The following is a 55,170-nucleotide window of genomic DNA, read 5'->3' as shown; positions in this document are numbered from 1 at the left end:
GTTTCGCAGGCTGGAAACCGGATGTGACCAGACCGTTGGCTGCCCGGCGGCGTGGTGGCAAGGCAGAACCCGGGCGGTTCCCTAGCCTAGAAGGATGGGCAAGCAGGGCACTTCTTCAGCACGCGGCAAGGCATCGGCCTCCGGCTCCAGCAGCGTCCGGAAGCCCAGCCCTGCCGTGTACCGCCGGCGGCGGCTGGTGGTAGGCGGTGCGCTGCTGATGGTCCTGGCCCTGGTGGTGGGCGGGTTCGCCCTGGCCGGAGCCTTCAGCGGGGGCTCCGAGCAGGCCTCGTCGACTGATCCGGCAAGCGGTGCTGCTTCCGCCGTTCCCTCCGCCCCGCCCACCGTGTCTGCGTCAGCCTCTGCCGCCCCCACGCCCACCGCCTCTGCAACGCCAAGCTGCAACCAGAACCTCGTGACGGTCTCCGCGTCCACGGACAAGGCTGCCTACGGGCCCGACGAAAACCCGCTGCTGACCCTCAAGGTGACGAACGGGGGAGAGGTGCCCTGCCAGGTGAACATCGGCACCTCGCAAATGGAGTTCCTGGTGACCAGCGGCCCGGACCGGGTCTTCTCTTCCAGGGATTGCCAGGCAGCCAGCGAGGACCTGGTGAAGGTGATCGCTCCGGGCGCCAGCGAAACCGCGAACTTCCCCTGGCCCCGGAACCGGAGCGTTGAGGGGTGCCAGGTGGTGGACGCCAAGCCGGGTGCCGGCGGGGCGTACTACATCTTCACGGCCAAGCTGGGATCCAAGGCAAGCCCGAAGGCCGTCTTCCAGCTGAACTGACGTGCCGGCGGCGCCTTAGAGGAACCGGTCCAGCAGGCTGGCTTCAGCCATCCGGCTCAGGCCCTCGCGGACCGTGCGCGCGCGCTGGTCGCCGATGCCGTCAACGGTCATGAGGTCGTCAATGGTGGCGGCCATCAGGAACTGCAGCCCGCCAAAGTGGTCCACCAGGCGGTCGGCAACAGCCTTGGGGACCGCCTTCAGGCCGGACAGCAGCCGGTAGCCGCGGGGCTGGACCACGGCGTCGAGGTTTGCCTCGCCGCCGGCGAACCCCACTATGCCCGAAATCTTTCCCAGGTCGATCAGCTCGGTGGGGCCGAGATTGACCAGCGCGCTGACGGCCTTTTCGATGTCCTCCGGCGAGGCGTCCGGGCTGGCGTAGTCGCGGATGATGACGTCGCTGCCCGGTCCACGGCCCACTGTCAGTTCATCGAGCTGGAGGGACAGGAGCCGGCCGTCTTCGCCGAGTTCCAGGACGTACTGCGAGATTTCCTCGGAGATCCGGCGGACCATTTCCTGCCGCTGCAGGGTAACCGCCACGTCCCGGACGGTCACCATCGCCTCGATCTCCAGTGCGGACAGCGAACTGGTCACCTGGTCAAGGCGGGACCGGTAGCGCTCGAGGGTTGCCAGGGCCTGGTTGGCGCGGGCCAGGACCTTCTCCGAGCCCTCGAGCACATGCCGCAGGCCGTTCACGTACAGCGCGATGATCTGCATGGACTGGCTGACGGAGATGACCGGAACACCGGTCTGGATGGCAACACGCTCGGCGGTGCGGTGCCGGGTACCGGACTCCTGGGTCTCGATGCTGGAATCGGGCACCAGCTGGACGGCCGCGCGGAGGATGTTCCCGGCGTCCCGGTCGCAGATGATGGCACCGTCCATCTTGGCGAGCTCACGCAGCCGGGTGGGGGAGAACTCGATGCCGATGTCGAAGCCGCCGGAGCAGATGGAGTCCACCGTGCGGTCCGAGCCCAGCACGATCAGCGCCCCGGTCCGGCCGCGGAGGATGCGCTCCAGTCCGTCACGAAGGGGAGTTCCAGGTGCCACTCTGCCCAGAGTCGCCCTGAGTGATTCTTCGGGGCTCCGCGCCATAGGTATTCCCTTCAAAGGTGCGGACCGCCGCCCGCAGGATGCCGGCTTTCCGCACGTCGCCGGCAGGATGAAAAGTGCTCATTTTCCCGCAAGCTCAATGATAGGGGCAAGAACTCCAACTTCCGCACGGGCAAGCCCCAAAGTGCCCCATTAGGGGGTTCCCGGAATTACCGCAAAACCGGTCCGTGCTGCAGCCCGGAACCGGCCAGCTTTGCCCCTGGCTAGTCCCGGACCCGGGGAAGTTCCTGACCGAAGGGTCCCAGGGGAGTGATGGTCCTGGTGCTGCTGTCCCAGTGCCTGGCGGCAGTGCACTGGCCCTCCGTTCGCAACTCAAGCAGGTCCAGTGCCGTTCCCACGAGATGCCCGGGAACCCGGCGGGCGAGGGTGACATGCGGTGTCCAGGCATCAGGCATGGTCAACAGGAGCGCGCCGGCCACCCGTTCGTGGAGGGCCCGGTGCAGGTCAAGGAGCGCAGCCGTAACCACAACCGAGCGGGCAAGGACATACTTGCCCGCCCCGGAAGTGAAAACCTGGATACCGGAGAACTCGAGGGCCAGCGGCAGCCCCTGCCAAAGGTCATCGGCGTTGTCCGGCACCGCCAGGTCCTGCACCGTCAGGTCCGGGCCGGCGGCAAGGGTGATGTGCGGGCTGTTGCTGGGTGACGTATGGCCCGCCTGGCTGGGAACACCCGCAGCGGCGAGCCTTGTCCAGTCGGCCCTGATGAGGGAATCGGAGGAGGCGTCCAAAACCAGTTCGATGCTGCGCATGGACACATCATGCCGCTACCGCAGCTTCGTCAGGCACTTGGCTAGCGTGCGCGCTCCCGGAGCATGCGCTGCAGATCCCTGCTGACGGCGGTCAGCGATGCAGCCCGCAGCGCCTTCAGCTCCGCTACCGTCTGCCTGGCGCGGCCGTCGGCCGCGCCCCGGCCTGCATTGCGGTCCTGGTCACGTGCGGAGTCCGGGCCGGTGGTAAGGGGATCGAAAAACAGCTTGCCCTGCGTCGTCATGGGGCCACGCTAACCGCCCGCCGTTTCCCGGTTTTGAACGAATGGTTTCACGGGCGTTAAGCGGGCACGAAACCGGTTTGCGGCACTGCGATAAACTTGTACCTTGGCTGTCCGCCGGCCCGTCCACCGGCCCCGCGGCCCGCCGTTCCGTGAAGCGCAGCGCCTGGAGTGCAGTGCTTTGAAAGGCGCCGCCAGCGCCTGGGCAATCCCAACCGCAGCGAAAGTAGCACCGTGTCCCAAGATGTCCTGACCCCCGCCCGGATCTCCGCGATTCACAAAGAGGCGGGCCGCCGCAGGACCTTTGCTGTCATCTCGCACCCCGACGCCGGCAAGTCCACTCTCACGGAAGCGCTCGCGCTGCACGCCAAGGTCATCGGCACCGCCGGCGCCTCCAGTGGCAAGGCGAACCGCAAGGAAACAGTCTCCGACTGGATGCAGATGGAAAAGGACCGCGGCATCTCCATCAGCTCCGCCGCCCTGCAGTTCTCCTACCGGGATACGGTCATCAACCTGCTGGACACCCCCGGCCACGCCGACTTCTCCGAAGACACCTACCGGGTGCTCGCCGCCGTCGACTGCGCCGTGATGCTGGTGGACGCCGCCAAGGGCCTGGAAACCCAGACCATGAAGCTGTTCGAGGTCTGCAAGCAGCGCAACCTGCCCATCATCACCGTCATCAACAAGTGGGACAGGCCCGGCCTGGACGCGCTTGCCCTGATGGACGAGATCACCGAACGCACCGGCCTGCAGCCCATGCCCCTGACCTGGGCCGTCGGCATCTCCGGTGACTTCCGCGGCGTCTGGGACCTCCGCAACGACCGCTTCGCCCGCTTCCAGCGCAACAACGCCGGCGCGCAGATCGCCATCACCGAATACTTCACCCCGGAGGAAGCCGCGGAAAGCCAGGGCAGCAACTGGTCCGACGCCGTGGACGAGGCCGGCCTGGTGATCGAATCGAACCTGGAATTCGACGTCGACGCCTTCCACGCCGGCAAGGCAACCCCCATCCTGTTCAGCTCCGCCGCGCTCAACTTCGGCGTCAAGGAGCTGCTGGACGCGCTGGTGGACTTCGCCCCGCCGGCGGCACCGCGGCCCGATGTGGACGGCAGCCCGCGGCCCGTCGAATCGCCGTTCTCCGGTTTTGTGTTCAAGGTGCAGGCCGGCATGAACAAGGCCCACCGTGACCACGTCGCCTTCATCCGTGTCTGCTCCGGCGTGTTCGAGCGCGGCATGGTGGTTACCCAGACCCGCACCGGCAAGTCCTTTGCCACGAAGTACGCGCAGCAGGTGTTCGGCCGGGAACGCGAAGTCATCGACGAGGCGTACCCGGGCGATGTGGTGGGACTGGTTAACGCCTCGTCCCTGCGCGTCGGCGACAGCCTGTTCCTCGAGGAGCCGGTGGAGTACCCCGCCATCCCGCTGTTCGCACCGGAACACTTCCAGGTGGCGCGGTCCAAGGACCCCTCCAAGTTCAAGCAGTTCCGCCGCGGCATCGAGCAGTTGGAGCACGAGGGCGTCATCCAGGTGCTCCGTTCCGACGTCCGCGGGGACCAGGCGCCGGTGCTTGCCGCCGTCGGCCCCATGCAGTTCGAGGTGGTGGAGGACCGCATGGCGCACGACTTCAGTGCCCCATGCGCCTGGAACGCCTGCCCTACTCGTTGGCGAGGATTTCGACGGCGGAGGCCATGCCCGCGCTTGCCAACGTGCCCGGCGCCGAGGTGCTGCTGCGGTCCGACGGCGAATACCTCGCCCTGTTCAACGACGTCTGGGCGCTGCGGCGGATCGAAAAGAACCACCCGGACCTCACCCTGGTGCCCATCGGCACGCACAACCCCGCGAAGTAAGGCACCATGACCCCGAACCCATCACCTGTCCGCGCCGTGGTGACCGGCGCCGGTACCGTCAACCCGCTCGGCTCGTCGGTTGCCGACACCTGGGCCGCCCTGGTGGCCGGAAAATCGGGCATTGCCGCCCTGGACGCCGACTGGGCGGAGCAGCTTCCGGTGAAGATCGCGGGCCAGGCCCCTGCCGACCTTTCCGGCCATCTCAGCACCCGCGAAATCAAGCGGATGGACCGCTGCGGCCAGCTGGCACTCATCGCCGCCCGCGAAGCGTGGGCCCAGGCGGGTACGCCCGAGGTGGACCCCGAACGGTTCGCCGTGGTGATCGGCTCCGCCTACGGCGGCCTCGGCTCCACTCTTGAACAGGACCGCACGCTGGCGGAGTCGGGGCCCCGCAAGGTGTCGCCCACACCCTGACCCGGCTCATGGTGAACGGCCCGGCGGCCTGGGTGTCCATCGACCTTGGCGCCCGCGGCGGCGCCCGCACGCCGGTCAGCGCCTGCGCCTCCGGTGCCGAGGCGATTGTGCAGGCGGCGGAGATGATCCGCTCCGGTGCGGCCGACGTCGTGATTGCCGGCGGCGTGGACGCCTCCGTCAACGACCTCGTGATTACCGGGTTCTCCCAGATCCGCGCCTTGTCCACCCGCTCCGATGAGCCGCAGCGCGCCTCCCGCCCGTTCGACGGCGGCCGGGACGGTTTCGTGCTGGCCGAGGGCGCCGGCGTGGTGGTGCTGGAGAGCGAGGAGCACGCGCGTGCCCGCGGCGCGGCGGTGCTGGGTGCGGTGGCCGGCGGCGCAGTCACTTCCGACGCCAACGACATTGTGGCGGCGGACCCGGCCATGCAGCGGCGTGTGATGCAGAAGGCCCTGGAATCGGCCGGGATGCAGCCCGCGGACATCGGCTTCGTCCACGCCCACGCCACGTCCACCCCCGTGGGGGACCGGCTGGAAGGCCAGGCCATCAACGCGATCTTTGGCGCGGACGTGCCGGTGACCTCCACCAAGGGGCACACCGGCCACCTGCTGGGCGGCGCAGGTGCGCTGGCCGCCGTCGTGGTCCTCGAGGCGCTGCGCACGGGTCAGCTGCCGGGGACCCTCAACGTCGAAGAACTGGACCCGGAAGTGGACCTTAACGTCGTCACCGAAGACGTCCACACCCTCCGGCCGGGTTATTCCCCGGCCGGCCTGGTGAACGCCTTCGGCTTCGGCGGGCACAGCGTCGCCCTGGTCATCACGGGCTCGTAGCCAAAACGGCGATCTGGCTGTAGCGGTCGGGCGTGGAGAGCCGCGCGTCAGGCCCGGCTGGGAACCGGAGCCTCCAAGACGCGCTCCTCCTGGGCAACCTCCCCGCCGTCGGTGCGGCGCTCCTTCAGGAAATAGACCAGGCCGGCAGCGATGGTGGATGCGGCCGCCAGGGCGAACAGGCCGGGGATGACGCTGCCCGTCTGTTCCTTGATGATGCCGAAGCCGAAGGGTGCAACGAAGCCGCCCAGGTTGCCCAGCGAGTTGATGATGGCGATCGCCGGGGCCAGCACCAGCGGGTGCAGCCCGGACTGCGGAATGGTCCAGAACAGCGGCGAGGCGCTCTTGAAGCCCATGGCCGCGATGGCAAGGAACACCAGGGCCATGACCGGCGATGCGACGGCGGCCGCGAAGGTGCCAACGGCGGCCACCAGGAGCGCAACCACCAGCAGCGGGCGCTTGGACTTTGCCTTGTCCTGCAGCTTGGCAGCAAAGTACATGGCGAACACGGCGCAGACCCACGGGATGGAGGACAGGAATCCGACGGTGAGGTCCGTGGTGCCCGGGATCTGCTTGATGATGCTGGGCAGCCAGAAGGTGTTGGCATAGATGGACAGCTGCACCGAGAAGTAGATGCCGCACAGCAGCAGGATCTGCGGGTTCAGGAGCATCTTCCAGCGGTTCGCCTTGCCGGCGCCGGCCTTGGCATGCTGGGCGTCCTCGTCGGCGATTGCTGCTGACAGTGCGTCCTTCTCGGCCGGGGACAGCCACTTGGCGTCCCTGATTCTGGCGTCCAGGACAAAGAACACTGCAAAGCCAACCACAACGGACAGTGCGCCTTCGAAGCCGAACAGCCACTGCCAGCCGCGCAGGCCCAAGGCGCCATGGAGGCTGAGGAGCATCCCCGCGATGGGGCCCGAAATCGCGGCGGCGATGGAGGAACCGGCGATGAAGATGGCCGTGGCCTTGCCGCGCTGCCCGGCCGGGACCCAGCGGGCGAAGTAGAAGATGACGGCGGGGAAGAAGCCGGCCTCGGCGGCGCCCAGCAGGAAGCGCAGGACGTAGAACATGGTTTCGTTCTGCACGAAGGCCATCAGGAAGGAAACAGTGCCCCAGCTGATCATGATCCTGGTCAGCCACACCTTGGCGCCGTACTTTTCCATCATGACGTTGCTGGGGAGCTCGAAGATGGCGTAGGCGATGAAGAACAGCCCGGCGCCGAAGCCGTAGGCAGCTGCCCCGATCCCCACGTCAGCCTGGAGGTGGTCCTGGGCGTAGCCGATGTTTGAGCGGTTCAGCTGGTTGCAGACCAGCATGACCAGCATGATGGGCAGCACCCGCTTGAAGAACTTTTCGTGGCCGAGGCCACGTCCGAGACAGCATTGTCCACAGACATCATTGAATGTTTCCTTTGGGGGTTGGGTAACGCAGGCCGGCCGCGGGCGCAGGAAAGCAGTGGGGCCCGTCACAGCGGACCCCACTACTTTACCGGACAGCTGCCGGCGGAGGTTTCTATCGAACGAGGCAGGGCCGCTTCGGGTCGAAGGACCAGCCGTCGATGTAGTACTGCATGCCGATGCTGTCATCGCGGGCGTCCAGGCCGTGCTCGAGGTACAGCTGGTGCGCCTTGTCCAGGGCGTCCCGGTCCAGTTCAATGCCCAGGCCCGGGGCGTCGGGCACCTCGATGGCGCCGCCCTTGATCTGCAGCGGCTCCCTGGTGAGGCCCTGGCCGTCCTGCCAGATCCAGTGGGTGTCCAGGGCCGTGATCTCCCCCGGAGCCGCAGCGCCGGTGTGCGTGAACATGGCCAGCGAGATGTCGAAGTGGTTGTTGGAGTGCGAGCCCCAGGTAAGGCCGAACTCATTACAGAGCTGGGCCACCCGGACCGAGCCGTGCATGGTCCAGAAGTGCGGGTCCGCCAGCGGGATGTCCACGGCGTTGCTGCGGATGGCATGCGACATTTCCCGCCAGTCCGTGGCGATCATGTTGGTGGCCGTCTTCAGGCCCGTGGCCCGGCGGAATTCCGCCATCACCTCACGGCCGGAGAACCGGCCTTCCGCGCCGCAGGGGTCCTCGGCGTAGGCCACGACGCCCTGCATCCGCTTGCCGAGGCGGATGGCGTCCTCGAGGAGCCAGCCGCCGTTCGGGTCCAGTGTCACCCGGGCGTCCGGGAAGCGTTGGGCGAGGGCGGTGACCACATCCACTTCCTCGTCGCCGGACAGCACGCCGCCCTTGAGCTTGAAGTCGCTGAAGCCGTAACGCTCCTGCGCAGCCTCCGCCAGGGCGACGACGGCTTCCGGAGTCATGGCCTCCTGGCGGCGGAGCTTCTCCCACCGGTCGGCGGGCGCGTCCTCCACCAGGTAGGGCAGGTCCGTGCGGGCGTGGTCCCCCACGAAGAACAGGTAGCCGAGCATCGGCACGGACGTGCGCTGCTGGCCGTCGCCGAGCAGTTCCGCCACCGGGACGCCGAGGAACTGGCCGTGCAGGTCCAGCAGGGCTGATTCGACGGCGGTGACGGCGTGGACTGTGGTGCGCAGGTCGAAGGTCTGCAGGCCGCGCCCGCCGGCGTCGCGGTCTGCGAACTCAGCCGCCACCTCGCGCAGGAGCGAGCGGTAGCGTGCCACCGGCTTCCCGCTGATCAGGGCCCCGGCCTCCTCGATGGTGCTGCGGATCTCTCGCCGCCGGGAACCTCGCCGAGGCCGGTGCGCCCGTCCGAATCGGTGATGATCACAACGTTGCGCGTGAAGAAGGGGCCGTGCGCACCGCTGAGGTTCATCAGCATGCTGTCGTAGCCGGCAACCGGTACTACCTCGACGCCGGTGATGGTGGGCTGGCCGCTCATGCGCTGACCTCTGCTTTCTCTGCGGCGGGAACCACGTCGCCGTTGATGCGGCGGTTGAGGTGCCAGGGGTTGGTGTCCTGGAGTGCCTCGGGGAGCAGTTCCTGGGGAATGTTCTGGTAGGCGACCGGGCGGAGGAACCGGTTGATGGCGAGGGTGCCCACGGAGGTGGTGCGGGTGTCGGAGGTGGCGGGGAAGGGGCCGCCGTGGACCATGGCGTGTCCCACTTCGACGCCGGTGGGCCAGCCGTTGACGATGATGCGGCCCACCTTCTGTTCGAGGACAGGGATCAGGGGCGCCGCCGTCGGGTAGTCCGCCTCGGTGAGGTGCAGGGATGCGGTGAGCTGGCCTTCGATCCGGCCGGCTGCGTTGAGCAGGTCCTGGACGTCCTTGTACCGGATGACCAGGGAGGCGGCGCCGAAGATTTCCTCGTGCAGGACGTGGTTGCTGACGAACTGGTCCACGCCGGTGCCGAAGATGGTGGGTGCGGGGGCGTTCCGGGTGTCGCCTGGCGTGCCCTGGCCGAGGAGTTCGACGCCGTCGGCCTTGCCGAGCGCTTCGGTTCCGGCGGTCCAGGACCCGGCGATGCCCTCGGTGAGCATGGTCTGCCCGGCGCAGGCTGCCACGGTGTGGGCGACGGCGGCAGCGAGTTTGTCGCCCGCCTCGCCTTCGGGGGCGAACAGCAGGCCGGGGGAGGTGCACAACTGGCCGGAGCTGCCGGTGACGGCGGTGACGTAGGCGGCGGCGAGGGCGTCGACGTCACCTTTGAGGGCGCCGTCGAACACGAAGACCGGGTTCAGGGAAGACATTTCGGCGTAGACCGGAATTGGCTCGGGCCGGGAAGCGGCGGTCTTCATGAGCGCGGTGCCGGCGGCGCGGGACCCGGTGAAGCCGACCGCCTTGATTGCGGGATCGGAGACCAGGGCCTGGCCGATGCTGGCGCCGGGGCCGTAGATCAGGGAGAACACGCCCGGGTGCAAGCCCGCGTCCTTGACGGCCTTGGTGAGTGCCTGGCCGACGAGTTCGCTGGTGCCGGGGTGGGCGTTGTGCGCTTTGAAGACCACGGGGCAGCCTGCGGCCAGCGCTGAGGCGGTGTCACCGCCGGCGGTGGAGAAGGCCAGCGGGAAGTTGCTTGCGCCGAACACGGCCACGGGCCCGAGCGGGATCTGGCGCTGGCGGATGTCCGCGCGGGGCAGGGGGGTGCGGTCCGGCATGGCGGGGTCGATGCGGACGCCGCGGAAGTCGCCCTGCCGGACGACGTTCGCGAAGAGGCGCAGCTGGCCGGTGGTGCGGGCGCGTTCGCCCTGCAGCCGGGCCGCGGGCAGCCCGGTTTCCTGGCCTGCCCGGATGATCAGTTCGTCGCCGAGGGCTTCGATGTTGTCCGCGATGGCGTCCAGGAACGCGGCGTGGGTTTCCGGGTCAAGGGTGCTGAAGGACGGGAAGGCCTCCTTCGCCGCGGTGGTGGCGGCCTTGAGCTGCTCTTCGGTCAACAGCGTGTATGCGGGCTCCAGCGCCTCGTTGGTGGCGGGGTTGAAGCCGAAGGTTGTCTTGCCGTCGCCGACGACGGTCTGTCCGGCGATCAGGGAGTGTCCGGTGAGGGTCACGTGGGTTCCTCCTGTGTAGCGGGTGTCGGGGGACTGTCAGGAAACTTTGGCGATGAGGGCTTTGAGGTCCGCCAGGTCCTTTTCGGCCATGTTCTGCAGCGGGGGACGGACCGGTCCGGCGGAGCGGCCGATGGCGTCCAGGCCGCCCTTGACGATGGAGACGGCGTAGCCCTTCACGCGGTCCCGGATATCCAGGTAGGGGATCACGAAGTCGTTCAGCTTCTGGTTGACGGCCGCGCGGTCGTTGTTGCGGACATCCTGGTAGAAGTCCAGGGCAAACTGCGGGACGAAGTTGTACATGGCGCTGGAGTAGGTGCTCATGCCCAGTTGCAGCAGCGGCAGGGCGAAGGTCTCCGCGGTGGGCAGGCCGCCGAGGTAGAACAGGCGGTCGCCGAGCTTGGCGTAGACGCGGGCGTCGTGTTCGAGGTCGCCCACGCCGTCCTTGAAGCCGATCAGGTTTTCGTGGCGGTCAGCCAGGGTGGCAACGGTGGTGTCCTTGTAGATGGCGTTGGCGCGGTTGTAGATGATGACGCCGAGGGAGGTGGAGCTGCAGACGGCGCTGACATGGTCGATGAGTCCGCCCTGGTCCGCTTCAGTGAGGTACGGGGGGAGCAGCAGGATGCCTTCGGCGCCGGCGGCCTCGGCGGCCTGGGCGTTCTCGATGGCCTGCGCCGTGGATCCGCCCGCGGAGGCCAGCACCGGAACCTGGCCACCCACCTCGTCGACGGCGGCAGCAACCACGCGCGCGGATTCGGCCGGGGTCAGGGAGAACCCTTCGCCTGTGCCGCCTGCTGCGAAGAGGCCGGCCACCGGGAAGCTTGCCTGCCACGCAAGGTGCTTGCGGTAGTTCTCCTCATCGAACTGCAGCCGGGCGTCAAAGGATGTCACCGGGAACGACAGCAGGCCGTCCTTCAGCGTGTTTGCCAGTTCCTGCGGGGTGTATTTTGCCACGGTGTGTCCTCCATGTGATCGCCGTGTGCGGCGGCTGGTGTTGGGTTCCCGTTCAGGTTAGGCAGCGGACATCATGCCTGTCTAAGTGTATTTATGTATCTATTGATGCCGTAAAGGCATCATGCTGTCCGGCGTCCTGCTTCTACTCCGCGCGGAATTCCAGGTCCTGCAGGAGGCGCCGCAGGGCCGGGTTCTCCAACTTGCGGTTCCAGATCGCGTGCAGCTCAACGGGTTGTTCCGTATCCATCCCTGCGATGGGGAGGAACTCGACGCCTTTGAGCCCCAGGAGCGTGGCCGAGTGTGGAACGAACGCGACTCCGCGGCGGGCGGCCACCAGCGAAACCATGGTGAGGACCTGGCTGACCGTATGCACCACATTGGCGTGCTGGATGGGGAGCAGCTTCACCACCAGGTCGTAGAAGTACGTGGCTTTGGTGGGTGAGTGCATGATGAGCGGTTCATCCTTGAAGTCGTCGTCCTCCACCGGCCGGGTCAGCCGGGCAAGCCGGTGGCCCTCCGGGACTGCCAGCATCATCGCTTCCCGGTACAGCAGGTGGGAGTCGAAGGTGTCCCGGTCGAAGGGCGGCCGTGCCAGACCGAGGTCCAGCCGGCCGGTGAGGAGCCCCTCGATCTGTTCGCCGGTCACGAGTTCCTGGAGGTCGACGTCCACGTCCGGAATGATTTCCGCAACCTCCTCGAGCAGCGGCCCGAGGATGCTGAAGCCGCTGGCTGCCGTGAAGCCGATCCGGAGGACACCCGAGCGGCCGGTGGCGATCCGCCTGGCAGTGACAGGCGCCCGGGCCGCCAATGCCATCAGCCGTTTCGCCTCCTCCAGAAAGGCGCCGCCAGCCGGGGTCAGCTGGACCTTCCGGTTGTCGCGTTCCAGCAGCTCCGTCCCGATGGCCTTCTCAAGCTTCTGGATCTGCCGGCTCAGCGGAGGCTGGGTCATGTTCAGCCGCTCCGCAGCCCTGCCGAAGTGGAGTTCCTCTGCCACCGCGATGAATCCGGCCAACTGGTCAAACGTAAACATGATGCCTTTCGGGTATTACTCGATGCTCATATGGGCTTAGACAGGCATCATACTCCTCCCTAAACTCGACCTAGCGAGCCCGAAGTGATTCGGTTCACAAGCCATCCGGGCCAGTCCGGAGCAGTATCAAGGAGTCCCAATGAAGCACTTCCCCTCCCGCCGCACCGTCCTGGGTGCGGCGTCCGCCATCACGCTGCTGGCGCTGACTGCGTGCGGCAATGTTGCCGGCGGTGCCAGCAATTCCGCAGAGTACCCGTCCGGGCCCATCAACCTCACGGTCGGCCAGGCGGCCGGCGGCAGCACCGACCTCATTGCCCGTGCCCTCGCCGAAGGCGCTTCCAAGACCCTCGGCCAGCCGATGCCCGTAGTCAACAAGCCCGGCGCCAACGGCGCCCTGGCCACCAAGGAAGTGGCCGGCAAGCCGGCCGACGGGCAGGAACTGGTCCTGTTGACCGCCTCCCTCATCACCATCACCCCGCTGGCCGTGACGCCGGATGAAGCCGTCAACATCGACGACCTGGACATCATCGCCGGCCTTTCCCAGGACGACTACGTCCTGGTGGCCAGCCCCGAGTCCGGCTTCAAGAGCTTCAAGGACGTCACCGACGCCGGCCGCAACGTCACCTTTGGCACCACCGGAGTGGGCACCGGCAGCCAGCTGGCCCAGACCGTGCTCTTCAAGCAGGCCAACGTCACCGGCACCGACATCCCGTTCGACAGCGGCAAGCCCGCCCTGACCGCGGTCATGGGCAACCAGGTGGAGCTCGCCACCATCCAGCTCGGCGAGGCCATGCCGCAGATTGAGGCCGGCAAGGTGTCCCCGCTCCTGGTCTTCTCCGAGGACCGCAACAGCTTCCTGCCGGATACCCCGTCCGCGAAGGAAGCCGGTTACGACGTCCCCGTTGCGCAGTACCGGGCCGTGGCCGCCCCCAAGGGAACGCCGCAGGAGGTCAAGGACAAGCTCCTCGATGCCTTCCAGGAAACCTTCAAGTCGGACGCCTACAAGGAGTTCAACGAGAAGAACATGCTGACCCCCAAGGAACTCTCCGGCGAGGAAGTTGTTGAGGAATGGAAGGGCTACGCAGCCAAGTACAAGGAGCTGGTGGAGAAGTACGACATCAGCCTGAGCGGAAATAAGTGATTCCTGTGAACGGAACACCCGCAGTACCCGCCGGGGGAGGGAGGACCGCTGCCTCCCCCGGCGGGGACGCCCCCCGCACCGGGAGCGGCGAAGCCCTGGAGGACCTGACCCCGGAACAGCTCGCTGCCCAGTGGGAAGCGGAGAAGCCACCCGCGGCAGGGGCCCTGGCCAACACGGCGTCCTCGCTGGTGGTGGTCGGTGTGGGGATTGCCGCCGTCGTCCTTTCCATCGCGATGGGGCTGGGAACGCCGGACAAGCCGCAGCCCGGACTCTGGCCCTTCCTCATCAGCTGCGCCATGGTGGCCCTCGGCCTCTTCCAGCTGATAATCGGCCGGCACAACCGTGACGCTGAAAAGTTCACCAGGATGTCGACGGCGCCCCTCACCGGCCTGATGACGCTCGCGGCCATGGTGGCCCTCATGCCCCTGATCGGATTCGAACTGCCCGCCCTGGTGCTGTGCATCATATGGATGCGCTTCCTGGGCGGCGAAACCTGGCGTTCCACGCTCCTGGTCAGCGCGCTCGTCGTCGTTGCCTTCTACGGCATCTTCGTCCTGGCGCTCCGCACTTCCATTCCCCACCTCTTCTAGGAGAACGCCGTGGACTTTTTGAACCCCGTCATTAACGGGTTTGCGGTTGTCCTGGAGCCGACGAACCTCCTCTACTGCCTGGTGGGCGTCGTCATCGGCATGCTCATCGGAGTGCTGCCCGGGCTGGGCCCGGCGGCAACCATCGCCATCCTGCTCCCGCTGACCTACGGCGTGGAACCGGTCACCGCCATCATCATGCTGGCCGGCATCTTCTACGGCGCGCAGTACGGCGGCACCATCACCTCCGTGCTCCTCCGCCTCCCCGGCGAGGCATCCTCCGTGGTTACGGTCTTCGACGGCTACCAGCTGGCGAAGCAGGGCAAAGCCGGCACCGCCCTGGGGCTGGCCGCCATTGGCTCGTTCGTCGGCGGCACGGCCGCCATCATCGGCCTCACTTTCCTTGCCCCGCTCGTGGCCGGCTTCGCCCTGGACTTCGGGCCTCCGGAATACACCGCCCTGGCCCTGCTGGGCATCCTCCTGGTGGCAACCATCAGCAGCGGCGCCAAGGCCAAGGCCCTCATCGCCGCCGCCCTGGGACTCCTGCTTGCCACCGTGGGCCGGGACATCTTCACCGGCGAAAGCCGCTTCACCTTCGGCAGCCTGCAGCTGGCGGACGGCATCGACTTCGTCCCCATCGCCATGGGCATCTTCGGCCTGGGCGAAATCCTCTACAACCTGGAGGAACGGCACCGTGCCGCCAAAGCGCCGTCGAAGGTAGCCAACGTCTGGCCCTCCCGCGGCGACCTGAAGCAGGCCTCCGGCGCTATTGGCCGCGGCTCCGTCCTGGGCTTCTTCCTGGGCATCCTCCCCGGCGGCGGCGCCACCATTGCTTCCATGGCCTCGTATGCCATGGAAAAAAAGCGGGCCAAGCAGCCGGAACGCTTCGGCAAGGGCGCGCCGGAAGGCGTTGCCGGGCCGGAAACGGCCAACAACGCCGCCGCCACCTCCTCCTTCATCCCGCTGCTGACCCTCGGCATCCCGGCCAACGCCACCATGGCGCTGATGTTCGGTGCACTGCTGATCCAGGGCGTCACGCCCGGGCCGGGACTCGTTGAGGAAGACCCGGAGCTGTTCTGGGGCGTGGTGAACTCGATGTACATCGGCAACATCCTGCTGCTGATCATGAGCCTGCCGCTGGTGGGCATCTTCGTCCGGATCCTCCGCGTCCGGGCTGCCATCCTGGCGCCCATCACGGCGCTGATCACCCTGCTCGGTGCCTACACCATCAACAACAGCATGTTCGACGTCACCCTCGTGGTGGTCTTCGGCGTGGTGGGTTACCTGATGAAGAAGTTCGGCTACGAACCCGGCCCGCTGGTGCTCGCCTTCGTCCTCGGCGAACTCCTCGAAAGCTCCATGCGCCGTTCGCTGCTGACGTTCGGCGGCGACCCGCTCGGATTCTTCGGCCGCCCCATCTCGGCCACCCTGCTGGTGGTCTTCGTCCTGGTGGCCGTGCTGCCGTTCATCCGCAGCGCCATCGCCAAGCGCAGGACCGTCTCCACCCCAACAGCCGCCAGGCCGGACATAAAGGAAAAGGTATGAGCATCGTCGTCGGATTCGTTCCCACCCCTGCCGGAGAAGCGGCCCTCGCGGCAGGCATCGCCGAAGCGCGGCTGCGGAGCGAAGACCTCCTGATCGTCAATTCCGCCCGGGAGGGCGCTGTCGTGGATAAGTCAGTGGCCCCGGACAGCCTGCTGGAGCAGGCGGCCCGGCGCGCGGCAGATGCGGGCGTGGAGGCGCGCGTGATCCAGCCGCCGTACCAGCACGACCTCGCCGACGAGTTCCTGGACGTGGCCCGCGAGGCCAACGCGTCCCTGATCGTCATCGGGCTGCGCCACCGCACCCAGGTGGGCAAGCTCATCCTGGGCAGCCACGCCCAGCGCATCCTGATGCAGGCGGACCGGCCTGTGCTCGCGGTCAAGGCCGACGGCGGCAACTTCTAGCAGCGGAAGGACCGAGGCAGCATGTACAGGCACAATCCGGTCCGGCGGGCAGCGGCACTTCCCCAGGCGCCGGTACCCGACTGGTCAAAGCTCGCCAGGGACGACTACGTGGAGGTGCGGATCTCCAGCGGGTCAGTGTTCGCCGGAACCATTGACATGATCGCCGCCAACCGCAGCGTCTTCTGGGTGATCCGCAGCGACGGTGCCGGCCGGACCATGGTGTACTCGGGCGACGACGTTTCAGTCACCAAGGTGGCCAGGCGGCGGGAGTTCGCCGCTGCCTAGCCTCGCTTCGGTGCTGGGAAAGCCGGTGGTCCCAGCAGGGGCCACCGGCTTTTTTACGTCCGACGGCGGACATGGTCAGCAAGTGCATCGAGCGCCGGGATCTGCCCCTTGACCAGCTTCAGGCGGGCCTCGTGCTCGGGGAACCAGCGGGCGTCGTCGACCTCGGGGTAGTCCTGGATCCGGCCGGAGCCCTTGGGCCATTCCAGCGGAAAGGTGTTGCTGGTGATCTGCCCGGGCTGGAAGTCCTGCTCGGCCGTAAACACGGTGATGATTTTGCCGGAGGGCTGCTTGAAATCACCAAGATGGCGGTAGTCAGCGTCCGGCGCCGCGGTACCCATCTCCTCCGCAAATTCACGCAGCGCGGCCACCAGCGGGTCCTCATCATCCGTGTATTCGCCCTTGGGGATTGACCAGGCGTGCGTGTCCTTGCGGGCCCAGAACGGTCCGCCCATGTGGGCGATCCAGACCTCCAGTCCCTCGGTCCCGCCCTGCCCCCTTCTGTACAGCAGGATTCCTGCGCTTCGTACCGGCATATCTCCTCCAGTGGTGCGGCGAAAAAAGTTCCGGATCCGCCGTCCGGTGTTAACCCGCAGTTCACGGTGCTGCTTTAGGTTATTCCTTCAAGCACTCTGCTCGAAGGGGACCCGTCATGGCCAATATTGCTGAAGTGTTGGGTCGGCTGACGCCGGAAGAACTTGATGAACTCCGTGGCCTGGGCCCCCAGGGCCACTTGCCGCGGCATCTCCAGGATGCTTTGGACCGTGCTGCGGGCGGCCCCGGCTCAGGACGGGGATACTACGTCCCGACCGGCAACGTCAGCGCCACGGGCGGTCCGCTGCTGGCGCTGCGCAGCGACGTGTCCAGCTGGCTCTTCAATTCGCACCGCGACGACCCGGACCAGCTGCCGCGGCACCAATAGTTCCAGCTCTGTCCCGGCCGTATATTGAGAGGCCGGGCGCACGTCATCCTGCCATCCGCGACAAGACCCGGCAGGCGGCGATGCTGAACCAGAGCTGAAGGTCGTGGTACCTGTCCCGGAGCAGATGACCTGTGAAGAGACCGGTCGGTTCCTGGTGTCCGGAGAGCCAGTCCCGGGCATGGTCTGTCTTCTCCGACGTGAAGCCGGGCAGGATGATGGTGATGGTGTCGAGGGCAGAGACGAGGTCCGTCATCCAGAAGGGAAAGCTGAATTCGGTCCAGTCGGCGACCCGCCCCTTATCCGGGTAGGCGTCCGGTTCGAAGAGCCGGCCTGCCAGAAGTACAGCGGCCATCCTGGCTGAGGGGCCGGTTCGGTGCCGGGGATGGGCTGCGTACGCCCTGAGCACCACTCCTGTAATGAGGTGTGAGAACGGCTGCGTGGGGTCGGCGGAAATGGTCTGCGATTCTCCAAGGGCGTCCAGGTCCTTCCACGTGTACGGAGTGGGAGGGCCCAGCCGCCGTCGTCCTGCCGCATGGCCTCGAGCCAATTGAATGCGAGTTCCACGCGTGGGTCCTCCGGGTACCCGGCTTTGACGAGTAACTCCAGGAAGCCTGCGGTGTAGTTCGGAGAATACTGGTTGCCGTAGATCCCCCGCAGGTCACCCTGGGCTGACTGGTGCGAGAACACGAATTCGGCGGCCGCGGCGAGGGCAGGATGTTCCCTTGTAAGCCCGAACATCTCCACGAGGAACCCGAGCTGCCGGTAGGCCTCCAGGAGGTTGTAGTCCGTTCCGGCCCGGGGGCGCCTCCCCGGATAAATCCATGACCCGTCAGTTCCCTGGCGCCGCACGATCCCTCTCGGGACCGGGAGGTGCCAGAGGACTTCTGCAGGCGTCCCTACGGAGCCGTGGGTAAGATCCCGGATTGCCCAATACCGCACGGCCGGATTCCTGCCCGCCACCAGGGGAGGGATCGGGTCGAAGCGAAGGCTGTGCAGCCATGCCATGAAACCATGATCCCCTTCATCCTGCCCGCGGGTCAGGATGCCGCCGGGAGGGTGAACGTTACGGTGGTGCCTTCCCCGGGTTCGCTGGCAAGGCTGATGGCGCCGCCGTGCCCTTCCACGATGGTCTTGCTCACCGGCAGTCCCAGGCCTGCCCCGGGGATGGCCGTTGCCCGCGACCGGGCCGAGCGGAAGAACTTGGTGAAGGCCTGCTCCTGCTCGTCGGCATCCATTCCAAGGCCGGTATCGGTAACGGAACAGGTGAGCTTGCCGCCGCTCTTGCGCGCGCAAACGGTGATGTGGCCTCCGCCCGGCGAGTACTTGACCGCATTGGAGAGCAGGTTCCGGACAACCTGACGGATCCTTTCCGGGTCGAAGCGGGCCGGCAGCGGCTGTTCAACATCGAGGTGGAGCCGGAGTCCGTTCAGGGACGCCTTGGGAGCCTCCGCTCCGACCACTTCGGTTACCAGTTGCGCCAGGTCTGCCTCTTCCAGTGACAGGTCCACCCGTTCCGATGCGACGGCTATGAGGTCGTTGACCAGGGACAGCAGGTGCCCGGCATTCCGGTGGACCACCAGGAGTTCCTCCCGGATGTCCTCGTGGCCGGGCTCTTCCAGCACCAGCTCGAGGTAGCCCAGGATCGACGTCAGCGGTGTCCGCAGCTCATGGGAAACAGTTGAGACAAAGTCGTCCTTGGCGGCCAGGGCGCGGATCAATGTGGTCACATCAACGAACGTGACAACTGCGCCGCCGTCCTTCCCGTCGCGGGCGGGTATGCCGTGGGCACTGACGGAGTAGGCGTGCTGTTCCTTCGGCCCGCCCGCCCAGTACAGCTCGTCGCGGAACTCGACGCCGGCGGCAGCGCGGGCAACGGGCGTCGCGTCGGCGGGCACGGAAGTTGCGCGGTCCGGCAGGAGGAGGCCGTTGCCGGCATTTCCGGGAAGGGCGGCCAGCGCCGGGTCCGCCTGCAGCGCCTTGTTGGTCAGGACGGTTCCACCGTTCCCGTCCACCACCCAGACACCGATGCCAACGGCCCCAGGACAGCGTCCAACAGCCGCTGCTTCCGGACGCTTTCGGCGAGTGCCACTTCGAGTGCATTCTCTTTGTCCACCAGCCGTTGGCGCTGCCGGCGGATAGTTCCGGCTACCAGGTGGGCGGTCACTGCGACGGCGGACAGGATGAGAGGCAGAAAGATGGTGCGGATCATGGACGCTGACGTGGGGGGCGAACCGGCGACGATGGAAGGCACCACCGTGCTGAGCACAGTGCCAAGGATCGCCAGGACAACCATGTACCGGCGCGGCTGCGCTGCCAGCCAGACCACCGGGAACACAAGCAGCAGGCTCATGACGTTGAAGGGCGGGCCGCCCGCCTCACGGGTGAACCCGATCGCCAGGCAGTCCAGAACGGCTATCACCGCAAAAGCTTCGGTACGCAGCCTGTTCCACGGCAGCGCCAGGCAGGCGGCAAAGAGCGCAGCATGCGCAAGCAAAGCCAGCTGGAACTGCCTGTTATCCAGGGCCGAGGGGTTGAAGACCGCGGCGGCCACCACCACCAAGACGACGGTCACGGTAAGCGGCAGTTGGCTCAGCACCATTCGGCTGCGGACGCCAAGCCCGCCGAACAATCCGTCGAACTGGCCTGTAACAGGCAGGTCCGGCGGCGCGGCAGCAGTGCCTTGCCCGGCCGCGTTGACAGTGGCTTCCCCGGCTTGTTTCATTTCCGCCCCCCAGCGCAAAGACAGAAACCCCCGTCTGCATGAAGGCACTTTTCCTCAGGCTACCCGCGAACCGGCGTGCGGTGAACAAGGAATTGCTTTGTGTCCTGGACAGCGCGCAGGGCGTCGCTGCTCCGCGCAAGGCAGAAGCAGTGGAGAACAGGGCCGGGCGAAGGCGAGGGCCTACCCGATCAGGAGACTGAGTGCCTCCGTCAGGTGGGACACTTCGCGCACCGAGAAGCCTGCCGGCACGGGACCCGGACCTGTATGGCTGGCCGGGACCACCGCGTGGGTGAACCCCAGCCGGTGCGCCTCCTGGATGCGCTGGTTGATGCCGGGCACGGGCCGGACCTCGCCCGCGAGCCCCACCTCGCCAAACGCAATGAGGCGGACCGGCAGGGGTTTGCGTGCTTTTGCTGATGCGACGGCCAGGGCAACGGCGAGGTCGGTGGCGGGCTCGCTGAGCTTCACCCCGCCCACGGTGGCCACGTAGGAGTCGTCCTTGTGCAGCAGGGTTCCGGCGCGCTGCTGCAGCACGGCCAGCAGCATGGATACGCGGGAGCTGTCCAGCCCGCTGGTGGCCCGGCGCGGCTGCGAGTTGGGGCTTTCGGCGAGCAGCGACTGCACCTCCGCGAGCAGCGGACGGCGGCCCTCCATGGTGACGGTGATGCAGGTGCCGGAGACCGGGTCCTTGGTGCGGCTGACAAAGAGCCCGCTGGGATCGGCAAGGCCTTCAATACCGTTCTCGTTCAGGTCGAAGCAGCCGACGTCATCAGTGGGCCCGTACCGGTTCTTGACCGCGCGGAGCAGCCGCAGCCGGGAGTGCCGTTCGCCCTCGAACTGGCACACCACATCCACCAGGTGCTCCAGCAGCCGGGGCCCGGCGATGGAACCGTCCTTGGTCACATGGCCCACCAGCAGCGTGGTCATGTTGCGGCGCTTGGCGGCGGCAATAATCGATGCCGCCACTTCCCGGACCTGGGACACGCCGCCAGCACTGCCGTCCACGTCCGCGCTGCTGAGGGTCTGCACCGAATCCACGATCAGGAGCCGCGGTTCGATCTTCTCCACCTGGCCCAGTGCCTGGCCGAGGTCCGTTTCCGCGGAGAGGTACAGGGATTCGGCGACGGCGTCGATCCGTTCGGCACGGAGTTTCACCTGCGCAGCGGATTCTTCGCCGGTGACATAGAGGACGTCCTGGGCTGTCCGGGCGAACTTGGCCGCGACATCGAGCAGCAGGGTCGACTTGCCTACGCCGGGTTCGCCGGCCAACAGGATGACGGCGCCGGGTACCAGTCCGCCGCCGAGTACCCGGTCCAGCTCATCCATCCCGGTGGGCATGAAGGCAGCCGTGGTGGCATCAACCTCGGCAATGGGCCGCGCGGGTTCGACAACTGTTGTGGCCGCCGTCGTACGCGCCACGGCGGTGCCGGTCTCCTCAACGGTGCCCCACGCCTGGCACTCGCCGCAGCGTCCCACCCACTTAACGGTGGTCCAGCCGCACTCAGCGCATTTGTAGCCGGGCGCCTTGGACGCCCGGGAAGTCTTTGTTGCCATGCGTTCAACCCTAAAGGCGGCCACTGACATTACCCGCCAGCTCCGGGCGCGAGTGGCTAAACCAAAGGGGCGGGCCAGGTAGGGGCGCGTCAGAGGGCAGGCAGGATGTCCCTGGCCTCGCGGGCGTCCATGCCGGTAGCCTCCAGAAGGTCCACCATCAGCGGCCGGTACAGCATCACCACCGTTTCGCCCTCCAGGCGCTGGACTTCCAGGAGCTTCGGATGCAGCCGCAGCGCAATTTCGCTGAGCTCCCGGCGGGCCGTGCGCAGGTGGGCGCGGCGGACGCCGTCGTGCGTTTCCGCCAGCCCCAGCGACAGCTCGTCAATCGCGGCAGCGGTCTCCTGAAGCACCTCCGCAATGTTTTCGGTCGCCTCGTCTGACAGCGCCGCGTGGTTGATGGCGCTGGTGAGCCGCCGCGCAAACACCCTGCTGTTGCGGAGGGCGAGGTCAATGAAGTCCAGTGACTGCTGCAACTGGTCAAGTTCATCCCGGTGCCGGCGGTACGCAGGGGCCAGCCTCGCCACCTCGCCCGAGGCCCGCAGGGAATGCCGCATACCGTCAACCAGCGGCTGGCAGTTCCGGCCCCGGACCAGCGCGTGCCACGCCCGGGTGGAATCACTGTCCACCAGCGCCTCGGCGCATTCACGCAGCACCTCCGCAAGCTCATGCAGCAGCTTCCGGACGTCCTTGCGCGGCTCCCGGCGCGGGTCCTTGGGCGCCACGATGGTCACCAGCAGGGCGAACAGGCCCCCGATGACGGCATCGATGCTCCTGGTGAACGGCCCGCCGGACGGCGCCGGCAGCAGCACCACCAGCAACGACTGCAGCGCCAGCTGCGTGGTGAAAATATTGCCGCTGTCCAGGAATCGCGCCAGCAGGATGGAGAACAAAAGGACGACGGCGGCCTGCCAGATCCCGCCGCCCAGCCAGTGCAGGAGCAGGTCACCCACCGCGATGCCGATAGTGCAGCCCAGGCCCACCTCCAGCACCCGCCGCAGCCGCGGCTCGCGCGAGAAGCCCAGGGCAATCAGCGAGGAGGTGGCGGCGAACAGCGGGCCCGAATGCCCCAGCACGTACTCGGCAAAGGCATAGGCACCTACCGCGCACACTGTCATTTGGATGGCCGGAACCAGCGAATTGCGGCTGCGGATCAGCCCGGTGCGGACCCTGCCGCGCAGGAACCGCCTGCCTGCTGAGAGTCCTGCTGCGGGGGCCATGCCGTCCAGTCTATTTGCTGCCCGCGGCCTTTAATTTGCACCCTGCCCCCTACGACTGCAGATGTGATCTGCGCAATGGGAACCCGGCAGTTGTCAGCGAAAATCCCGTCGCCGTTAATGTTCCGTTCACCTTGGGCAGGGCATCCCGTTACCTGCGGCCCTTAACTTCGATGAAGGTACACAACGTACGCATCGCGCTGCAGGGTTCTCCGTCCCTGTCCCGCACTGAATAACCCTGGAAGGGGTACATCTAAGTGAAGGCACTACGCATCGGCCGCCACGCGGCTATCGCTGTTATCGCAGCCGGCGCACTCGCGCTCACCTCCTGCGGTTCAGACAACGCCACTGGCACCGCTCCCGCAGGTGGCCAGACCTCGGGCACCAAGGTCACCGGCACGCTGACCGGCATCGGCTCCTCCGCGCAGGGCGCGGCCATGGACGCCTGGAAGACCGAATTCGCTGCGGCCAACCCCGGGGCCACCGTGCAGTACTCCCCGGACGGCTCCGGCGCCGGCCGCAAGGCCCTCTTGGATGGTTCCGCGCAGTTCGCAGGTACGGACGCCTACCTGAAGGATGACGAATACGAGAGCTCCAAGGAGATCTGCGGACCGGACGGTGCAATCAACATTCCCGTCTACATCTCCCCGATTGCTGTTGCATTCAACCTTCCCGGCATCAGCGAGCTGAAGCTTGACGCTGCCACGGTGGCCAAGATCTTCCGCGGCGAGATCGCCAAGTGGAACGATCCCGCGATCGCCGCCCTGAACGAGGGCGTCGAGCTGCCCGACCTGAAGGTCACTCCGGTAAACCGGTCGGATGACTCCGGCACCACCAGCAACTTCACCGACTATCTTGCTGCCGCTGCCCCCGAGGTATGGACTGACAAGTCCTCCGGCGTCTGGCCCGCCAGCCTCCAGGGTGAGAACGCCAAGGGCACCTCCGGCGTGGTGAAGACCGTCACCGACACCCCGGGTGCCGTGACCTACGCTGACGATTCCGCCGTCGGTGGCGACCTTGGCGTTGCCCAGATCAAGGTGGGCGAATCCTTCACCACCATCTCCGCCGAGGCAGCCGCCAAGGCTGTGGACGCAGGCTCACCGGTGGAAGGCCGCTCCGCCAACGACCTGTCCATCAAGCTGGACCGCAAGACCACCGCAGAGGGCGCTTACCCGATCGTGCTCGTTTCCTTCCACGCTGTCTGCTCCACCTACGACAGCCAGGAGACCGTTGACCTGGTCAAGGCATTCGAAAGCTACGTAGTCTCCGAGGAGGGCCAGCAGGCCGCCGCTGATTCCGCGAAGTCCGCCCCGCTCTCTTCCGAGCTGGCCGAGAAGGCCACCAAGGCCATCGAGTCCATCAAGGTCAAGTCCTAATCAACGCGCCAAAACCGGGTTCCCCGCCTGCCGAAAGGCAGTGCGGGGAACTTCGGTTTGGACGCACCATTATTCAGTGTCAGTAAACGATCGAAGGGCCGTCGAATGACCGCCACCTCCCTGACCAGCACCCAGGGCGCCGGCCGTGCCGGTGACAAAGTCTTTTCCGGGGCCGCGCTGGCCGCCGGCTGCCTCATCCTCGCTGTCCTGTTTGGCGTGGCGCTCTTCCTGGTGGTCCAGGCCATTCCGGCGCTGACCGCCCCGGCAGCGGAAATCCAGGGCGGCGAAGGGTTCTTCGCCTACATCTGGCCAATCGTCATCGGCACCATCATTGCGGCTGCCATCGCCCTGGTCATCGCCACCCCGATCGCCATTGGCGTCGCCCTGTTCATCTCGCACTTCGCGCCCCGCCGCCTCGCTTCCGGCCTGGGCTACGTGGTGGACCTGCTCGCCGCCATCCCGTCAGTCATCTACGGCGCCTGGGGCGCGGCATTCCTGGCCAAGGAAATCTCCCCGGCCTACAACTGGCTCGCGGCGAACATGGGCTGGCTGCCCATCTTCCAGGGACCGGCCTCCGCCACCGGCAAGACCATCCTCACCGCCGGCATTGTCCTTTCGGTCATGGTGCTGCCCATCATCACCTCGCTGTCCCGCGAAATCTTCCTGCAGACCCCCAAACTGCACGAGGAAGCCGCGCTGGCGCTCGGTGCCACCCGCTGGGAAATGATCAAGATGTCCGTGTTCCCCTTCGCCCGTCCGGGCATCATCAGCGCCGTCATGCTGGGCCTGGGACGTGCACTTGGCGAGACCATGGCAGTGGCCCTGGTGCTCTCTTCCGGCGCCCTGACCGCCAGCCTGATCCAGTCCGGCAACCAGACCATCGCCGCGGAGATCGCCCTGAACTTCCCCGAGGCAAGCGGCCTCAAGGTCAGTACCCTGATCGCCGCCGGCCTGGTCCTGTTCATCATCACCCTGGCCGTGAACATGATCGCCCGCTGGATCATCAGCCGGCACAAAGAATTCTCGGGAGCCAACTAAATGACCTCCACGCTTACCCCGGTTCGCAGCAAGCGCTCCGCACTCACCAAGGGCCAGTTGCCCAAGTACGCTCCCTACGTGGTTTTGGCCGCCGCGCTCATCGTCGGCGCGGCCATCCTGGCCCTGCTGGGTTTCAATGCCTTCGGCTGGGGCATCGTTTCGGCGCTCCTGTTCGCTATCGGGCTGGTGTCCTGGAGTGCCGCAGTGGAAGGATCCCGCAAAGCCAAGGACAAGCTGGCCACCTGCCTGGTGGTCGGGTCCTTCCTGGTGGCGCTGCTTCCGCTGGTCTCGGTGATCTGGACCGTCCTGGTCAACGGCGTTCCCGGACTGCTGACCCCCGGCTTCCTCAGCACCTCGATGAACGGCGTCACCGGCGTCTACGACAACAAGGCGGTGGAGGAGGGTGCCCCGGTGGTGGGCGGCATCTACCACGCACTGCTGGGCACCGTGCAGATCACCCTGCTGGCAACCCTCATCTCCGTTCCGGTCGGCCTGCTCACCGCCATCTACCTGGTGGAATACGGCAATGACGGCCGCCTTGCCAGGGCCATCACCTTCTTCGTCGACGTCATGACCGGCATCCCGTCCATCGTGGCCGGCCTGTTCGCCGCGGCCTTCTTCTTCGCCGTCGTGGGCCCGGGCACCAAGACCGGCGCAGTGGCGGCCGTCGCCCTGTCGGTGCTGATGATCCCCGTGGTGGTCCGCTCCAGCGAGGAAATGCTGAAGATCGTCCCTAACGAGCTGCGCGAAGCGGCCTACGCCCTGGGCGTCCGCAAGTGGCGCACCATCCTCAAGGTGGTCATCCCGACGGCGATCTCCGGCATTGCCTCCGGCGTCACCCTGGCTATCGCCCGGGTCATCGGCGAGACCGCCCCGATCCTGGTCACCGCGGGCTTCGCCACCAGCATCAACTCGAACGTTTTCGGCGGCTGGATGGCTTCGCTGCCCACGTTCATCTACACCCAGATCCTGAACCCCACGTCGCCGGCCAACCCGGATCCGTCCTCCCAGCGCGCGTGGGGCGCGGCCCTGGTGCTGATCATCCTGGTGATGATCCTCAACCTGGCGGCACGGCTCATCGCCCGCGTCTTCGCGCCCAAGACCGGCCGCTGACGCACGCTTCAGGGACTGTCACTACCGCCCCGGCGGGCGGAAACCTAGACTCATTACATACCCAGCAAGTGAAGGAACACCATGTCTAAGCGCATCGACGTCAAGGACCTGAACGTGTACTACGGCGACTTCCTCGCCGTGGAGGACGTCACCATCAACATCGAGGCCAAGTCCGTCACCGCTTTCATCGGCCCGTCCGGCTGCGGCAAGTCCACCTTCCTGCGGACTCTGAACCGCATGCATGAGGTCCTTCCCGGTGCGCGCGTGGAGGGTGAGGTCCTGCTCGACGGCGACAACCTGTATGGCCCCGGCGTCGACCCGGTCACCGTGCGTTCACAGATCGGCATGGTGTTCCAGCGCCCCAACCCGTTCCCCACCATGTCCATCCGCGACAACGTGCTGGCCGGGGTGAAGCTGAACAACAAGAAGATCTCCAAGGGTGAGGCTGACGTCCTTGTGGAACGCTCCCTGAAGGGCGCCAACCTCTGGAACGAGGTCAAGGACCGCCTCGAGAAGCCCGGCTCAGGCCTGTCCGGCGGCCAGCAGCAGCGCCTCTGCATTGCCCGCGCCATCGCCGTGGAGCCGCAGGTGATCCTCATGGACGAGCCGTGCTCCGCCCTGGACCCGATCTCTACCCTGGCCATTGAGGACCTCATCAACGAGCTCAAGGACCAGTACACCGTGGTGATCGTGACGCACAACATGCAGCAGGCGGCCCGCGTCTCGGACAGGACTGCGTTCTTCAACATCGCGGGTACCGGCAAGCCCGGCAAACTGATTGAGGTGGGGACACCCACACCATCTTCAGCAACCCCACCCAGAAGGCCACCGAGGACTACGTCTCCGGCCGCTTCGGATAACCCCCGGGGACCTCGCTGGCCTGCGGGCCAGCGCTGCCAGGCTGGCATTCCAGGATGCGCTAGCCAGCACTGAAAGTATTTAGTACGCTGAACTAGATACTTTCAGGGCTAGTAATAAGCACGCTTAGGAGTTTTGCCATGACGCAGATTGCCAGCAACCCCAGGAGCCACCAGCTTCGCGGCTCCGGCCACGGCCCTTCCTTCGCCTCCCAGCCGGTGGACCCCTTCGCCCGTGGCCTGTCCGTGCTGCCGGATACGGTTTCCGATCAGGTGGCGGTGGAAGCTGCGGACTCGGGGGACAGTGATCTGCTGGCAGCTGTTTGGCGCACCAGCTCCTACCTTGAGAGCATGCAGTGGGAGCTGGATGCCGCGCAGGGGGCACTGATGCAGGCCGTGCGGGAGGCTGCGGGCGCCGGCGTCGGGCAGGACCAGCTGTGCAAGGCTGCCAACCTGACTGCTGAGGAACTGGCGGAGGCCCTCGGAGAGCTGCCGCCCGCCTTTCCGGAAGCCCTGTAGCGCGTGCAGCGGACGTCCCGGGGCTATTCCGGAACTTCCAGCTGGAAGCCGCAGCGGCAGCGCAGGACCCGGGTGGGCAGGCATACGGCGCTGAGGCCGCTTCCGCTGTTGCTGCTCCGGTAGCACAGCCGCTCAATCTCGAACTCGGCCTCCTCCATGGGGAAACCGCAATGGATGTAGTCATCTCCGAACATGATCACCTGCGCCATCCAGCGCACCTGGTGCAGGGCGGCCGCGACATCTGACGCATAGGCAAGGTGTTCCTGGAACAGGCTGCAGTCGTTGCACGTGTAGGAGACCGTGACAAGGTCACCGCCCGCCGCCCCTATTGCCGTGATGGCATGGATGGTGAGCTGGTGTTCGGTTCCGCAGGTCTCGCATTGGAGTTGCCGCGGCTGGGGCGCAGGGCGGCGCGAATCCGGAATGGGCATGATGCCTGCTCTTTTCCGCGATGTGCATCCAGGCCGCCGATAGGCTGCAGCGGCGAACGCCCGCGGGGCCTGCACGCGCCGGCGGGCGGCTGTCCCGGCAGGTCCGGTGGACGTACTGTCGAATTTACGTCACCCGCGCCGGGCTGTACAGGGCTGCGTTGCCGCGGGGAAGCCCCTCAGCCGGCCAGCGGCGACATGGCCAGTGCCAGCACGAAGGCGGCGGCCGCCGTGGCGGCGGGAGTCAGGGCCCAGAGCCCCAGGATCCGGATGACCAGCTTCCGGTTGGTCACCGAAAAGTGCTGGTTTTCGCCCGCACCCAAGACCGCCGAAGTGACGGTATGGGTGGTGGACAGCGGCCAATGCAGGGCGATGGCGCCCACGAACAGCATGACCGAACTCCAGATCTGGGCTGTTGAGCCGCGCAGCGGATCAATGCGAGTGACCTTGTAGCCGATGGTGTGCGAGATCCGCCACCCGCCGCCCAGGGTGCCGGCCGTAATCATCACCGCAGACACCAGTGCAACCCACAAAGGGATGGTCCCGCCGTCGGTATAGCCGGCGGCCAGCAGGGCAAGCAGCAGCACCGCGCTGACCCGCTGTCCGTCCTGCAGCCCGTGGCCGAAGGCCACGGCGCCGGCGGCAATGGCCTGGCTCCGGCGGAACCGCTGGTTCACCACATTGGGCTGGGTGTACCGCGCCGCCCACGTGGCCGGAAACACCATCAGGAACGCCCCGCTGTAGGCCACCAGCGGGGACAGGACCAGGGGGAGGACCACCTGGAACAGCAGCGACTGGTCCACGCCGCCCACGCCTGTCCCGCCCACGGCGAGGCTGGCCAGCCCGGCACCCGCAAGGCCGCCCACCAGGGCATGGGTGGAGGACGCGGGAATGCCGCGCCACCACATCAGCAGCCCCCAGGCGGAAGCGCTGGCCAGCCCCGCAACCAGGATGCTCAGGCCGTCCGTTCCCGGCGGCAGCGTGATCCAGCGCTGGCTGACCGCAACAGCAAGGGTTGCGCTCAGCAGGGCGCCAATGAAGTTGAAGAAGGCTGCCAGCAGCACCGCCACACTGGGGGTCAATGCCCGGGTGCGGGTGGCAAGCGCGACGGCGTTCGAGACATCCCGGAAGCCGTTGAGGAAGGCAAACACGGCGGTCAGCAGGACCACCGCGCCGAAGATGGCCTCCACCATCTCAGGATTCCTTGACGATGATGCTGCCCACCTGCGTGGCGATCCGCCGCATATCCTTGGTGACCTCCACCAGCTGGTTGGCGACGTCCCGGTTGCGGGAGTACTGCGCCCATTTCATGTCCGTGATCATGTCCGCCACCCACAGGCGGTGGGTCCTTCGGCCCGCTTGGCCAGGCGGAGGATCTCGATCCAGTAGTCCTCGAGGTCGTCCAGGTTGTCCAGCCGGCGCATGGCGTCCACGGTCAGCTCGGCCTGCCTGCTGATGATCTCCAGCTGGTCCGCGGCGCGCCGGGGCAGCCGGTCCAGTTTGTACAGCGCCACCAGCTCAGCGGCGGCGTCCATCTTTTCCATCGCTTCATTGAGGTAGCGGGAGAGTGCGTACATGTCCTCGCGCGGGAGGGGGTTTACGAAGCTGGTGCGCATGTGGGTGAGGAGCGCGAACTGCAGTTCGGAGCACTTGGCGTCGTGGTTGTGCATGTCCTCGACCAGCCTGGAATGCTCGGCAGCGGGGACGCCGAGGATCTCGGCCAGCGTGCCCCCGGCCAGCACAATCTGCTGCGCCATCTGCGAGAGAAGGTTCAGCCCGGCGGGCTCCTGGGAAAAAGGCGCAGCTTCACGTGGTTCCGTTTCCGGGGAAAGTACAGGGCGGGGATTGCCGCCGTGTGACTTGACCCGGCAGGCAACTGACGCTAACTCTACCGGGCCGTAACTGCACCCTTGAAATGGGAAAACAGGAAGAAAACGGGAAAAGGGCAGAAAAATGGTGCCGAACCGGATACGCCTCTCGGCGGTAGGCCGCTCTAGGCGGCTGAGTTTTGAAGCCCGGGGGTTTCGCGGTTCGACACCAGTTTCAGTGTTCTACGATGCCGCTCCCAAGTCAATCTTGACAGCCGGGGCCTGGTAGGCAGTACGGCCCGAACGGCCGGCTGGCAGCCCGGAAGGTTGGGGGAGAGGTGCAACGGCAGGTTCAGTCCAGCTCGCCCAGCCGCCACGCGTTGGCGGCATGCTCCAGGTCCTCCGCAGTCTTGACCAGCTGGTGCGAATTGCGGGTCAGCTTGCTCGCGTGCGCCTCGTTGGCGTGTTCGGCACCGTCGGCGATGGTCGCCTGGCCGAGTGCCACCACGCGGCAGAAGGCCGCGGACCGTTCCAGCGCGACGTCGAACTCGCCGTCGAACGCGCCGGAAAGGATGGCGTCGGCCATGGCTGTCATCTCTTCGGCGCCGGGAGGCTCGGCCGCGCCGGCGACCACGTTGGAGACCTGGGCCGTGTCCCTGCCCGCCCGGAAGTACACGGAAATCCGCTCGGGTCCTGGACCGTGGCCGCCCGCAGCGCGTAGAGCCGCCACAGCGCACCCGGAAGCGAACGGGCCGGGCTTTCGGCCCACATCTCGGCGATGGCCTCCAGGCCCTGTTCATCGGCGAGCTTGACCAGTCGCTGGGTAACCACGGGGTCATCGCTGTCACGGCCATGGCGGACCAGCGCCTGGGCGGCAAGGTGGGCGGCCTCGGAGACCCTGGCGGGATCTGCGCCGCCGGCGAAAGGCTCAAAGTCGATGGGAGCGAAGGGTTTGGGCTTGTGGTGCCGGGGCGCGCCACCGTACTTACTGGGTCCTGCTTGCTCACTCATGCCCCCACGCTACTCCTGTGCCGTGCCGGATACGAGCGCCCCCGCACCCTTCGGAAAAAGCCCGACGGCGCGGCCCGGCGGGCGTGCGAAGCCGCCGCAACCATGCGCTAGAGTATTTAACGTCCAGAAATGGATTGGGGCCGGACAGGTGCAACATTTCGATGTTGGACCGGCCGGCAGGGGCCTTTAGCTCAGTTGGTAGAGCATCGGACTTTTAATCCGTGGGTCGTGGGTTCGAGCCCCACAGGGCCCACCCGCACAGCAGGCCGGAGGCAGTTCGCCTCCGGCCTGCTGTTTTGTCCGGGGCAGGGACAATAGGCACATGGCAAAAAGCAGCAAGGGCAGGATGCCGCGTCTTGAAGACGTGGCGGACGTCGCCGGGGTCTCCCACCAGACAGTCTCCCGCGTGGTCAACAACCACCCCAACGTCAGCAAGGCCACCCGCGAAAAGGTGGAGGCGGCCATCGCGGAACTGGGGTACCGGCGGAACACGGCTGCCCGGAGCCTGGTGACCCGGCGCTCGCAGACCATCGGGGTCCTGGCCAGTGAGCTGTCCCAGTACGGCCCGGCCAACACCCTCCTCGGCGTGGAGCATGCCGCCCGCGACGCCGGCTACTTTGTCAGCATCGCTGCCCTGCGGGAGGTCAGCCGGGAGGCCATCGCGGACGCCATCAGTCACTTCATCGACCAGGCCGTGGACGGGATCGCGGTGCTGGTCCCGCACTCGGACACGCTGAAGGCCCTCGATGAGATGACACTTTCCGTGCCCGTGGTGGCCGTCGGATCCCTCGGCAACAGCAACGTCAGCGGCACCATGGTGGACCAGCGGCGGGGCGCCCGGCTCGCCGTCGAACACCTCATCGGGCAGGGGCACCGGCAGATCGGCCACGTGTCCGGCCCCCCGGACTGGACGGACGGCGCCGAGCGTGCCGAGGGCTGGCGCGACGCGCTCCGCACCGCCAACCTGCCGGAGGGGCTCTTGGTGGAAGGCGACTGGAGCGCCGGCAGCGGCTACCGGATCGGCCGCAAGCTGGCGGAACAGCGCAGCGCCACGGCAATCTTCGTAGGCAACGACCAGATGGCCCTGGGCCTGCTGCGGGCCTTCGCCGAGGCAGGCGTGCGCGTGCCCGACGACGTCTCCGTGGTGGGTTTCGACGACCAGCCGGAGTCGGGGTACTTCACCCCGCCCCTCACCACCGTGCGGCAGGACTTCGAGGAGCTGGGCCGCCGCTGCATGGACATCATGCTGAAGGAAATCGAGGCAGGGGCGCCCGTCAGCTCCACCATCGTCACCCCGGAACTGGTGCTGCGGGCCAGCACTGCCCCGCCGGCCGCGACGAACTAGGGCCGGCACGCCAGGGTCCAAAATAATTTGCCGAAGAATTTTCCATGAATCTGCATCCAACTCCGGGTCTGCACCAGTAGTAGGGGTGTAAGCAAAAAACGCCCGCACGGCGGGCCGATGAAGGAGAAGGACATGCGCAACAGGATCTTCACAGCAGGTGCCGGTGCAGCGGCAATTGCGGCAGCAATCGCTCTCGCCGGCCCCGCCCAGGCAGCCGAAGGGGACGCCCAGCTCTCCGTGCTGCACGGCGTTCCCGGACTCACCGTTGACGTCTGGGTCAACGGCGAACGGACCCTGGACGATTTCACCCCCGGCACCCTGGCCGGCCCGCTGGCGCTCCCGGCCGGCGCCTACGAGCTTGCCATCACTGCCTCGGATGCCGCCGACGCCAGCGCGGCAGTGATCGGGCCCGTCAGCGTCACCCTGGCCGCCAACGGAAACTACACCGCCGTGGCCAACCTCGACGCCGGAGGCAACCCCACCGCCAACCTCTACACCAATGACGTTTCGCAGATTGCAGCAGGCAAGGGCAAGCTGACCGTCCGGCACGCAGCGGCAGCTCCCGCCGTGGACGTCCTGGCTGGCGGCACCGCCGTCATCTCCAACTTGGCCAACCCGAACGAGCAGACCCTGACCCTTGACCCCGGCACCATCCCGGCAGCCGTCGCCGCCGCCGGCACCACAACCCCGGTCATCGGACCTGCGGACGTCACGGTCGCAGAGGGTACGCACACCATCGTCTACGCATGGGGCAGCCTGGCCAACAACAACCTGCAGCTGGCCGTCCAGACCATCGAAGGCCTGCACTCCTCGCCGGGTTCGGTCCCGGGTGCACTTGACGGCTCCGCCAATGCCTCAGCGGCACCGGCAGAACCTGCCGCTCTCGCCCTTGGCTTCGGCGCAGCAGTCCTGGCCCTCCTGTTCGCCGGACTGGGCGCCGCCCGCGTCATCGGGGCAGCCCGCGCACAGCGGTAACCAGGAGCAGCACAGCAACCAGCTACACAACAACTGCAGCAGGAAGCAGGCCGCCCGGTTCCAGCTGGGCGGCCGGCACCTGATCCACACCACAGCGGTCCTTCGGCGGCCGCGGGGAAGGCGGACAGATGAACAGCACCACGACGACGGCAGGGGAGTCCCGCCGTCGTTCTTCCGGTTTTGCCGGGGCTGCCTTCCTCGCGGCGGCCTTGCTTCTCCCGGCCTGTGCGCCGGCAGCTTCCGCTCCGGATCCGGCGGCCACTGCCAGCCAGGCAGCCGGACCGGCCACAGCCCCGCCCGTTACCTCCCCACCCGCCCCCACTGTTGCTCCGGCTTCCCCCTCGGCGCAGGCTCCAGCGGTGGACGTCCCGGTCCGTGCCGCCACCCTGGGGCCGGCCGCCCCGGCGCAGCCGGCCCCGACGTCACTCACCGTTGCCGGCACCGCCATCAACATGCCCGTTATTCCGGGCGGGGTGTCAGCCGAGGGTGCCATGGAAATCCCGGACGCCTTCGACAAGGCTGCCTGGTACCGGTTCGGCCCGGCGCCGGGAGCAGCTGAGGGAACCGCCGTGATTGCGGGGCACATCGACACCACGTCTGACCGGGCACCGTTTTCGCAGCTCAAGTCCGTACCGGCCGGGACTGCCATCCAGGTCGGCCGGGAGGGTGCCGCGGCGCTGACCTACCGGGTGGTCCGGGTGGAACTGATGGCCAAGGACAAATTCGACGGCGAAGCCCTCTTCCGCAGGTCCGGGCCCCACGAGCTCAAAGTGGTCACCTGCGGGGGAACATGGCTGGACGAGCGGATGGACTACAGCGACAATGTGATTGTCACCGCGGTCCTAGAATGAGCGGTGATGCAGCCGTGATTCTCGCCACCGCAGCCGGGAAGGAGTCCTCCGTGGCACTTCCTGGGCAGGCCACCGACCGGTGGGAAGACGGGTTGACCGCGTCCTTCCTGGCCGGTGATGAGCAGGCGCTGACCACGGCCTACCGCGAGTTCGCCCCGCTGGTCCATACCCTGGCCCTGCGCTCGCTGGGTGACCGTGCGGCGGCGGACGACGTCACCCAGGAAGTCTTCATCAGGGTGTGGCGGTCGCGGACTTCGTTCAACCCGCACACGGCCCGGCTGCCGGCCTGGATCGTGGGCATCACCCGGAACGCCATTGCCGATGCCAGGTCCGTCTCCGCAAAGGAAGTCCGCAAGGCGGTGGCGGCAGCCGGCGCCGGGATGGCGGACGAGCCGGGCACCGGAACCGAGGCGGCAGAGGTCCTGGCGGACCGCCTGCTGCTGGACGGGGAGCTGGAACGGCTGGGCGAACCCCAGGGCTCCATCATGAAGCTCGCCTTCTACGACGACCTGACGCATGAACAGATCTCGCGGAAACTTGGCCTTCCGCTTGGTACCGTCAAGAGCCACATCCGCCGCAGCCTGACGCACTTGAGGAAAAGATTGGAGGTAGACCATGCCGCACCTTGATCCGGAAGAGTTGAGCCTCCTTGCCCTGTATGACGAATGGGACGACGCCGTCAGCCGGAAGCACCTGGAGGAGTGCCCCGCCTGCGCCTCCGAGTTTGCCGCGCTGCGCCGCACCGTGGATGCAGTGAAAACGACGCCGGACACCAGCCGGCTCTCCGTTCCCGGACCCCAGGTGTGGGACGGCATCCACCGGGAACTGGGACTTTCCGCGTCAGTGCGGGAGGATCCGCTGGCCGCCGCCGGGCAGCAGGGCCACCTGCCGCCGTCGAACACTGCGCCGACGTCGAACACTGCGCCGACGCCGGACATTGCCCCGCCCGCGGACATCTCCCAGGCCCGGGCCGCCAGGAAGGGCCGTGCATGGTGGCAGCGCAGCGGAACCTGGCTGGTGGCAGCGGCCGCTGCAGTGGTGGTGGCCCTCGGCGGGATCTGGGCGCTCAACCGGCCGCCCCAGCCACTGCCACTGGCGGAGGCCCAGCTGACCCCGCTGGCATCGTTCTCGGCAACGGGCTCGGCCCGGGTAGTGGAGGCGCAGGACGGTGCCCGCACCCTGGAGGTCCAGCTCAGCAAGGACGAGGCTCGGGGCTACCAGGAGGTGTGGCTGATCGCGCCCGACCTTTCACGGCTGGTCAGCCTGGGCGTGATGAACGCGGACACCGGGACGTTCCAGGTGCCGGCGGGACTAGAACTCTCCGAGTACCCCATTGTGGATGTCTCGGACGAGCCGGTGGACGGAAATCCCGCGCACTCAAGCGTCAGCATCGTCAGAGGCACGCTCACTTCCTGACGTCCGTTTCCTCTCCCGCCCGCGCTTCCCGCACGCGCCATTTGGTGAGTTTTTCCCACTGGGTCACGGCAAGCGCGGTCAGCAGTGCGGCCGCGGCGTGCAGGTACAGCAGCAGGTGCAGGTCCTCCGCGGCCTGGCCCGGCTCCGCTGCCGCACCAGGAGATGTGGCGTTCCCGTGGCCGTGGCCCGGCAGGGCGAAACCGCTGGCGGAGGAAAGCGCGCTGAAGGCGAGATGCAGGAGTTGCTGTGCCAGCCCTGCCCCCACGAGGACTGCCCATGGCGGAAGCCGCCGCGGCCCCGCCATGGCCGCCGCCATCCCGAGCAACGCTGCCAGCGCCACGACGATAAGGAGGGCCGGGGAACGGCCTCCCCCAGCACATGTGCCGTCCAGCCCAGGCCCGTTGCGAGGGGGCCGGCCAGCCATGCCAGGGAGCGGCTGCCCGCGCGCAGCGGTGGTTCGGCGTTGGCCATGCGGTCTCCCGGCTGGTGGAAATTCTGTCACTTCTGTCCTTACCCATCTAAGCGCCGCGTCCCTGTGCTGTCCCGCTCCGGTGTGCAAGTTCTTGAATGTTTGCTGTTGACTTCAATCTTGTTAGCGCTCACAATTAACAGCAGGCCGCAGTGCTGCGGCAGCTATCTGGAGGATTTTCAATGAACGCAGTTGACGGCTCGGACGTCTTTGTTATCGGCGTGGATTACGGAACGCTGTCCGGCCGCGCCGTTGTGGTGCGGGTCCGGGACGGCAAGGAACTGGGCAGCGGGGTGTACGACTACCCGCACGCCGTGGTCACCGGCGCGCTGCCCGCGGACACAGCAGGCGACGGCGCCGCGCGGCTTCCCGGCGAATGGGCCCTGCAAGTGCCCAACGACTACCGGGACGTCCTGCGGAACGCCGTTCCCGCCGCGATCGCTGACGCGGGGATCGACCCCGCCGCCGTCGTCGGGATCGCCACGGACTTCACCGCCTGCACCATGGTGCCGGTCAAGGCCGACGGTACGCCGCTGAACGAGGTGCCCGGGTTTGCGAACCGCCCGCACGCCTACGTGAAGCTCTGGCGCCACCACGCTGCGCAGCCGCAGGCGGACAGGATCAACCGGCTCGCGGCCGAGCGCGGCGAGGACTGGCTGCCCCGCTACGGCGGACTGATCTCCTCGGAATGGGAATTCGCCAAGGGCCTGCAACTGCTGGAGGAGGACCCGGAGGCGTACGCCGCGATGGACCACTGGGTGGAAGCGGCCGACTGGATCGTCTGGCAGCTCTGCGGCACCTACGTCCGGAACGCCTGCACCGCCGGCTACAAGGGCATCTACCAGGACGGGCGGTACCCGTCCGAGGACTTCCTGGCCGCGCTGAACCCGCAGTTCAAGGACTTCGTCAGCAGCAAACTGGAGCACACCATCGGCCGCCTTGGCGACGCCGCCGGGTACCTCACCGCCGAAGCAGCGGCCTGGACCGGTCTGCCCGAGGGCATCGCCGTGGCGGTGGGCAACGTGGACGCGCACGTCACCGCTCCCGCCGCGCGGGCAGTGGACCCGGGCCAGCTGGTGGCCATCATGGGCACCTCCACCTGCCACGTCATGAACGGCACCGAGCTCCGCGAAGTACCGGGCATGTGCGGCGTGGTGGACGGCGGCATCGTGGACGGGCTGTGGGGCTACGAGGCCGGCCAGTCCGGCGTCGGCGACATTTTCGGCTGGTTCACCAGGTACGGTGTGCCGCCCGAGTACCACCAGGCTGCGGATGCTGCGGGTATGGGGATCCACGAGTACCTCACGGAGCTGGCTTCCTCGCAGGCCATCGGTGAACACGGGCTGATCGCGCTCGACTGGCACTCCGGCAACCGTTCCGTGCTGGTGGACCACGAACTCTCCGGCATCGTGGTGGGCCAGACCCTCGCCACCAGGCCAGAGGACACCTACCGGGCACTGCTCGAGGCCACGGCGTTCGGCACCCGCACCATCGTTGACGCCTTCCGCGGGGCCGGCGTCCCCGTCAAGGAATTCATCGTGGCCGGCGGGCTGCTCAAGAACCGTCTCCTGATGCAGATCTACGCCGACGCCACCGGGCTGCAGCTCTCCACTATCGGTTCCGCCCAAGGACCCGCGCTGGGCTCCGCCATCCACGCCGCCGTGGCCGCCGGGAAGTATGCGGACATCCGGGAGGCCGCCGCCGCCATGGGTGCCGAACCCGGTGAGGTGTACACGCCCATTCCGGAAAATGTCGCCGCCTACGAGGAACTGTTCCAGGAGTACAAGGCGCTGCACGACTACTTCGGCCGGGGCAGCAACGACGTGATGCACCGGCTCAAGGCCATCCAGCGGAAGGCTTCCGGCTCGCTCCTGGCATCCGGCCAGGCCGCCGTGGAGGTGCCGGCATGAGCGGCGCGATCCTCGAGACGATCGCCCGCATCCGCGAGGAGGTGTGCGCCCTGCACGCCGAGCTGACCCGCTATGAACTCGTGGTGTGGACGGCCGGCAACGTCTCCGCCCGGGTGCCCGGCAAGGACCTCATGGTCATCAAGCCGTCCGGCGTCTCCTATGCGGACCTGACCCCCGGGCAGATGGTGGTCACCGATCTCTACGGGGTGCCCGTGGCGGGAAACGACGACGGCGAGTGGGGCAACCCGGTGCTGTCGCCGTCGTCGGACACGGCAGCGCACGCGTATGTGTATCGGCACATGCCCGAAGTCGGCGGCGTGGTGCACACCCATTCCACCTACGCCACCGCGTGGGCGGCCCGCGGCGAGGCCATCCCCTGCGTGCTCACCATGATGAGCGACGAGTTCGGCGGATCGATTCCAGTGGGCCCGTTCGCGTTGATCGGTGACGACTCGATCGGCCACGGCATCGTGGAGACGCTCAAGAACTCCAACTCGCCGGCGGTGCTGATGCAGAACCACGGACCGTTCACCATCGGCAAGGACGCCCGCTCCGCGGTGAAGGCGGCCGTGATGTGCGAGGAAGTGGCCCGCACGGTGCACATCTCCCGGCAGCTGGGCGAGCCGAAGCCCATCGACCAGGGCCACATCGATTCGCTCTACGCCCGGTACCAGAACGTCTACGGCCAGTAGCACCCTTTTCAGACTTAGATTCCCCAGGAGAACCCATGAGCACCGCAGCATCCACTTCCCTTGACGGCTATGAGGTCTGGTTCCTCACCGGCAGCCAGCACCTCTACGGCGAGGACGTCCTGAAGCAGGTGGCGGCCCAGTCGCAGGAGATCGCCAACCAGCTCAACGCCAGCTCCGCCGTCCCGGTCCGGCTGGTCTGGAAGCCGGTCCTGACCGATTCGGACGCCATCCGCCGCACCGCGCTGGAGGCGAACTCGGACGATTCCGTCATCGGCGTCACGGCCTGGATGCACACGTTCAGTCCGGCGAAGATGTGGATCCAGGGCCTGGACCTGCTCCGCAAGCCGCTCCTGCACCTGCACACGCAGGCCAACCGCGACCTGCCTTGGGCGGACATCGACTTCGACTTCATGAACCTTAACCAGGCCGCCCACGGCGACCGCGAGTTCGGGTACATCCAGTCCCGGCTCGGCATTGCCCGGAAGACCGTCGTCGGGCACGTCTCCAACCCGGAGGTTGCCCGGCAGGTGGGCTCCTGGCAGCGCGCCGCGGCCGGCTGGGCCGCCGTCCGCACGCTGAAGCTGACCCGCTTCGGCGACAACATGCGCAACGTGGCCGTCACCGAAGGCGACAAGACCGAGGCCGAGCTGCGTTTCGGCGTCGCGGTGAACACCTGGTCCGTGAACGAGCTCGCCGACGCGGTGCATGCGGCCGCGGAGTCCGACGTCGACGCCCTCGTTGCCGAGTATGACGACCTTTACGACGTGGTTCCGGAGCTCCGCGCAGGCGCGGCCCGGCACGAGTCGCTGCGGTACGGCGCCCGGATCGAGCTGGGCCTCCGAAGCTTCCTGGAGGCCAACGGCTCAGCGGCGTTCACCACCTCCTTCGAGGACCTTGGTGCGCTCCGCCAGCTTCCCGGCCTGGCCGTCCAGCGGCTCATGGCCGCGGGCTACGGCTTCGGTGCCGAGGGCGACTGGAAGACCGCCATCCTGGTCCGCGCCGCGAAGGTGATGGGCGGGGACCTGCCCGGCGGCGCATCCCTGATGGAGGATTACACCTACCACCTGGAGCCGGGCTCGGAGAAGATCCTGGGCGCCCACATGCTGGAGGTCTGCCCGTCCCTGACTGCCGGCAAGCCGCGGCTGGAGATCCACCCGCTGGGCATCGGCGGCAAGGAGGACCCGGTCCGCCTGGTATTCGACGCCGATGCCTCCCCGGGCGTCGTCGTCGCGCTGTCCGACATGCGGGACCGATTCCGCCTGGTGGCCAACGCCGTCGACGTCGTCCCGTTGGACCAGCCGCTGCCCAACCTGCCGGTGGCGCGCGCCCTGTGGCAGCCGAAGCCGGACTTCGCCACTTCCGCCGCCGCTTGGCTCACGGCCGGCGCCGCGCACCACACCGTGCTGTCCACCCAGGTGGGCATGGACGTTTTCGAGGACTTCGCGGAGATCGCCAAAACCGAACTGCTCACCATCGACGAAGACACCACCATCCGCCAGTTCAAAAAGGACCTGAACTGGAACGCCGCCTACTACAAACTTGCTGGCGGCATCTAGGTGGTACGCCGCGGTCAGTGACCGAAGTGGGCGCGCGGGGCGCCCTCCGGCAGCCGCTCCAGGATGTCCTCCGCGATCCTGCGCACCTTGACGTTCCGGTGGCTGGAGGCCTTGGCGAGGATGGAAAAGGCCTCGTGGTACGAGCATCTGTTCTGCGCCATGATGACGCCGCAGGCAACGTTGATGGAGGTGCGGCTGTCCAGGGCGGAACGCAGGTCCGTGGCCATGGAGCGGGCGGTATGCAGGTCGATGGCCATCTGCAGGCTCTTGGCCGCCAGCCCCGCGAACGAGCGGGCTTCCGCGATGACCTGCAGCGGGAAGGCCTTCGCATCCTGGGCGAAGAATGCCAAAGCGGCGGGCCTGTCTTCCCTGGGCCGGGCGCCGGCGCTCCCGTCCGGACCCCCTGCGAGGGCGCCGATTGCAGCGCCGCCGTCCTTCGCCCCCTGCGCAGGTGCCTCACTGCTGAGCGGCAGCCGCACGCCCAGGACGCTGCCGAGACCGGCCTGCTGCAGCTGGTCGCAGTAACGCGGCCAGCGGAAGTCGCCGTTGCGCTGGAGGACTGCCACGGGCTGGCCGCCGGCGAGCACCTCGCGCACGGGTCCCTCCGCTTCCCGGTGCTCCCAGTCGAGCAGCCGGACAACCTCCTCCGAAGTGCCTGTGATGGCGGGCGGCTTCTTGGGCTGGTGGACTATGACCCCGCATTCGATGCGGAGGCCTGCAGTCCGGACAACGGCCTGGGCCGAAGCCGTCACCAGGCGGGTGAGGGATTCCCCCAACGTGCCGGTGCCGGTCACCAGGTCCAGCAGCAGGTCCTGGCCGCCGGGATCAGGCGTGGACACCCCGGCGATGACGGCTGCCGGGCGCGAGCCCGGATTTCGAGGCGGCACAAGAGGGCCGGCGACGGCTGGGGGAGAGGCCTTGGTCTCAAAGGCCTCCTCGTCGCCGGCCCCGCTCAATACCCGCGTCCGTTGGACCGGGAAGCCTGAGGTTATATGTCGTGCATGCATTGCCAGTCTCACACCCCCTCGTGAGCCACGTACCTCGAGCCACGTCACTTCTTCTCTGGTAAGAAACCTAGTTCCGCTGCTGTGGGGGATGAACGCGTAGGAGGTACTCGTTTTTGAGATTAGGTAGTACCTGCTTTGGCTTCGCCCGTGCCGCCGGATCCCATCACCGCAGGTGGGTGGCTTGAGGCTTGCCGGATCCCACCGGAACAGCTTCTGAAGGACTTTCTCCCAACCGCTTGACTGCTGCTGCGGGAGTGCCAAAGAATGTATTTCTATAACGTTGTAAAAAATGGAGTGAGGAATCTTTCGTGACCACAGCAGAATCAGCCGCGGCGAAGATCACCATGGATCCCGCCTTCGTGGTGGGGCCGGTCCGGCGGCGCACTTTCGGCGCCTTCGTGGAGCATCTTGGCCGCTGCGTGTACACCGGCATCTTTGAGCCGGAGCACCCGACGGCGGACCGGGACGGCTTCCGCGGGGACGTCCTGGAACTCACCCGCGAACTGGGGGTATCCACGGTGCGGTACCCGGGCGGCAACTTCGTGTCCGGCTACCGCTGGGAGGACGGCGTGGGCCCGGTGGAGCAGCGGCCGGTGCGGCTGGACCTCGCCTGGCACTCCAGCGACCCCAACCTGGTGGGCGTGGACGAGTTCGCCAAATGGTCCGCCAAGGCAGGCGTGGAGACCATGATGGCCGTCAACCTCGGCACCCGCGGAACCCAGGAGGCGCTGGACCTGCTGGAGTATTGCAACATCGACGGCGGGACGGCCTTCTCGGACCAGCGCCGGGCCAACGGCGCCGAAAAGGGCTACGGCATCAAGATGTGGTGCCTGGGCAACGAGATGGACGGCCCCTGGCAGATCGGCCACAAGAGCGCCCACGAGTACGGCCGGCTCGCGGCGGACACCGCCCGGGGAATGCGCATGCTGGATCCGGACCTTGAACTGGTGGCCTGCGGCAGCTCCGGGCCCACCATGCCGACGTTCGGCGAGTGGGAGCGCGTGGTGCTCAGCGAGACCTACGACCTCGTGGACCTGGTCTCGGCCCACCAGTACTTCGAGGACTTCGGCGACCTGCAGGAACACCTTGCCGCCGGACACAAGATGGACGCGTTCATCCGCGACATCGTTGCCCACATCGACCACGTGAAGTCGGTCAGGAAGTCCGGCAAGCAGATCAACATCTCCTTCGACGAGTGGAACGTCTGGCACATGAGCCGCGGCGAGTCCAAGGCGCCCAGCGGCAAGGACTGGCCGGTGGCCCCCGTGCTGCTGGAGGACATTTACACCGTGGCGGACGCCGTGGTGGTCGGGGACCTGCTGATCACGCTGCTCCGCAACACGGACCGGGTGCACTCGGCAAGCCTGGCGCAGCTGGTGAACGTCATCGCCCCCATCATGACCGAACCGGGCGGGCGTGCCTGGAAGCAGACCACCTTCCACCCGTTCGCCCTGACCTCCCGCCACGCGTCCGGCACCGTGCTGCAGCTCGCCGTCGAATCCCCCCTGGTCAGCGGGGGCAAGACGACGGACGTTGCCGCGGTGTCCGCCGTCGCAACCTACGACGCCGAAAAGGGGGAGGCGGTGGTGTTCGCCGTCAACCGCTCGGCGACGGACGCGCTGCGGCTGGACGCCGCGGTGTCCGCGTTCGGCAACGTTCAGGTTGTGGAGGCCCTCACCTACGCCAACAAGGACCCCTACTGGCAGGCAACGGCGGATGATTCCACCTCCGTCCTGCCCGCTGAGAACGTCACGGCAAAGGCCGACGGCGGCCGCCTCACCGCGGAGCTTCCTGCCGTGTCCTGGTCGATGATCCGGCTCGCCGTCGGCAAGTAGCAGCAGGCGGATGCCCCCAGCGGGGCGCGGAAGGCAACAATTCCGCGCCCCGCTGGCGTCTGCGGCAACCTCTGGGAGGATGGACGGCATGGAACTGCACATCACGGGTGATCCCGCCGCCGATAAGTTGTTGAGCGAGGATGACTTTGCGCTCTTGACCGGAATGCTGCTGGACCAGCAGGTGACCATGGAATCCGCGTTCGCCGGGCCGGAGAAGATCAGGACCCGGATCGGCTCCCTGAAGCCGGAGGCCATCGCGGCGCACGATCCGCAGGCCTTTGTTGAGATGTTCAAGGAGCGGCCGGCGGTCCACCGGTTCCCGGGCTCCATGGCCGCACGCGTCCAGGCGCTGGCCGAGGCGGTGCAGAACGACTGGGGCGGTGACGCCGCCGCGATCTGGACGCAGGGCAATCCGGACGGCGCGGAGGTGCTGCGCAGGCTGAAGGCGCTGCCCGGCTTTGGCGACCAGAAAGCCAGGATTTTCCTGGCCCTGCTCGGCAAGCAGCGCGGCCTCCAGGCGCCCGGCTGGCAGGAAGCGGCAGGCCACTACGGCGAGGAGGGTGCCTTCCTGTCCGTCGCGGACATCGTGGATCCGGAGTCCCTGGTCAAGGTGCGCGCCAGCAAGCAGGCCGCCAAGGCTGCCGCGAAGAAGGCGAAGGGCTGACCTTCCCTCCTTCGTGGCGGCGGGTTGCCGTACCCGCGGTGTTTTCTGCAACGATGTATCGCAGAACCCGGCAGAACCACACGAAGGAGCCATGATGGCGGTCACCATGAACGACGTTGCAAGGGCGGCGGGGGTGTCGCTGAAGACCGTCTCCAACGTCCTGAACGACTATGAGTTCATCCGTCCTGCCACCAAGCAGCGGGTGCAGGACGCCATCGCCGAGCTGGGCTACGAAGCCAACCTGACGGCCCGGAGCCTGCGGTCCGGCAAGACTTCCATGCTGGGGCTGGTCCTGTCCGACCTTGCCGCTCCCTACTATGCCGAATTGGCGGCGAAGCTGATGAAGGCTGCGTCCCGGCGCGGCTACCGTGTCCTGGTGGAGCAGTCCGACGCACAGTCGGAGGCGGAACTGAACGCCCTCCGCGGCCCGTTCCGCCAGCTCACCGACGGACTGCTGTTCACCCCGCTGTCCATCGACGCCGACGCCATCGCCGAACGCGCGGGCAAGAAACCCCTGGTCATGCTCGGCGAGCACATCATGGACCCGCGCTTTGACCTGGTCACCATGAAGAACGAGGAAGCCGCCGCGGCACTCACCAAGCATCTGCTGAACAGCGGCCGCCGTCGCATTGCGGTGCTCGGGGCCAGCCCGGAAGAGTCGGCCGGCAGTGCCGGGCTGCGGCTCAACGGGTACCGGCGGGCACTGGAACAGGCAGGGGTCGCCTTCGATCCCGCCCTGATAGCCTCCGGTGTGTGGCGCCGGGACGGCGGGGCCGGTGCTGTGGCCGGCCTGCTGGACAGCGGGGTGCAGTTCGATGCCGTCTTCGGCCTGAACGACGTGCTGGCGCTGGGGGCCCTGCACGAACTGCTGATCCGCGGGCTTCGGGTACCGCAGGATGTGGCCGTGGCGGGCTTTGACGACATCGATGAGGCGCGGTTCGCCTCGCCGTCCCTGACCACCGTTTCGCCGGGTATGGATGAGATCGCCGAGCGGTCCATCACCCTGCTGCTGGACCGCCTCGCCGGCCGGGAAACCGCCGGGCAGGGCGTTCACATTGAGGCCGGCTTCGAGCTGAAGATCCGGGAGTCTGCTCCGTAGCTACAAGTTTCATCAGCGCCGCCGGCGGGTACGGTTTTGGCACCGGTTCAACAGACGGAAAGGTGCCCCATGATTGCCCTCCTGGTCATCGACATGCAGAACGCATACTTCGAAGCACCGGAACTGGCCGCCCGGCAGGACCGGCTGGTTGCCTCCTGCAACCGGTTGTTGGAGGCTTTCACCTCTACCGGCCACAAGGCGTTGCTGGTGGGCACGGAGCATGAGCGCGACAAGTCCACCTGGACGCTGAACATGCTCGACGACGACCAGGGCTTCATCTTCCGCGGCAGCAAGCAGGCCGAGGCCGTTCCGGGCCTGGCAAAGGACGGCCTGCCCCAGCTCAACAAGACCCGCGACAGCGCCTTTGTGGGCACCAACCTGCTGTCCCGGCTGCGGAACTGGGGTGCCGACGAAGTGGTGCTGGCGGGCGTCTCCACCCACAACTGCATCGCCCAGACCGGCGCGGACGCCTTCGCCCACAACATCCGCGTCACCTACGCCAAGGACGCCATGGCCTCCGAGGACACCAAGGACGCCGAGGACATGTTGCGCATCCTCTCCACCACCTACCGCCAGCCCGTCCAGTCCACTGACGAGATCGTGGCCAGGCTGCAGGAAGCGTCGGCAGAGGGGCGCACGAGGTAAGGCGCGACGGCTGCACGTCCGCGCGTGCCGCCGTCGCGCCTTAACAGGGTGGTCAGGCCATCAGCCCGTGGAGTGCGTCGGCAAGGGTTTGCGCGCCTGTTTCGGCGTCCTCGTCCAGCACGTGTTCTTCGGGCGAATGGGATACGCCGCTGGGGTTGCGGACGAAAACCATGGCGGTGGGGACGTGGGCTGCGAGGACGCCGGCGTCGTGTCCTGCCCCGGTGTCCAGGACGGGTGCGTCCGGCAGGGCGAGCTGGAGGTCCTTCTGCAGTCCTGGATCGAAATGGACGGTGGGGCTCAGCGACTCCTCGCGGAGTTCCACGCGGCAGCCTTCCTCGGCGGCGATGACCCGGGCCTGCAGGTGGATGCTTTCCACGAGGGCGGCGGTGACGGCGTCGTTGGGGTGGCGGACGTCCAGCCAGAAGTCCACGCGGGAGGCGATGACGTTGGTTCCGCCGGGAACGGGCTGCAGCCTGCCGACGGTGGCGCGGGCGTGGGGCTGTTTCCGGGCAATGTCCCGCACGGCGACCACCATGCGGGAGGCTGCGACCATGGGGTCGTGCCGGTCGGCCATGAGGGTGGTGCCGGCGTGGTTGCCCTGGCCGTGGACGCTCAGGCGCCAGCGTCCGTGCCCGAGGATGGACGAGCCGATTGCCACAGGCTGGTCCAGGTCGATCAGTCCCCGGCCCTGTTCGACGTGCAGTTCCACGAAGGCGCCGATCCGGCCCAGGAGTTGTTCGTCTTTGCCGACGTGGCGCGGGTCCAGTCCATTGGCGCGTGCGACGTCGGCGAAGGTTGAACCGTCGGGGTCCCGCAGGTTCCGGGCTTTGTCCGGGTCGATGGCGCCGGTCAGAAGCCGGGAGCCGAGGCAGGCGACGCCGAAGCGGGAGCCTTCCTCCTCGGGGAACACGACGACGGCGAGCGGGCGCGGCGGGGTGGCGATCCGGGCTTTGAGGATGTCCACGGCGACCAGGGCGGAGGCGATGCCGAGCGGGCCGTCGAAGGGTCCGCCGCCGGGGACAGAGTCAAGGTGGCTGCCGGTGACCAGGCTGTTGCTGCGGTCCCCGCCGGGGATGTCCCACCAGGCCCAGATGGCGCCGTTGCGGTCGGTTTCCACGGACAGGCCGCGCTTTTGGGCCTGCTCGGTGAACCAGCTGCGCAGGTCCAGCTCTGCGGTGGAGTACACCGGGCGGGTGTAGCCGCCGCGGAGGGCATCCGTTCCGACGGCGGAAATTTCAGCCATCAGGCCGGTCACGGTCGCCGTCGGAGCGGTGGCCAGCGGCTCGGGTTCGATCGTCTGCGCCATCAGTGGGCCGCCACTGCCGTGCCGTGGGCCTGGGCCGCGAGCCGGAACTGGTCCGGGACTTGTCCTGCGCCGGTGGCGAGGTCTGCCGCAAATTTCCCGATCAGCGGGGCGAACTTGGCGCCGTGGCCGGAGCAGGGGGAGAGGATGGTGATGCCGTCCGCCCGGTCCAGGATGAAGTCTTCGGTGGGGGTGTTGGTGAACAGGCAGGTGGTTTCGGCGTACGGTTCGGGCACCAGGCCGGGGAGGTATTGCGCGACGTAGTCGATGACCCGCCGGCGGTTGTCGGCACTGATCCTGCCGTCCTGGTCAGCGGCGGAGGGCAGGATTTTGCCGCCGTTGTATTCGGCGACCTTCTGGCCGCGGAAGCCGGCGTCACGGCCGCCGGGCAGGCCGTAGGCCTGCCAGCCCTCGCGTTTGTGGATGAACGTGGGCCAGGTGGAGGGGTCTGTGCCGTCGGCATAGGGGAAGTGGTAGGCCTGTTCCTGGCGGACCTCGATGGGCGGCATCCCGGCCAGGAAGGACGACGGCAGCGCCAGCGACCCCAGCAGCCGGGGCAGCCAGCCGCCCGCGGCGACGATGACGTTCGCGGCGCGCAGGGTCCGGCCGTCCTCCGAGGTCAGGACGTAGGCGCCGGCTGAGCCGGCGATGGAGGCGACGGCCCAGTTGGTGCGGAGTGCCGCGCCATTAGTCACTGCCTGGTCCACCATGGCGGCGACGGATTCGTGGGCGTCGATCACGCCGGCGTCCGGGTGCCACAGCACTGGGGTGTCGAAAGCGATCTGGGGCCAGCGGCGGCCTGCTTCGGCGGGGGTGAGGAGTTCGTGGTCGATGCCGCGGCTGGCCAGCACTGCGGCGAGGCGTTCGGGCTGGCGGATGGCGCCGTAGTCGACGGCTCCGGTGGGGGTGATGAGCTGCTTGCCGCTGAGGCGTGCCAGTTCGTCCCAGCCGGCCTTGGCCTCCTGGACCAGGCCGGTGTAGAACTCCTCGGGGTAGGCGTAGCGGAAGATCCGGGCGGAGCCATGGGAACTTCCGGCGTCGTTGGCGGGGGTGGTGCGTTCCAGCAGGGCAACGCCGTGGCCGCGGACGGCAAGGTGCCAGGCGGTGGCTGCTCCGGACAGCCCCGCCCCGACGACGGCGTACTCGATCGAGTCCATGGGATGGCTCCTTGATGCAGTGACGGTGGTTCGTGCTCTGCGTCCAGTAACCCATCCGGAAAGATGCTGCGTCCAATATCATTTGACTAGTGATTATTAGCGTCTATCGAAAGAATCCTCATGGAGCTCCGGCAGCTGCGGTACTTCCTCGTCGTCGCTGACGAGCTGCACTTCGGCAGGGCGGCCGAGCGCCTGCACATCACCCAGCCGCCCCTGACCGTCGCCGTCAAGGGCCTGGAACGTGAGCTTGGCGTGCAGCTGTTCGACCGCACCACCCGCCGCGTCACCCTGACAGCCGCTGGCGAGGCGTTCAGGGACAGGGCCCGCGCGGCCGTGGCGGAGTTGGATGCCGCGGCGGGCGACGTTGCCGACGTCGCCGCCGGAAAGAGCGGCAAGGTCAAGGTGGGCTTCGTCAGCTCCGCGAGCTACACCACCGTCCCCGAGGCACTGCGCGCCTTCCGCCGGCACCGGCCACGGGTGGACCTGGTGCTGCACCCGCTCACCAGCGGCGAACAGATCGAACAGCTGCTTGACGGCGATCTCGACGTCGGCCTGGTCCGCGACCCGGGGGACGTGCCCGGCCTCCACCTCGAACTGCTCGGCACCGAGGACCTGGTGGCGGTCATCCCGGAAAACCACCCCCTCGCCGGGCAGGAGGAGATCCGGCCGGAGGACCTCGAGGGCGAGCCCATGATCCTTTTCCCGTACCGCCTGATGCCGGGCTTCGTGTCCCGGGTCCTGCGGCTGTTCGAACCGCTCGCGGTGCCCCCCGCCGTCGTGCAGCAGGCCATCCACCAGGAAACGGTCCTTGGCCTGGTGGCCGCCGGGCTGGGCATGTCCGTGCTGCCTGAATCCGTGGAGCGGTTCCAGATGCCGGGTGTGACCACGCGCCGGCTGGCCGGGCGGCCCCAGACGGAACTCCACGTAGCGCGGCCCTTGCACCCTTCCCCGGTGGTCGACGACTTCGTGGCATGCCTGAAAGGGCATGTGCCGGACTGAGCGAAGGCCCGCCATGACATGGCGGAAACGTGGCGGAAACGTTCGCCGCCTACTCTGGGTCCCACGCCGTCCTGAAGGCCGTTGAAGGGAACCCTATGCATCTGATGCCCCGTGAGCAGGAAAAGCTTCTGATCGTCGTGGCGGCCGACCTCGCCCGGCGGCGGCAGGCACGGGGGCTCAAGCTGAACTACCCGGAGGCGGTGGCCATCATCAGCTATGAGCTGATCGAGGGCGCCCGGGACGGCCGCAGCGTGGCCGAACTCATGAGCTACGGAACCACCCTGCTCACCCGCGAAGACGTGATGGAAGGCGTTCCCGAGATGATCCATGACGTCCAGGTCGAGGCGACATTCCCGGACGGCACCAAGCTTGTTACTGTCCACGACCCGATCCGTTAGGGGCGCCCCATGATTCCCGGAGAATACATCCTGCGGCCCGAGCCGGTAACGGCCAACGCCGCGCGCGAGGCCATCGACGTCGAGGTGGTGAATACCGGTGACCGGCCGGTCCAGGTGGGCTCGCACTTCCACTTCGCCGAGGCAAACCCTGCCCTGGCCTTTGACCGGCAGGCAGCCTACGGCCGCCGGCTGGACATCCCGGCCGGAACCGCGGCCCGGTTCGAACCCGGCGACTCGCGCAGCGTCCGGCTGATCGAACTCGCCGGCACCCGCGAAGTCCACGGGCTCAGCAACGCGGTCAACGGGAAACTCGACGGCGGCACGCACCTTGGCAGCCCGGCCCGGCCGGGTGCCGCAGCGGAAGGGGACCAGCAGTGAGCTTCGAGATGCCACGACGGCAGTACGCCGACCTTTACGGCCCGACGACGGGTGACGCCATCCGCCTGGCGGACACGGAACTGTTCCTCGAAATCGAGAAAGACCTCACCGTCTACGGCGAGGAGGTGGTGTTCGGCGGCGGCAAGGTGATCCGGGACGGCATGGGCCAGAACGGCCAGGCGGTCCGCGATGAGGACGTTCCGGACACCGTTATCACCAACGCCGTCATCCTGGACTACACCGGCATCTACAAAGCGGACGTGGCGCTCAGGGACGGCCACATCTTCAGGATCGGCAAGGCCGGCAACCCCCAGATCACGGACGGCGTGGATATCGTGATCGGAGCGAGCACGGAGATCATCGCCGGGGAACGCAAGATCCTCACCGCCGGGGGAGTGGACACCCACATCCACTTCATCTCCCCGGACCAGGTGGCCGCCGCACTCACGAGTGGCGTGACCACCATGATCGGCGGCGGCACCGGCCCGGCCGAAGGAACCAAGGCCACCACCGTCACCCCCGGGAAATGGCACATCCAACGGATGCTGCAGGCGGCCGAGGGCTTCCCCATGAACATCGGCCTGCTCGGCAAAGGCCACGCGTCCGCCGTCGAACCGCTGGCCGAACAGATCCGTGCCGGCGCCATCGGGCTGAAGGTCCACGAGGACTGGGGCGCCACGCACTCCTCCATCGACACCTCGCTGAAGGTGGCGGACGAGTACGACGTCCAGGTGGCCATCCACACTGACACCCTCAACGAGTGCGGCTTCGTGGAGGACACTATCCGGGCCATCGGCGGCCGCGTCATCCACACCTTCCACACCGAAGGTGCCGGCGGCGGCCACGCCCCGGACATCATCAAGATCGCGGGCATGCCCAACGTCCTGCCCGCGTCCACCAACCCCACGCTGCCGTACACGCGCAACACCATCGAAGAGCACCTGGACATGCTGATGGTCTGCCACCACCTCAACCCGGACATCCCCGAGGACGTTGCCTTCGCCGATTCCCGCATCCGGGCCGAGACCATCGCCGCCGAGGACGTCCTGCAGGACCTGGGCATCTTCTCCATCACCTCCTCCGACTCCCAGGCCATGGGACGCGTGGGTGAGGTGATCACCCGCACCTGGCAGGTGGCGGACAAGATGAAGAAGCAGCGCGGTGTGCTGGCAGATGACGACGGCGGCGCGCACGGCTCCGCCGGCAGCGACAACTTCCGGCTCAAACGCTACGTGGCCAAGTACACGATCAACCCGGCCATCGCCCAGGGCATCGCGGACGCCGTCGGCTCCGTTGAGGAGGGCAAGTTCGCGGACCTGGTGCTGTGGGACCCTGCCTTCTTTGGCGTTAAACCGGAGTTGGTGATCAAGGGCGGGCAGATCGCGTATGCCCTGATGGGCGACGCCAACGCGTCCATCCCCACCCCGCAGCCGCGGACCATGCGGCCCATGTTCGGGGCCCACGGGAAGGCGGTGCAGCAGTGCTCCATCACGTTCCTCCCGCAGGCGGCCATTGACGCCGGAGTGCCGGGCGAGCTGGGGCTGGAGAAGGTCATCCGGCCCGTCTCCGGGATCCGCACCCTCACCAAGGCGGACCTGAAATACAACGACGCGACGCCGGACATCCAGGTGGACCCGGAGACCTACCAGGTAACGGTCGACGGCGAGGACGTCACCTGCGAGCCCGCCGACGTCCTGCCCATGGCACAGCGCTACTTCCTCTTCTAGCCCTTCCCCTTTCACGCCCCCGGAGAACCCCGTGATCATCGACAAAGTCCTCGGCAACCTGCACGAGCTGCCCGAAACGGACCTCGCAGCCTACGCCGGCCTGCATCGCGAGAAGGTGGTGCTGCCCAGCGCCCAGCTGGTCAAGCGCATCCAGCGCGCCACCACGGACCACGGCAAGGAAATCGGCATCCGCCTTCCCGCCGGCTCCGGCGACCTCCGCGACGGCGACATCCTGCATGTCGAAGACTCCAACATGATCGTGGTGTCCGTCCTGCCCACCGACGTCCTGGTCATCGCCCCCCGGTCCATCCACGAAATGGGGGTCGCTGCCCACTCCCTCGGCAACCGGCACCTGCAGGCACAGTTCTTCGACACATCGTCTGAATATGAAGCCGAGGTCATGGTCTGCGCCTACGACCACACCGTCGAGGACTATCTCAAACACACCGGAGTGCCCTACTCCCGGCAGGAACGCGTCATGCCCGTACCTTTCCGCCATGCTGAGCACAGTCACTGAAACCGCCCCCGGTGGTCGAGCCTGTCGAGACCTGGGTGCCGACGCGGGGGCTTCGGCGGGAGATAGGGGCCGTGCCCGTCCCCAGGCGCTCCCAACCCTCGCAAGCTCGGGTCGGGGCCCTTGCGCCAGTGGGCCCCCCCGCGCGGCCCGCCACGCCGCGGCCCCTATCTCCCGCCTCCGCCGATTCAAAAAGTCACCAGTCGTCGAGGTGCCTGCAATGAGTTACCAGCTTGCTCTGCAGCAACTTGTGGATTCCGCTTTGCCTACTGGGGCTTTTGCTCACTCTTTTGGGTTTGAGACTTATCTCGAGCGGGGGCTCGTTTTTGATGAGGCTGGTTTTGGGGTGTGGTTGTCGGCTTTTGTTTCGCAGCAGCTGACGTATTCGGATGGGCTTGCCATTCGGTTCTTGTATGAGGGTGGTGATGTTGTTGGGCTCGATGCTGCGTTGTCGGCGTCTTTGTTGCCGCGGCAGGTCCGGGAGGCCAGCACCAAAATGGGGCTCCGGCTGCTTGAGATCGGGGCGGAAGTCTTTCCGTCGGCGGAGCTGGAACTGTACCGGGACCTGGTGACCACCGGCAGGGCCGCCGGACACCAGCCGCTGGCGTTCGCCGTCGTCGCACGTTCGCTGGGAGTGCCGCTGCAGGAGGCGCTCGCTGCCTACCTTTTCGCTACCGCCACCTCGCTGACGCAGAACGCCGTCCGCGCCATCCCGCTCGGCCAGAACGCCGGGCAGCGCGTGCTGCGGAAGGCGCACGACGACGTCGCTGCCGCCGTCGAGCGGGTCGCCCACCTGACGCCGGACGACTTCGGGGCCGTCATCCCCGGACTGGAAATTTCACAAATGCGGCACGAACGCCAGCGTGCCCGGATGTTCATGAGCTGACCGTGCCCATGGATTCACAAGGAGGACACCATGACTGAACCCATCAAGATCGGCATCGGCGGGCCCGTGGGCGCCGGTAAAACGCAGCTCGTGGAACGGCTCACCCGGCACATGAGCGGTGACATCTCCATGGCCGCCATCACCAACGACATCTACACCATCGAGGATGCCAAAATCCTTGCTGCCAACGGCATCCTGCCCGTCGACCGGATCATCGGCGTCGAAACCGGCGGCTGCCCGCACACCGCCATCCGCGAGGACACCTCGATGAACACCGCAGCGATCGAGGAACTCAAAGCCCGGCACCCCGACCTGCAGGTGATCTTCGTCGAATCCGGCGGCGACAACCTCTCCGCCACCTTCAGCCCCGAACTCGTGGACTTCTCCATCTACATCATCGACGTGGCCCAGGGCGAGAAGATCCCCCGCAAAGCCGGCCAGGGCATGATCAAGTCAGACCTCTTCATCATCAACAAAACCGACCTCGCCCCCCACGTCGGCGCGGACTTGAATGTAATGGAGACGGATTCGAAGGAGTTTAGAGGGGATAAGCCGTTTTGCTTCACCAACCTCAAGACCGACGAAGGGCTTGAAAAGGTCATCGACTGGATCCGGCGCGACGTCCTGATGCTCGACCTGGCCCAGTGAGCACGACGGCGGACACGGAGGTCGGATTTCGACAGGATCGATCACCGATGGGTGGATTTCGACAGGCTCAACCACCTGTGGTTGAGCTTGTCGAAACCCAGGGTCAATCACCTGTGGGGCGGCTTGAGCTGGGCGTCAGTTTCCGGGGTGGCCGGTCAATTGCCTCGCATCAGTTTCATGAGGGCGCTCTTCGGGTTCTGCGGCCGCATTATCTGGATGATTCCGGGCAGGTTTGTTATGTCGTGGTGAATCCTGGCGGGGCTTATCTTGGGCGGATTTGTTTCTTCTGGATGTTGAGGTCGGGGATGGGGCTGACCTGCTACTGACTACGCAGTCGGCTACCAAGATTTATCGGACTCCGGGGTCGTTTGCCGAGCAGCGGATGGACCTGCGGCTGGGGGAGGGGGCGCGGCTGGAGCTGATGCCGGACCAGCTCATCGCCTACCGCGAGGCCAGCTACCGGCAACGCACCTCCGTGACCGTCCGGCCGTCGTCGTCCCTGGTGATGGCCGAAGTGGTGACGCCGGGCTGGTCGCCGGATGGGGCGGGCTTCCGGTACCAGGAAATCCGGCTGCGGAACGAGATCCGGGTCGAAACAGACGAAGGAACCCACCTGCTGGCGCTGGACAACCTGCTGATCCGTCCACCCGCGGGCGATGTGACAGGCCTGGGGTTCATGGAGGGCTACAGTCATCTGGGATCACTGGTGGTGGTGGACGCCCGCGTGGACCAGGCGCTCGCCGACGAACTGCACGCGCTCACAGCCGGACACGACGCCCTGGCCGGTGTCTCCCTCACCCGCCCCGCAGCCGGCACCACCGGCCTGGTCCTGCGTGCGCTGTCCAACAGCACCGGGGAACTGAACTCCCTGCTTGCCGGCTGCACCAACCTCCTGCGGGAACGCTGGCAGGGGCAGGGACCGCTCAACCTGAGGAAGCACTGATGACCGCCCTGACAACCATCACCGCGCTGTATCGGGAGCGGGAAACGCTGCCGCTGCGGACCCGGATACTGTTCACTTTCGGTGCCGTGGCCGCCCTGCACGCCGCCGCCGTCGTTCTCCTGCTCTCCGGAAACGCCGGCGCGGCAGGGACGGAGGCACTCACCTGGGGCCTGGTCCTCACCGCCTACCTGGCCGGCGTAAAGCACAGCTACGACTGGGACCACCTGGCCGCCATCGACAACTCGACGCGGAAGTTCGTGGCGCAGCGGCAGGACCCGGTCAGCGTCGGCTTCGCGTTCAGCCTGGGGCACAGCTCGGTGGTGGCCCTGGCTGGGGTGCTGGTCATCGCGGGCGCGGCCGTGGTGGGCGAATTCATGGCGGACGGGTCCACCGGGAACCTGGTCCTCGGGCTGGTGGGCAGCGGCGTGTCCGGCCTGTTCCTGCTGGCGATGGGCCTGTTCAACGGCTCCGCGTTCGCCCGGTCCGCGCGGGCCTACCGCCGGGCACGCAGGGGTGCCGCCGTCGATCCGCGCGACCTGGAACCCCAGGGCCTGGTGGCGCGGCTCCTTGCCAGGCCGCTGTCCCGGGTGCGCCGGCCGCGGAACATCTACGTGATCGGCTTCCTCTTCGGGCTTGGCTTCGACACCGCCACCACCATCGGGCTGCTGATAATGACGACGGCGGCATCGCTGGCCGGGGTGCCGGCGTTCACCCTGCTTGCCCTGCCGCTGGCGTTCGCTGCCGCGATGACGCTCTGCGATTCCCTCAACGGCGTGGCCATGATGCGGATGTACCGCTCGGCGCTGGACGACCCCCAACGGAAGCTGGGCTTCAATGCGCTGGTGA

The 55,170-nt window shown here is 67.2% G+C and carries 52 protein-coding genes, 1 tRNA gene and 6 pseudogenes (1 of these 59 running past the window's edge); 36 read left to right on the top strand and 23 right to left on the bottom strand.

The window, feature by feature from the left end:
- Positions 1–94 precede the first annotated feature (94 nt).
- Positions 95–784 carry a hypothetical protein gene (locus tag ACPEE0_RS18580; RefSeq protein ID WP_424575028.1) on the top strand — a complete coding sequence of 230 codons (690 nt, stop codon included), beginning with the start codon at positions 95–97 and terminating at the stop codon, positions 782–784.
- Between the two features lie 15 nt (positions 785–799).
- Here ACPEE0_RS18580 and disA read toward each other — a convergent pair whose 3' ends face one another.
- The 3 genes from disA to ACPEE0_RS18565 all read right to left on the bottom strand — a co-directional run bounded on the left by disA (position 800) and on the right by ACPEE0_RS18565 (position 2,885).
- Positions 800–1,876 (bottom strand): DNA integrity scanning diadenylate cyclase DisA, encoded by a 1,077-nt coding sequence (disA, locus tag ACPEE0_RS18575; protein ID WP_009357808.1) that lies wholly within the window; start codon positions 1,874–1,876, stop codon positions 800–802.
- 221 nt (positions 1,877–2,097) lie between these two features.
- Complete coding sequence (locus tag ACPEE0_RS18570; RefSeq protein WP_424575027.1) at positions 2,098–2,643, bottom strand: 2'-5' RNA ligase family protein; 546 nt, start codon at positions 2,641–2,643, stop codon at positions 2,098–2,100.
- Between the two features lie 41 nt (positions 2,644–2,684).
- Positions 2,685–2,885 (bottom strand): hypothetical protein, encoded by a 201-nt coding sequence (locus ACPEE0_RS18565; RefSeq protein ID WP_424575026.1) that lies wholly within the window; start codon positions 2,883–2,885, stop codon positions 2,685–2,687.
- 231 nt (positions 2,886–3,116) lie between these two features.
- Between ACPEE0_RS18565 and ACPEE0_RS18560 the strand changes: the two are divergent.
- Together ACPEE0_RS18560 and ACPEE0_RS18555 are read left to right on the top strand one after the other, a co-directional pair.
- Positions 3,117–4,729: pseudogene (locus tag ACPEE0_RS18560) on the top strand (peptide chain release factor 3).
- A 6-nt stretch (positions 4,730–4,735) separates the two neighbouring features.
- Positions 4,736–5,970, top strand: a pseudogene (locus ACPEE0_RS18555) (beta-ketoacyl-[acyl-carrier-protein] synthase family protein).
- A gap of 47 nt (positions 5,971–6,017) precedes the next feature.
- On the opposite strand, the gene ACPEE0_RS18550 reads toward ACPEE0_RS18555, so the two are convergent.
- From ACPEE0_RS18550 to ACPEE0_RS18530, 5 genes and pseudogenes are all read right to left on the bottom strand, one after another.
- On the bottom strand, positions 6,018–7,304 hold the full coding sequence (locus ACPEE0_RS18550) for an MFS transporter (protein WP_424575025.1): 1,287 nt from the start codon (positions 7,302–7,304) through the stop codon (positions 6,018–6,020).
- A 175-nt stretch (positions 7,305–7,479) separates the two neighbouring features.
- A pseudogene (locus ACPEE0_RS18545) lies at positions 7,480–8,807 on the bottom strand (enolase C-terminal domain-like protein).
- The gene (locus ACPEE0_RS18540) at positions 8,804–10,408 is read right to left on the bottom strand and encodes an aldehyde dehydrogenase (NADP(+)) (RefSeq protein ID WP_424575024.1); all 1,605 of its coding nucleotides are present in this window, start codon (positions 10,406–10,408) and stop codon (positions 8,804–8,806) included. The pseudogene ACPEE0_RS18545 and the gene ACPEE0_RS18540 overlap by 4 nt, the downstream one beginning before the upstream one ends.
- A gap of 36 nt (positions 10,409–10,444) precedes the next feature.
- Positions 10,445–11,359: a 5-dehydro-4-deoxyglucarate dehydratase gene (gene kdgD / locus ACPEE0_RS18535; RefSeq protein WP_133349537.1), complete on the bottom strand. Its 915-nt coding sequence runs from the start codon at positions 11,357–11,359 to the stop codon at positions 10,445–10,447.
- Between the two features lie 142 nt (positions 11,360–11,501).
- On the bottom strand, positions 11,502–12,389 hold the full coding sequence (locus tag ACPEE0_RS18530; RefSeq protein WP_424575023.1) for a LysR family transcriptional regulator: 888 nt from the start codon (positions 12,387–12,389) through the stop codon (positions 11,502–11,504).
- A 139-nt stretch (positions 12,390–12,528) separates the two neighbouring features.
- On the opposite strand from ACPEE0_RS18530, the gene ACPEE0_RS18525 reads away from it, so the two are divergent.
- From ACPEE0_RS18525 to ACPEE0_RS18505, 5 genes are read left to right on the top strand one after another with little or no spacing between them, the layout of a single operon-like run.
- Positions 12,529–13,530 (top strand): Bug family tripartite tricarboxylate transporter substrate binding protein, encoded by a 1,002-nt coding sequence (locus tag ACPEE0_RS18525; RefSeq protein ID WP_424575022.1) that lies wholly within the window; start codon positions 12,529–12,531, stop codon positions 13,528–13,530.
- Between the two features lie 5 nt (positions 13,531–13,535).
- Complete coding sequence (locus tag ACPEE0_RS18520) at positions 13,536–14,120, top strand: tripartite tricarboxylate transporter TctB family protein (RefSeq protein ID WP_424575021.1); 585 nt, start codon at positions 13,536–13,538, stop codon at positions 14,118–14,120.
- 9 nt (positions 14,121–14,129) lie between these two features.
- Positions 14,130–15,662: a tripartite tricarboxylate transporter permease gene (locus ACPEE0_RS18515; protein ID WP_424575020.1), complete on the top strand. Its 1,533-nt coding sequence runs from the start codon at positions 14,130–14,132 to the stop codon at positions 15,660–15,662.
- Positions 15,659–16,063 (top strand): universal stress protein, encoded by a 405-nt coding sequence (locus tag ACPEE0_RS18510; RefSeq protein ID WP_424575019.1) that lies wholly within the window; start codon positions 15,659–15,661, stop codon positions 16,061–16,063. The genes ACPEE0_RS18515 and ACPEE0_RS18510 overlap by 4 nt, the downstream gene beginning before the upstream one ends.
- A gap of 21 nt (positions 16,064–16,084) precedes the next feature.
- Positions 16,085–16,348 carry a hypothetical protein gene (locus ACPEE0_RS18505; RefSeq protein ID WP_424575018.1) on the top strand — a complete coding sequence of 88 codons (264 nt, stop codon included), beginning with the start codon at positions 16,085–16,087 and terminating at the stop codon, positions 16,346–16,348.
- A gap of 53 nt (positions 16,349–16,401) precedes the next feature.
- Here ACPEE0_RS18505 and ACPEE0_RS18500 read toward each other — a convergent pair whose 3' ends face one another.
- Complete coding sequence (locus tag ACPEE0_RS18500) at positions 16,402–16,881, bottom strand: NUDIX domain-containing protein (RefSeq protein WP_009357821.1); 480 nt, start codon at positions 16,879–16,881, stop codon at positions 16,402–16,404.
- Positions 16,882–16,997: 116 nt separating this feature from the next.
- Here ACPEE0_RS18500 and ACPEE0_RS18495 point away from each other — a divergent pair, with 116 nt between their 5' ends.
- Positions 16,998–17,267, top strand: a complete 270-nt coding sequence (locus tag ACPEE0_RS18495) for a hypothetical protein (RefSeq protein WP_009357822.1) — start codon at positions 16,998–17,000, stop codon at positions 17,265–17,267.
- Positions 17,268–17,310: 43 nt separating this feature from the next.
- Here the strand turns inward: ACPEE0_RS18495 and ACPEE0_RS18490 are convergent, their stop codons facing one another.
- The 5 genes from ACPEE0_RS18490 to ACPEE0_RS18470 form a co-directional block, all read right to left on the bottom strand.
- Positions 17,311–17,673, bottom strand: a complete 363-nt coding sequence (locus ACPEE0_RS18490) for a hypothetical protein (protein ID WP_424575017.1) — start codon at positions 17,671–17,673, stop codon at positions 17,311–17,313.
- Between the two features lie 631 nt (positions 17,674–18,304).
- On the bottom strand, positions 18,305–19,282 hold the full coding sequence (locus tag ACPEE0_RS18485) for an ATP-binding protein (RefSeq protein ID WP_424575016.1): 978 nt from the start codon (positions 19,280–19,282) through the stop codon (positions 18,305–18,307).
- On the bottom strand, positions 19,252–19,989 hold the full coding sequence (locus ACPEE0_RS18480; RefSeq protein WP_424575015.1) for a hypothetical protein: 738 nt from the start codon (positions 19,987–19,989) through the stop codon (positions 19,252–19,254). Before ACPEE0_RS18480 ends, ACPEE0_RS18485 begins: the two co-directional genes overlap by 31 nt.
- Before the next feature lie 180 nt (positions 19,990–20,169).
- Positions 20,170–21,543 (bottom strand): DNA repair protein RadA, encoded by a 1,374-nt coding sequence (radA, locus tag ACPEE0_RS18475; protein WP_009357825.1) that lies wholly within the window; start codon positions 21,541–21,543, stop codon positions 20,170–20,172.
- A gap of 89 nt (positions 21,544–21,632) precedes the next feature.
- Positions 21,633–22,760: an FUSC family protein gene (locus ACPEE0_RS18470; protein ID WP_354176843.1), complete on the bottom strand. Its 1,128-nt coding sequence runs from the start codon at positions 22,758–22,760 to the stop codon at positions 21,633–21,635.
- A gap of 254 nt (positions 22,761–23,014) precedes the next feature.
- On the opposite strand from ACPEE0_RS18470, the gene pstS reads away from it, so the two are divergent.
- From pstS to ACPEE0_RS18445, 5 genes and pseudogenes are all read left to right on the top strand, one after another.
- Entirely contained in the window at positions 23,015–24,133 is a 1,119-nt protein-coding gene (gene pstS / locus ACPEE0_RS18465) for a phosphate ABC transporter substrate-binding protein PstS (protein ID WP_009357827.1), read from the top strand.
- 105 nt (positions 24,134–24,238) lie between these two features.
- Positions 24,239–25,171: a phosphate ABC transporter permease subunit PstC gene (gene pstC / locus ACPEE0_RS18460; protein ID WP_133349519.1), complete on the top strand. Its 933-nt coding sequence runs from the start codon at positions 24,239–24,241 to the stop codon at positions 25,169–25,171.
- Positions 25,172–26,284, top strand: coding sequence for a phosphate ABC transporter permease PstA (gene pstA / locus ACPEE0_RS18455; RefSeq protein WP_407710405.1), 1,113 nt, complete (start codon positions 25,172–25,174; stop codon positions 26,282–26,284).
- An 81-nt stretch (positions 26,285–26,365) separates the two neighbouring features.
- Positions 26,366–27,144, top strand: a pseudogene (pstB, locus tag ACPEE0_RS18450) (phosphate ABC transporter ATP-binding protein PstB).
- A gap of 138 nt (positions 27,145–27,282) precedes the next feature.
- Positions 27,283–27,660 (top strand): hypothetical protein, encoded by a 378-nt coding sequence (locus ACPEE0_RS18445; RefSeq protein WP_424575014.1) that lies wholly within the window; start codon positions 27,283–27,285, stop codon positions 27,658–27,660.
- Between the two features lie 23 nt (positions 27,661–27,683).
- Here ACPEE0_RS18445 and ACPEE0_RS18440 read toward each other — a convergent pair whose 3' ends face one another.
- The 5 genes and pseudogenes from ACPEE0_RS18440 to ACPEE0_RS18420 all read right to left on the bottom strand — a co-directional run bounded on the left by ACPEE0_RS18440 (position 27,684) and on the right by ACPEE0_RS18420 (position 30,907).
- Entirely contained in the window at positions 27,684–28,091 is a 408-nt protein-coding gene (locus ACPEE0_RS18440) for a hypothetical protein (protein ID WP_424575013.1), read from the bottom strand.
- A 176-nt stretch (positions 28,092–28,267) separates the two neighbouring features.
- On the bottom strand, positions 28,268–29,281 hold the full coding sequence (locus ACPEE0_RS18435) for an inorganic phosphate transporter (RefSeq protein WP_009357833.1): 1,014 nt from the start codon (positions 29,279–29,281) through the stop codon (positions 28,268–28,270).
- Position 29,282: 1 nt separating this feature from the next.
- Positions 29,283–29,420, bottom strand: coding sequence for a hypothetical protein (locus ACPEE0_RS18430; RefSeq protein WP_424575012.1), 138 nt, complete (start codon positions 29,418–29,420; stop codon positions 29,283–29,285).
- Positions 29,408–29,845, bottom strand: coding sequence for a DUF47 domain-containing protein (locus tag ACPEE0_RS18425; RefSeq protein WP_424575011.1), 438 nt, complete (start codon positions 29,843–29,845; stop codon positions 29,408–29,410). The genes ACPEE0_RS18430 and ACPEE0_RS18425 overlap by 13 nt, the downstream gene beginning before the upstream one ends.
- A gap of 403 nt (positions 29,846–30,248) precedes the next feature.
- Positions 30,249–30,907 (bottom strand): annotated as a pseudogene (locus tag ACPEE0_RS18420) (hypothetical protein).
- A 180-nt stretch (positions 30,908–31,087) separates the two neighbouring features.
- Between ACPEE0_RS18420 and ACPEE0_RS18415 the strand changes: the two are divergent.
- The 6 genes from ACPEE0_RS18415 (at position 31,088) to ACPEE0_RS18390 (ending at position 35,494) form a co-directional block, all read left to right on the top strand.
- Positions 31,088–31,160: transfer RNA gene (locus tag ACPEE0_RS18415), tRNA-Lys, on the top strand.
- Positions 31,161–31,229: 69 nt separating this feature from the next.
- A complete protein-coding gene (locus tag ACPEE0_RS18410; protein WP_424575010.1) occupies positions 31,230–32,252 on the top strand; it encodes a LacI family DNA-binding transcriptional regulator in 1,023 nt (340 codons plus the stop codon).
- A 132-nt stretch (positions 32,253–32,384) separates the two neighbouring features.
- A complete protein-coding gene (locus ACPEE0_RS18405) occupies positions 32,385–33,227 on the top strand; it encodes a DUF4397 domain-containing protein (protein WP_009357837.1) in 843 nt (280 codons plus the stop codon).
- A gap of 128 nt (positions 33,228–33,355) precedes the next feature.
- Positions 33,356–34,078, top strand: coding sequence for a class F sortase (locus tag ACPEE0_RS18400; protein ID WP_424575009.1), 723 nt, complete (start codon positions 33,356–33,358; stop codon positions 34,076–34,078).
- Positions 34,079–34,128: 50 nt separating this feature from the next.
- The gene (locus tag ACPEE0_RS18395) at positions 34,129–34,707 is read left to right on the top strand and encodes an RNA polymerase sigma factor (RefSeq protein WP_424575008.1); all 579 of its coding nucleotides are present in this window, start codon (positions 34,129–34,131) and stop codon (positions 34,705–34,707) included.
- Positions 34,694–35,494, top strand: coding sequence for an anti-sigma factor domain-containing protein (locus tag ACPEE0_RS18390; RefSeq protein WP_424575007.1), 801 nt, complete (start codon positions 34,694–34,696; stop codon positions 35,492–35,494). Before ACPEE0_RS18395 ends, ACPEE0_RS18390 begins: the two co-directional genes overlap by 14 nt.
- On the opposite strand, the gene ACPEE0_RS18385 is transcribed toward ACPEE0_RS18390, so the two are convergent.
- The gene (locus tag ACPEE0_RS18385) at positions 35,484–35,798 is read right to left on the bottom strand and encodes a hypothetical protein (RefSeq protein ID WP_424575006.1); all 315 of its coding nucleotides are present in this window, start codon (positions 35,796–35,798) and stop codon (positions 35,484–35,486) included. The two genes, ACPEE0_RS18390 and ACPEE0_RS18385, sit on opposite strands and share 11 nt — an antisense overlap.
- Positions 35,799–36,145: 347 nt before the next feature.
- Between ACPEE0_RS18385 and araB the strand changes: the two genes are divergently transcribed.
- The 3 genes from araB to araA are packed head-to-tail and all read left to right on the top strand — an operon-like array spanning position 36,146 to position 40,121.
- On the top strand, positions 36,146–37,873 hold the full coding sequence (araB, locus tag ACPEE0_RS18380) for a ribulokinase (protein ID WP_424575005.1): 1,728 nt from the start codon (positions 36,146–36,148) through the stop codon (positions 37,871–37,873).
- Positions 37,870–38,565: an L-ribulose-5-phosphate 4-epimerase gene (locus ACPEE0_RS18375; protein ID WP_424575004.1), complete on the top strand. Its 696-nt coding sequence runs from the start codon at positions 37,870–37,872 to the stop codon at positions 38,563–38,565. The genes araB and ACPEE0_RS18375 overlap by 4 nt, the downstream gene beginning before the upstream one ends.
- 35 nt (positions 38,566–38,600) lie before the next feature.
- Entirely contained in the window at positions 38,601–40,121 is a 1,521-nt protein-coding gene (araA, locus tag ACPEE0_RS18370; RefSeq protein ID WP_424575003.1) for an L-arabinose isomerase, read from the top strand.
- A 14-nt stretch (positions 40,122–40,135) separates the two neighbouring features.
- Here araA and ACPEE0_RS18365 read toward each other — a convergent pair whose 3' ends face one another.
- Positions 40,136–41,077, bottom strand: a complete 942-nt coding sequence (locus ACPEE0_RS18365; protein WP_354176661.1) for a GAF and ANTAR domain-containing protein — start codon at positions 41,075–41,077, stop codon at positions 40,136–40,138.
- Positions 41,078–41,472: 395 nt separating this feature from the next.
- Here ACPEE0_RS18365 and ACPEE0_RS18360 point away from each other — a divergent pair, with 395 nt between their 5' ends.
- From ACPEE0_RS18360 to ACPEE0_RS18345, 4 genes are all read left to right on the top strand, one after another.
- Positions 41,473–42,963: an alpha-N-arabinofuranosidase gene (locus ACPEE0_RS18360; protein WP_354176668.1), complete on the top strand. Its 1,491-nt coding sequence runs from the start codon at positions 41,473–41,475 to the stop codon at positions 42,961–42,963.
- 79 nt (positions 42,964–43,042) lie between these two features.
- A complete protein-coding gene (locus tag ACPEE0_RS18355) occupies positions 43,043–43,627 on the top strand; it encodes an HhH-GPD-type base excision DNA repair protein (protein WP_035753348.1) in 585 nt (194 codons plus the stop codon).
- Positions 43,628–43,721: 94 nt separating this feature from the next.
- A complete protein-coding gene (locus ACPEE0_RS18350) occupies positions 43,722–44,726 on the top strand; it encodes a LacI family DNA-binding transcriptional regulator (protein ID WP_354176659.1) in 1,005 nt (334 codons plus the stop codon).
- 69 nt (positions 44,727–44,795) lie between these two features.
- On the top strand, positions 44,796–45,371 hold the full coding sequence (locus tag ACPEE0_RS18345; protein ID WP_133349486.1) for a cysteine hydrolase family protein: 576 nt from the start codon (positions 44,796–44,798) through the stop codon (positions 45,369–45,371).
- 52 nt (positions 45,372–45,423) lie between these two features.
- Here ACPEE0_RS18345 and ACPEE0_RS18340 read toward each other — a convergent pair whose 3' ends face one another.
- On the bottom strand, positions 45,424–46,677 hold the full coding sequence (locus ACPEE0_RS18340) for an allantoate amidohydrolase (protein ID WP_424575002.1): 1,254 nt from the start codon (positions 46,675–46,677) through the stop codon (positions 45,424–45,426).
- Entirely contained in the window at positions 46,677–47,831 is a 1,155-nt protein-coding gene (locus tag ACPEE0_RS18335) for an FAD-dependent oxidoreductase (RefSeq protein WP_424575001.1), read from the bottom strand. Before ACPEE0_RS18335 ends, ACPEE0_RS18340 begins: the two co-directional genes overlap by 1 nt.
- Positions 47,832–47,951: 120 nt before the next feature.
- On the opposite strand from ACPEE0_RS18335, the gene ACPEE0_RS18330 reads away from it, so the two are divergent.
- From ACPEE0_RS18330 to ACPEE0_RS18290, 9 genes and pseudogenes are all read left to right on the top strand, one after another.
- The gene (locus ACPEE0_RS18330) at positions 47,952–48,830 is read left to right on the top strand and encodes a LysR family transcriptional regulator (protein ID WP_009358790.1); all 879 of its coding nucleotides are present in this window, start codon (positions 47,952–47,954) and stop codon (positions 48,828–48,830) included.
- A gap of 95 nt (positions 48,831–48,925) precedes the next feature.
- Positions 48,926–49,228 carry an urease subunit gamma gene (locus tag ACPEE0_RS18325; protein WP_009358789.1) on the top strand — a complete coding sequence of 101 codons (303 nt, stop codon included), beginning with the start codon at positions 48,926–48,928 and terminating at the stop codon, positions 49,226–49,228.
- 9 nt (positions 49,229–49,237) lie between these two features.
- A complete protein-coding gene (locus ACPEE0_RS18320) occupies positions 49,238–49,606 on the top strand; it encodes an urease subunit beta (protein ID WP_009358788.1) in 369 nt (122 codons plus the stop codon).
- On the top strand, positions 49,603–51,333 hold the full coding sequence (gene ureC / locus ACPEE0_RS18315; RefSeq protein WP_009358787.1) for an urease subunit alpha: 1,731 nt from the start codon (positions 49,603–49,605) through the stop codon (positions 51,331–51,333). Before ACPEE0_RS18320 ends, ureC begins: the two co-directional genes overlap by 4 nt.
- A 31-nt stretch (positions 51,334–51,364) precedes the next feature.
- The gene (gene ureE, locus ACPEE0_RS18310) at positions 51,365–51,850 is read left to right on the top strand and encodes an urease accessory protein UreE (protein WP_009358786.1); all 486 of its coding nucleotides are present in this window, start codon (positions 51,365–51,367) and stop codon (positions 51,848–51,850) included.
- A gap of 217 nt (positions 51,851–52,067) precedes the next feature.
- A complete protein-coding gene (locus ACPEE0_RS18305; RefSeq protein WP_035753346.1) occupies positions 52,068–52,733 on the top strand; it encodes an urease accessory protein UreF in 666 nt (221 codons plus the stop codon).
- Between the two features lie 30 nt (positions 52,734–52,763).
- A complete protein-coding gene (gene ureG, locus ACPEE0_RS18300) occupies positions 52,764–53,381 on the top strand; it encodes an urease accessory protein UreG (RefSeq protein WP_424575000.1) in 618 nt (205 codons plus the stop codon).
- A gap of 47 nt (positions 53,382–53,428) precedes the next feature.
- Positions 53,429–54,324 (top strand): annotated as a pseudogene (locus ACPEE0_RS18295) (urease accessory protein UreD).
- On the top strand, positions 54,324–55,170 hold the 5' portion of the coding sequence (locus ACPEE0_RS18290) for a HoxN/HupN/NixA family nickel/cobalt transporter (RefSeq protein ID WP_424574999.1). It continues 203 nt past the right edge of the window; the window shows 847 of its 1,050 coding nt (coding positions 1–847); the start codon lies at positions 54,324–54,326; the stop codon falls past the right edge of the window. The pseudogene ACPEE0_RS18295 and the gene ACPEE0_RS18290 overlap by 1 nt, the downstream one beginning before the upstream one ends.

Origin of the sequence: Arthrobacter sp. SD76 (assembly GCF_049726125.1) — a bacterium.
Classification (GTDB): Bacteria; Actinomycetota; Actinomycetes; order Actinomycetales; family Micrococcaceae; genus Arthrobacter; species Arthrobacter nitrophenolicus.
This window is presented reverse-complemented; position numbering and strand designations above follow the sequence as displayed.

What these genes read in the sequence shown, in the direction of transcription:
- ACPEE0_RS18405 (WP_009357837.1), top strand. Translation starts at nt 32,385, where the DNA reads ATGCGCAACAGGATCTTCACAGCAGGTGCCGGTGCAGCGGCAATTGCG.
- araB (WP_424575005.1), top strand. Translation starts at nt 36,146, where the DNA reads ATGAACGCAGTTGACGGCTCGGACGTCTTTGTTATCGGCGTGGATTAC.
- ACPEE0_RS18355 (WP_035753348.1), top strand. Translation starts at nt 43,043, where the DNA reads ATGGACGGCATGGAACTGCACATCACGGGTGATCCCGCCGCCGATAAG.
- ACPEE0_RS18390 (WP_424575007.1), top strand. Translation starts at nt 34,694, where the DNA reads ATGCCGCACCTTGATCCGGAAGAGTTGAGCCTCCTTGCCCTGTATGAC.
- ureG (WP_424575000.1), top strand. Translation starts at nt 52,764, where the DNA reads ATGACTGAACCCATCAAGATCGGCATCGGCGGGCCCGTGGGCGCCGGT.
- ACPEE0_RS18410 (WP_424575010.1), top strand. Translation starts at nt 31,230, where the DNA reads ATGGCAAAAAGCAGCAAGGGCAGGATGCCGCGTCTTGAAGACGTGGCG.
- ACPEE0_RS18510 (WP_424575019.1), top strand. Translation starts at nt 15,659, where the DNA reads ATGAGCATCGTCGTCGGATTCGTTCCCACCCCTGCCGGAGAAGCGGCC.
- ACPEE0_RS18330 (WP_009358790.1), top strand. Translation starts at nt 47,952, where the DNA reads ATGGAGCTCCGGCAGCTGCGGTACTTCCTCGTCGTCGCTGACGAGCTG.
- araA (WP_424575003.1), top strand. Translation starts at nt 38,601, where the DNA reads ATGAGCACCGCAGCATCCACTTCCCTTGACGGCTATGAGGTCTGGTTC.
- disA (WP_009357808.1), bottom strand. Translation starts at nt 1,876, where the DNA reads ATGGCGCGGAGCCCCGAAGAATCACTCAGGGCGACTCTGGGCAGAGTG.
- pstC (WP_133349519.1), top strand. Translation starts at nt 24,239, where the DNA reads ATGACCGCCACCTCCCTGACCAGCACCCAGGGCGCCGGCCGTGCCGGT.
- ACPEE0_RS18505 (WP_424575018.1), top strand. Translation starts at nt 16,085, where the DNA reads ATGTACAGGCACAATCCGGTCCGGCGGGCAGCGGCACTTCCCCAGGCG.
- ACPEE0_RS18400 (WP_424575009.1), top strand. Translation starts at nt 33,356, where the DNA reads ATGAACAGCACCACGACGACGGCAGGGGAGTCCCGCCGTCGTTCTTCC.
- ACPEE0_RS18570 (WP_424575027.1), bottom strand. Translation starts at nt 2,643, where the DNA reads ATGCGCAGCATCGAACTGGTTTTGGACGCCTCCTCCGATTCCCTCATC.
- ACPEE0_RS18320 (WP_009358788.1), top strand. Translation starts at nt 49,238, where the DNA reads ATGATTCCCGGAGAATACATCCTGCGGCCCGAGCCGGTAACGGCCAAC.
- ACPEE0_RS18345 (WP_133349486.1), top strand. Translation starts at nt 44,796, where the DNA reads ATGATTGCCCTCCTGGTCATCGACATGCAGAACGCATACTTCGAAGCA.
- ACPEE0_RS18305 (WP_035753346.1), top strand. Translation starts at nt 52,068, where the DNA reads ATGAGTTACCAGCTTGCTCTGCAGCAACTTGTGGATTCCGCTTTGCCT.
- ACPEE0_RS18425 (WP_424575011.1), bottom strand. Translation starts at nt 29,845, where the DNA reads ATGGCGCAGCAGATTGTGCTGGCCGGGGGCACGCTGGCCGAGATCCTC.
- ACPEE0_RS18525 (WP_424575022.1), top strand. Translation starts at nt 12,529, where the DNA reads ATGAAGCACTTCCCCTCCCGCCGCACCGTCCTGGGTGCGGCGTCCGCC.
- ACPEE0_RS18360 (WP_354176668.1), top strand. Translation starts at nt 41,473, where the DNA reads ATGGATCCCGCCTTCGTGGTGGGGCCGGTCCGGCGGCGCACTTTCGGC.
- ACPEE0_RS18470 (WP_354176843.1), bottom strand. Translation starts at nt 22,760, where the DNA reads ATGGCCCCCGCAGCAGGACTCTCAGCAGGCAGGCGGTTCCTGCGCGGC.
- ACPEE0_RS18565 (WP_424575026.1), bottom strand. Translation starts at nt 2,885, where the DNA reads ATGACGACGCAGGGCAAGCTGTTTTTCGATCCCCTTACCACCGGCCCG.
- ACPEE0_RS18435 (WP_009357833.1), bottom strand. Translation starts at nt 29,281, where the DNA reads ATGGTGGAGGCCATCTTCGGCGCGGTGGTCCTGCTGACCGCCGTGTTT.
- ACPEE0_RS18530 (WP_424575023.1), bottom strand. Translation starts at nt 12,389, where the DNA reads ATGTTTACGTTTGACCAGTTGGCCGGATTCATCGCGGTGGCAGAGGAA.
- ACPEE0_RS18335 (WP_424575001.1), bottom strand. Translation starts at nt 47,831, where the DNA reads ATGGACTCGATCGAGTACGCCGTCGTCGGGGCGGGGCTGTCCGGAGCA.
- pstA (WP_407710405.1), top strand. Translation starts at nt 25,172, where the DNA reads ATGACCTCCACGCTTACCCCGGTTCGCAGCAAGCGCTCCGCACTCACC.
- ACPEE0_RS18440 (WP_424575013.1), bottom strand. Translation starts at nt 28,091, where the DNA reads ATGCCCATTCCGGATTCGCGCCGCCCTGCGCCCCAGCCGCGGCAACTC.
- ACPEE0_RS18580 (WP_424575028.1), top strand. Translation starts at nt 95, where the DNA reads ATGGGCAAGCAGGGCACTTCTTCAGCACGCGGCAAGGCATCGGCCTCC.
- ACPEE0_RS18445 (WP_424575014.1), top strand. Translation starts at nt 27,283, where the DNA reads ATGACGCAGATTGCCAGCAACCCCAGGAGCCACCAGCTTCGCGGCTCC.
- ACPEE0_RS18340 (WP_424575002.1), bottom strand. Translation starts at nt 46,677, where the DNA reads ATGGCGCAGACGATCGAACCCGAGCCGCTGGCCACCGCTCCGACGGCG.
- ACPEE0_RS18325 (WP_009358789.1), top strand. Translation starts at nt 48,926, where the DNA reads ATGCATCTGATGCCCCGTGAGCAGGAAAAGCTTCTGATCGTCGTGGCG.
- ACPEE0_RS18495 (WP_009357822.1), top strand. Translation starts at nt 16,998, where the DNA reads ATGGCCAATATTGCTGAAGTGTTGGGTCGGCTGACGCCGGAAGAACTT.
- ACPEE0_RS18350 (WP_354176659.1), top strand. Translation starts at nt 43,722, where the DNA reads ATGGCGGTCACCATGAACGACGTTGCAAGGGCGGCGGGGGTGTCGCTG.
- ACPEE0_RS18500 (WP_009357821.1), bottom strand. Translation starts at nt 16,881, where the DNA reads ATGCCGGTACGAAGCGCAGGAATCCTGCTGTACAGAAGGGGGCAGGGC.
- ACPEE0_RS18385 (WP_424575006.1), bottom strand. Translation starts at nt 35,798, where the DNA reads ATGGCGGGGCCGCGGCGGCTTCCGCCATGGGCAGTCCTCGTGGGGGCA.
- ACPEE0_RS18375 (WP_424575004.1), top strand. Translation starts at nt 37,870, where the DNA reads ATGAGCGGCGCGATCCTCGAGACGATCGCCCGCATCCGCGAGGAGGTG.
- radA (WP_009357825.1), bottom strand. Translation starts at nt 21,543, where the DNA reads ATGGCAACAAAGACTTCCCGGGCGTCCAAGGCGCCCGGCTACAAATGC.
- ACPEE0_RS18480 (WP_424575015.1), bottom strand. Translation starts at nt 19,989, where the DNA reads ATGAAACAAGCCGGGGAAGCCACTGTCAACGCGGCCGGGCAAGGCACT.